The sequence below is a fragment of the Paenibacillus sp. genome (genome assembly GCF_035645195.1).
Taxonomy (GTDB): domain Bacteria; phylum Bacillota; class Bacilli; order Paenibacillales; family YIM-B00363; genus Paenibacillus_AE.
In genome coordinates this window covers 114,464-172,134 of sequence record NZ_DASQNA010000008.1, presented here as the reverse complement: position 1 = coordinate 172,134, position 57,671 = coordinate 114,464, and the positions used below count along the sequence as shown (strand labels likewise).

Below are 57,671 nucleotides of genomic sequence, written 5' to 3'. Positions count from 1 at the left end.
GGCACCGACATATCTAATAGTATCCTTGTGATTGATGACCCAATTTCCAGCTTTGATTCAAACAATCTATTTCACGCATACTCCTTCTTGAAGATTGAATGTCAAAAAGCAGAGCAATTATTTGTACTAACACATAACTTTAATTTCTACAAATTAATTCGGGATTGGTTAATTAAAAAGAATAAATACGAGAGGGATAAGACTCCAAAGATTAGGTCAAGATTTTATTCTGTGGAAACAATAAAAGTCGGGGAAACCCCAAGAAAATCAATACTAGTTAATGCAAGCGAACCACTATTAAACTACCATTCGGAATATCATTACATTTTCTCTAGAATTTATAAGTACAAAGACAAACAATCCCTTTCTCTTGATGAGGCTTTTTTAATGGCTAACCTATGTAGAAAACTTCTTGAGAGCTTCTTAAGTTTTAAATATCCAAAACAACGCAATGACTTTAGATCCTTAATGGACGCAACAGGTTACAATGAGGTTTCTCTAGAAAAAATCTACAAGTTCATTAACAAGTACTCACATAATCAATCAATTGAATTTGGCGATGACGCAGTTGATAACTTATTAGGTGAAAGCCAAAACGTTATTTCGGACATATTGAAGTTTATTCACGAGATAGACGACAAACACTACGAGGAAATGGTTGAGATTGTTGAAAAGTCCGCATAATTTCAAGGGAAACTGCAGTATAACGCACCTCCCCTGTATTATTTGTTAAGAGGGTTTGCAAGAATGCTAGAAAACACCTAAAGAAAACCTACGGGTAGCTTAAGGGAGTTACGGACCAATGCGGTAGGATTCTTTGGACGTCTTGTCGCAAGGTGAAACCGTTGAAATACACTTATTTGAAGTCAAACATATTTGTATTACATAATCCAAGGCCCGCCTTTTTGCATCAAGCGCATCCGTACTTACCATTGTTAGTTTGGCAGCACACACATATGTGAACTTTTGTTCTTTTCTCACTCAATACCCCCTGTTACGTTGGTACCTTCTGACATGTTGCTTTGCTGTTTCAACCTCTCTTCCTCCTGTATAAGCCACTGCTCAATAATTGTTAAAAGCTTATTCCTTAGTTCCTCAACTGAACCAATGATATTCTTAGGCATAAAAAGACCTCCTTTGCAGGAGGTTTGACTGAGGATTATCTAATTATAAGAAGGGTACGATTTCGTACCCTTTCGTTAGATAAATTTGATGTATCCGTAAGGTTCCTGGTTAAAACCATAACAAATGACGGGATTCACTTGTGTCTGTATAACTGTTTTCGCAAACCCAAGCCTACATTGAAATCTTTCATTAAGTAGCTCTAACAGTTCCATAATTTGCCGTCCATGTAATCTCGTATTCAAGATTTCCACCAAAAAGGTGTCCCTATCATATTCAACACGAAGGTAGTATGTAAATCCCTGATGCTCTAAAATTATCCCCTTCACATCGTGCATTCTCCGGTCTTCCAAATAAGTTATTAAATTTGTTTGGGTAAATTTTTTCCGAACCGTGTAACGTATGAACTCGTTTTCCCAACAATCATCAACAACTTCATTCTCAAGCCACGATAGTGGCACCCTACATAAAATTGCCAAAGCCCCGACAGTCTCTACCCTAAATGAATTCAATCTTTGACGATTTTCAATAAATGCGAGAACTCTAGGTTTGGTGAGCCCGTAAGACCGGGCAATCTTATCCCTTGAAAAGTTGGTATTGGCGACGTTAAGCAATAACCTTCTTCTTAGTGATAGGGAAATGTCCTTTAGTATACGTCCAAAAGCAACAATGTCCCTTTGTAGCTTGTATATCTCAAACCAGTAATCAGGACCCTCATTTTTTTCATGTTTCCTTACGTATTCCTCTTCGTCACTCTTTCCTCTTTTGCTATTAATAAACTCCTCGAAGTATTGCCAATGTACAGGCAACCATGTGCTAATGCGCTCCTTAGGATCAAACATTATGCATCACCTAAGTGCACCATACGACTTCTGGCTTAATGGAACTAGATACTAGTACGTTTACGTACCCGTATTATGCCATCTACACAAAGTGAGCACCCTAAAAATAAAGCGAGCAGGCCAATAAGACATTTCGGAACGAGATAATCCGACAGCATGCTTTGTGTTAATACGATAATGGATGGCTATTACTGTTGGAGCATTCCTGCACATGTCTTATCACCCCCAATGTATGTTTTGGGCCTAATCGCTTAAGCCCAGTTCTCATTTTCATTGAACTCCACAGCCAAACCCTTTATTAGGGTATAGAAAACCGGCGTATTCAAAAAAGAACACGCAACCATTTGTAAACATCAGGGGATAAATCCCTGTTGTTGTGGAGACAATAAAAATAAGCCCCGGGCTGCCTAGCGACACAAATAGATACTGTGTCGACAATGCTACCCGTAGGGCTTAGTTCTTGCGCAAATGCTCATCTGAGCTAAAGTTCTAACTCAAATATAACTTGATCTTCCTGGCTTGTAAAGAGGTGAACATAGTGGTTCAACCGCTACGAATAGTATCGAACAACGAGCATTCCAGCATAACCAAAGTATTTATTGAGCATCTAGAGACAAAATGTGCAAGACCTACGGTTTATCAAAATTGCTTTAATCGGTTCATTTACTTTATGTTGGAAGACCCGAATTTCTTTAAACAGAAATCATTGGTCGATGCCTGTGAGTTTTACACTGAATCTTTCCTTGGTCACCTTCAAGAGCAAGTCAATAAAAATACAATTACCAAAAGGGAACGGTCTAACCACGTTAAGATGCTATCCCTCTTATATGAGTCCCTCAAGGCTAGAGGGTTGAGTACATTAACAATAGAGACAATATGTCCAAAGGAAATTCAAAAAGAAAATGTTAGAAGTAGCACACAAATTAAGACCTTTGAGAAATACAAATCCTATAAAACAAGTTCAACAAAAAGATCCTCTCAAGCCGAGACAATGAGACACCGGTGCAAATGGTTTAACACCTACTTAGAAGACTCTGAACGGAAACAACTAGCTTCCTCAAGGGAACGCAAGTTTAAAACTTTATACTTTTTAAAATATCTATGCTCACTGAATCTAGGTATAACCCCCGACGAGTGTGTGGAAAACCTAACTCCCTCACTTGTTGAACAATATGAATTAATGCTCAAACAGAGAATAAACAGTGAAGAAATAACAATGAGCACGGCATATACAAAGCTTCGTTTTCTAAAACAATTTCTTGATTTTCTTAGAAAAAACAAATTAGTTGATTTTAAATATAACATCTCCCCTTATTTCTATTCAGAAGTAAACAGGGATAACGAATATGTTAATAGGGAGGACTTAGAGGCTGTTATAAAAACGTTGCTATTAAGTAACTCCCCATATAAGCTTCGGGATTTAACAATTATTCTGTTAATTGCTGAAACGGGTTGCAGACCAATAGAAATTTCTAATATTAAGATTACTGACATTCATCAATTGGAATCCAGTATTACTCTAACCTCAAACAAGTCAGGGGTGCGTAAGTTACAAATTAATAAGACAGTAATGGATGTGGTTAAAGCATACTATAACGAGCGTATTCAAGTTACAGCAGAAAATGATGCATTTATCCTCCTGGATAATGCGCAGCCTATCACCACCGAATCAATTGGGTGGATTTTCTACCACTTGAATATTAAGACCTTCGGAGAGTCCCGCTTCTCCGCAAAATCACTTAGACATACATATGCCACAAATGCAATTGAACGTAACGATTTCGATAAAGTATCAAAAACAATGGGCCACAAACATTGGGTTTCAACAATGCATTACATCTATCGAAGCGTAGAACGAATACTTGCAAACACGATGCCGTACGATCCAACAATCTCTGAATGGAGTGTGTAAAATGAGCATTGAAAAACGATCTAAATATGATGCAAAAGAAGTAGCTAAAGCGTTTAACATACCGCTTAAAAAGCTTTTGGAATTGATTCCGGGCAATGGTCCTGAATACATGGATGGCTTTGAACTACTGGTTACCGAAGCAATCGATCGTTATCTTACCTCGTTGAGAAATACATCGAAATCACCACACACAAAGAAACGTCATTCCTATTTTTTAGGACGTTTTAAGGATTTCATTGAAAGAAAACATCCCCATCTTCGAATAAACGAATTAAACGAAATACTATTGCAGGAATTTTTCTCAGGATGCACTGGTAGATTGGAGTCCGAACTGTCTCCCGGTACTCGAAATAACTACACTAGCATCATTCGGTCGCTGTTGACCTTTCTCTATAAGAATAATTTATCCGAGAAACGTTATTCGGATAAATTCGGTTGGGACACCCCCCCTCTCCTCCCTCGTTATCTGGAGAAAGAGCAGCTCTTAAAGGTATATGAACTGGCCCTCAAGAAAGTCCATGGTTATCGATGTCATGCAATGCTGTGTTTCCTTGCAATATCAGGTTGCCGAGTCAGTGAATTGAGTTCAATGCGCATATGCGATTTCAACGTCGAAAAGAACTATATTTATATCCACAAGGGCAAGGGAGGCAAAAGTCGTTATATCCCAATGTATCCCAAGTTAAAAAAAGTTATCCTTGACTACTTGTCTTTAACCGGTGTTCCCCGATGGGAGCCCCACTTAACTGGCTACTTATTTAGCCGGGATTTTGGCACCGAGCGCAAAACGAAAATCTCTATAAGAAGTATTCAAAACATGTGCAAAACCATCTTCGACAAGTTGGGATACAGGGGGCTTACTGTCCACTCCTTCCGTCATACGTTTGCGGTGAGATGCTTGTTAGCAAAGATGCCAATTCACAATTTAAGTATGATTATGGGACACACCAACATTAATACGACCTATATATACGTCCAGTTGTTGCCCCATGATCTCCAACAAGAAGTCATGTCAAAGTATCCGTTTGCCTTTGAGGATTTGATTTCCCAAGTACTGCGATGGGAGGATGTTTATGATGGAAAACTTGGGTAAGGAGATAAACTCCTTTCTCAGTTTTGTAAAGGTCGGTCCAGCTTCAAAATCCACGTATAACAAATATCTTTCCATCTTTGTCGCGCACCTAGAAGAGCAAACCGGTCAAAACAAGCATGAAATAAATCTCAGTAAGTTTTATATTCACAAGGACAGTGTTGGAAGGTTTCTTGGTCACTTGCCGATTGATGCTGATTTTCTGGATGAATATTTTTATGCAAATCGTAACCAAAGCTATCACTGGTTAAGATCAATGAGAAGCGCTCTCGGCAGCTTCTTCAAGCACCTTTACAAGACACATAATTTCCCCAATCCTGTTCGGCAAATGGATTTCAAGGTTTCGGACTACGCACGTCGTTCGGCCAATAGACGTAAGCCTTTTACTCGCCACGAAATTCTTAGATTGCTGCACAGCATTGTCACTCACAGTGAAAACCTCAGAAGGGATTTACTATTGTTAACAACCCTCATTTCTACTGGCTGCAGGCCCGGGGAAATTCTTGATTTGCGTGTCGGACAAATACGACTCAACGACTATATTTTTTTAGACAAAACGAAAACAAAAGTTCAACGAATGGTACCTCTTAGAAAGGGGATTGGAGAGTTATTAGACCTGTATTGTAAACAACAAATGCTCAAGGAGGGTGATTTTGTATTCAGGAATGAAAAAGGCAGTAAATTCACAAACGCCGAGTTAAACAATCTACTTAAGAAGTTTCTGACCCTGGCAAACGTTGAACCGCGAGGTGCGCACTGCTTTCGACATTCCTTTGCCACACATATGTATGAAGCTGGTTCGGAACTGCCGGTCATCCAACAGTTGTTAGGACACGTTAACTCAATGACAACAGAAAACTACGTTCACCCGAATTATGTCCGCAACTTCGGTATGAGAGTACCGGAGAATGAAGAATTATATAGTAACATTCTAAGTGATTTAACCGAATTTCTTAAAGGGTGAACCATCAAGGAGGAATAATCTGTGTGACACAAGATCTATTCGTCAGGGGACGGTTTGGCGATTCCCCATTAAAACAGTTGACACCGGACGCAAACATAAAAATAACTCCCTGCGAACCGTAGTTCGCAGGGATCACTGAAGCTCTTTTTGAAGGAGCACCTATCCTCGAATCAGATCTTACCGAAATTCCGGCGGGATTCGTCGGGCCACTCCCGTTAAGATCGCCGCCTCAATGACGGCCTTTCTCACGTTCGCGACGACCTGATCGTTAAAGATGCTCGGGATAATGTACTGCTCGTTGAGCTCCGCATCCGTTACGACGGAGGCGATCGCGCGGGCGGCCGCGAGCTTCATCGGCTCGTTGATCCGACTCGCTCGGCAGTCCAACGCCCCCCGGAACATGCCGGGAAAAACTAACACGTTATTGATTTGATTCGGATAATCGCTCCGGCCCGTAGCGAATACCCGAACATGGGGCAGCGCTTCCTCCGGCGAGATCTCGGGATCGGGATTGGCCATGGCAAATACGATCGGCTGAGGTGCCATGCGTCGGACGTCTTCGCCGGTCAAGATCCCTCCCTTCGAAACTCCGATAAATACGTCGGCATTCGAAATCAAATCCCTTAACGTTCCCGGAGTCGCCTCTACCTCGCTCTGGTCAGCCAGCCACTGCCACATCGGTTGCGTGTAGTATCCGCCGCGGACGATCGCTCCGTCCCGGTCGATCGGGACCAACCGTTTCACCCCCGCATTTAGCAACATTTTGCAGATGGCAACCCCTGCGGCGCCAATGCCGTTCACCACGACTCTCACCCTGTCCATTCGTTTCCCCGTGACCTTAAGCGCGTTCAACAGTCCAGCCACGACAACTACGGCCGTACCATGCTGATCGTCATGAAACACGGGAATATCCAGCATTTCGGTCAGGCGGGATTCGAGCTCGAAGCAGCGTGGAGAACTGATATCCTCCAAATTGATGCCGCCGAAGATCGGAGCAATATGTTGAATCGTCCGCAGCATTTCTTCCGGATCCGTAGTATCTAAGCAGATTGGAAAAGCGTCCACCCCTGCGAGCTGCTTGAACAGCATCGCTTTCCCTTCCATAACCGGAGCGGCCGCGTAAGGACCGATATTTCCTAACCCCAGTACTGCGGTTCCGTCCGTTACAACCGCGACTGTGTTTCGCTTGATAGTCAAGGAAAAGACCTTTCTAGGGTCCTCGTGGATCGCGGAGCAAACCCGCGCTACTCCCGGCGTATATACCCTCGAGAGATCGTCTCTGTTTTTGACCGGCCACTTGGACTCGACGGAAATTTTGCCGCCCAAATGCGCTAGAAATGTCCGATCGGAGACGTGAATCAAGTTGACGCCTTCCAGCGCTTGAAGCGCGTCCATGATCCCGGATTGCTGAGAATCCGAGACTTGGATCGTGATATCGCGCACCGACGATTCTCCGGTCGAACGGATGACGTCAATTGAAACAATGTCACCTCCCGCTTTAGCGATCGCCGAAGCCAGTTCGCCGAAGGTGACGCGGTAAAGCTCAACCCTTGCAACTAAACTGTTATATGCCACGAGAGCAGTCCCCTTTATGAAACGCCTTCGAAATCCATTGGCAAGCCGACATAGTTCTCGGCGATGCTTAGCGAAGCGGCACGCGAGGAGGCGATATACTCCAGCTCGGCGAGCTGCAGCCGCCGCTCGAACGGTGAGTGCTCCGGATTGCGGTGAAGCAATTGCGTCATGGCATACGAGAACCGCTCCGCCTTCCAGACGCGCTTTAAGCAAATCTCGGTATAACGCTGCAAAATTTCCGTCTTCCCTGCCTTGTAATACCCCTCAAAGCCACGCGCCAGCACTTGAACGTCCGCGGCTGCCAAGTTTAATCCCTTAGCGCCGGTCGGCGGCACGATATGCGCCGCGTCCCCTGCCAAGAACAGGCGGCCATACTGCATCGGATCGCAAACGAAGCTGCGCATGGACACTATGCCTTTCTGAAAAATTCGCCCTTCCGTCAGTTGGAAGCCTTCGCGCGTTTCCAGTCTGGCGTGCAGTTCGTTCCAGATCCGGTCGTCGGACCAATTCGCGATATCGTCCTTCGCGTCGACCTGCAGGTACATGCGCTGAATTTCGGGCGAGCGCGTGCTGAGCAGCGCGAATCCCCGATCGTGGTTCGCATATACGAGCTCCGACGCCGACGGCGGCGCTTCGACCAAAATGCCGAGCCAGCCGTGAGCGTATCGCCGTTCATAATCCGTTCTCACCGACTGCGGTATCATCGGCCGCGAAGGGCCGTGGAAGCCATCGCAGCCCGCGATGAAATCGCAAGTCAACTCGCGAAGTTCTCCCTCAGCTTCCTCGCGATAGCGAATCGTCGGCTTTTCGGTATCGACGCCGTCCAAACTGACATTTTTCGCCCCGAAGACGATGGTTCCGCCTGTACGCAGTCTGGCGTGAATCAAATCCTTAAGAATTTCATGTTGGGCATATACGGTCACGCGCTTTCCCTCTGTGAGCTCCCGAACGTTAATGCGGTGGCTGCGGCCATTGTAACGCAGCTCGAAACCGTCGTGGAAGTGGCCTTCCTTCCGCATTCTGTCGCCGACGCCCATTGCGTTCAACAAATCGACCGTCCCTTGCTCCAGCACCCCGGCGCGGATCGTCGTTTCGACCTCTTCGCGCGTGCGGCTTTCCAAAATGACCGAGTCGATTCCTTGCGAATAAAGCAAATGCGAAAGAAGCAATCCCGCCGGTCCCGCCCCAATAATCCCGACCTGAGTTCGCATACGTCTCCCCCTCTATACTTCCATCAGGGCGTGGTATCCACTGCTTGGAACCGCCGCGGGCGGCCGCTGACAAAGATCGAAGGGCGCGTCCGTTCCTTGAACGATCCGATCCTCCCCCGCGATATCGATCAAATACTGCAGCGCCGCGTCGTTCCACAGCACCGTGTCATACCAGAACCGCCGTGCCGCCTCGGTTGGCGACTCCGGCAAACCGGCGGATACCGCGCCCCACGTCTCGTACCCTTTTTCCAACCGGCCCAGTTGGTAGGGGAAATAGCCCCCGCCATGCGCCAGCAATAGCTTGACTTTCGGATAACGGAACACCAGTCCGCTCAGAAGGAGCTCGGTCGCGCACACCGTCGTTTCCCAAGGCACGCCGATCAAGTTCGGCATCATATGCTTCTTGAGTCTTGAATCCGTGCACAACAAGGGGTGGATAAAAACAATCGCCTCCCTCGTGTTCGCCACCTCCCAGAACGGCGTGAACGCTTCTTCGCCGAGCGTCCGCCCTCCCCAAGAGGAGGCGACGATCGCTCCGCGCAGACCGAGGTCCATCGCCCGTTCCAACTCCCGTGCCGCCCGGTCCGGGTCGTTCATCGGGACGGTGGCCAGCGCGGACACTTCGTCCCGATGCGCCGCCGACCAATCCGCCAGGCCGTCGTTATATATCCGCGCCGCCTCTTCCGTCACGTCTGGCGCCATCTCATATAGAAACAACTGCGGGATCGGCGACACCAGCGAGTGTGCAATGCCCGCTTTGCGCTGACCGGTCAAATACAGATCCGAATCGGTAAAAGCTTCTTTCAATTCGAACTCCCAATTCCCGTTAATAGTTAAAAAAGGAGCCTTCCCCAGTGACTTTCTCACCCAAGCGGCGTTCACCACCGAGCGATTCTCGTACAACCACTGCGACATAAGAGGCGGAATAAAATGCGTATGAACGTCGTACAAATTGGCTTCCTCCTCGACGCATTACTTACGGTCGGCCATCTCGGAAACCGGCACGCCGCCGATACCCCAGTGCGTTTTCGGCACCTCCGTAACCAACACGCGTATCGTTTCCCGCTTCGCGCCGAGCTCTTCCGACACGGTATCCGTTACTTTGGCGATTAACGAAGAAATTTTCTCCTTCGGGCGTCCTTCGAGCAATTGAATATGAATAATCGGCATCGCTGCGCCTCCTCGGTTACGCTCTAACGGTGAATCCCACACTACCCATACCGTCGAACGCTGCAGTCACGCTGTCCCCCGGGTGCAGTTTCACAGCCCCCGTCACACCGCCTGTGAGAATCGTTTGCCCCGCCTTCAGTTTCAGTCCCTTGCGCGCCAGCATGTTGGCCAGCATCGCGACCGAATGCGCCGGATGGCCGACGACGGCGGCGCCGGCCCCCAGCTCCTTCAACTCTCCGTTGATCCGAAGCGTTACGCCGACGAGTTCCAAGTCGAAATCCTCCGGACGATACAGTGTGCTTCCGAACACGACACCGGAAGAGGAAGCGTTATCCGCGATGACGTCAGGCAGCGTGAACTGGAAGTTCTCGTACCGGCTATCGATGATTTCAAGCGCTGGCAGCACATAAGCGGTCGAAGCCAGCACCTGTGCGCCCGTAACGCCCGGCCCCTCGATATCTTCGCCCAGGACGAAGGCGATCTCCGCCTCTACCTTCGGGTGAATGTAGTCGGCTAGGCTGATGGCGCCTCTTGGAACGACCATATCGTCGAAAATGTAGCCGTAAATGGGTTCACTTACGTTCATCTGCTTCATCTTCGCTTGGCTTGTCAATCCCATCTTGGGACCAACGATGCGTAATTCATCTCGTTCTAACTTCAAGAGGATTAGTTGTTCCTGAATCGCATAGGCGTCCTCGACAGACAGTTTCGGATGCTCGATCGTAAGTTTTGGGACCGCGCGCTCAGTTTTCTCGGCCCCATATAAATGCTCCGCCAACGCTTCAGCTAGTTTCTTATCCATGCGCCACCTTCTCCTTCGCCAGTGCAGCTGCCACGTCCACGATCATATCCTCTTGCCCGCCGACGACCTTTTGACGCCCCAGCTCTACCAGAATGTCACGGGAATCGATCCCGAACCGCTGCGCGGCGCGCCTTGCATGCAGCAAAAAGCTGGAATATACGCCCGCATAGCCTAAGACGAGATTGTCCCGCGTAATTTCTTGAGGCGTCTGGAGCAGCGGTGCGATGATGTCTTCCGCCGTATCCATGATCTTATATAAATCAATGCCTGTCGCAATGCCTAGATGCTCCAAGACTGCGACAAGCACCTCGGTTTGCGTATTGCCAGCTCCGGCGCCTAAGCACCGGATGCTTCCGTCAATGCGCTCCGCGCCTTCTTCGATCGCAGCCAATGTATTCGCCATAGCCAACGACAAGTTGTTATGCCCGTGGAAACCGACATTGCACTGCAGACTTTGGCGCAGCGCGCGTACGCGCTCCTTCACCTGATGCGGCAGCAGCGCCCCGGCCGAATCGACCATATACACCGTGTCGGCGCCGTAGCTTTCCATCAGCTTCGCCTGCTCGACCAGCTTGTCGACCGGCGCCATGTGCGACATCATGAGAAAGCCTACCGTCTCGAGGCCGAACTCCTTCGCCCTCGCAAGATGCTGCGCCGAAACGTCCGCTTCCGTCACATGCGTGGCAATGCGGGCCATCTTGGCGCCGAGCCGGACCGCTTCCTTAAGCTCTGTCACCGTCCCGATCCCCGGCAGCACGAGGACGGCGATTTTGGAATCGCCGCACACGGAAGCCGCCGCCTCGATCAATTCCATTTCGTCCGTCCGCGATAAGCCGTACTGCAGCGAAGATCCGCCAAGCCCGTCGCCGTGCGCTACCTCGATATAAGGGACGCCGGCTTCGCCAAGCGCGCGGGCCACGTTCGTTACCTGCTCAATCGTGTATTGATGTGCGATAGCGTGACTGCCGTCGCGCAACGCGACTTCGGTGATTAGCACTTTACGTTCTGGTTGTGTCATCGATTCGTCCCCCTCTTCATACGATCGCCTTGGCAAGGCGGTGACGGGCAATTTCCTCGGCAACCTTCACGGCTGCGGCGGTCATAATATCGAGGTTGCCGGAATACTTCGGCAAGTAATCTCCCGCTCCTTCGACCTCGAGGAACACCGTCACCTTGATGCCGTCGAAGATCGGTTCGGTCCGAAGCCGGTAGCCAGGCACGTACGATTGTATCGAAGCGACCGTTTCCTCGATCGAACGTCGAATCGCGTCTTCGTCCATCCGCTCAGGGTCAACCAAGGCATAGACAGTATCGCGCATAAGGATCGGCGGCTCCGCCGGGTTCAAGATAATGATCGCCTTCCCGCGCTTCGCGCCGCCGATCGCTTCAATCCCCCTTGCCGTAGTGACGGTAAACTCGTCGATATTCGCCCGCGTGCCAGGTCCAGCGCTGCGGCTCGAAATCGTTGCGACAATCTCCGCGTACTCCACCGGACATACTCGATTCACCGCATGCACGATCGGAATCGTCGCTTGCCCCCCGCAAGTGACGAGATTGACGTTCTCGGCGTCCAGATGCGCCGATAAATTGACGGTCGGTACGACGAGAGCCCCAAGGGCGGCCGGCGTTAGGTCGAGCGCCAGCTTGCCCGCCTCGCGAAGCGCCTTCGCGTGACGCACATGAGCCTTAGCCGAAGTCGCGTCAAAAACGACATCCGCCAGATCCGGCTGCTGCAGGAAGCCTTCCAGCCCGTTGTCTATGATCGTATAGCCCAGTTTTTTAGCTCGTTCCAGCCCTTCGGAGGCCGGATCGATCCCGATCATGGTTGTCATCTCGAGCGCTTCCGAACGCCGAAGCTTATACATTAAATCCGTTCCGATATTGCCAGAGCCAAGCACCGCTGCCTTCATTTTCGCCATCGTGGTTCCCCCTTCCTTATCCCTCGAAGCGAACGCTGACTTCGCCCAAGTGCGCGAGTCTCGCTCGGAACGTATCGCCCGGCTCCGCGTTAACGGCGGCGGAGAGAGCGCCGGAGAGGATCACTTCGCCGGCCTTCAGCGTAATTCCGAATTCGAACAGCTTATTCGCAAGCCACGCCACGCAAGCCGCCGGATCGCCGAGCGCCGCGGCGCCGACGCCGGTGTTCATCAGTTCGCCGTTCTTATACAGCGCCATGCCGACCAGCGGCAGGTCCAGCGCGTCCGGCCTTACCGGCTTCCCGCCTAACACGAACAATCCGGAGGAGGCGTTGTCGGCTACCGTATCCTGCAACTTGATTTTCCAATCCGCTACCCGGCTGTCGACGATCTCGAGCGCGGGAAGCACATAATCGGTCGCGAGTAGTACTTCCAGCGCCGTTACGCGCGGCCCGATCAAATCCCGCTTCAGGACGAAGGCAATTTCCGCCTCCACCTTCGGTTGCAGCACGCGGGAGAACGAGATCGCGCCGCCGTTCTCCACGACCATGTCGTCTAACAAATGGCCGTAATCCGGCTGATCCACCTTCAAGAGCTGCTGCATCGCCAAGGAAGTCAAACCGATCTTCTTGCCGACCACCTTCGCGCCCGCCGCCGTCTTTTTCCTGATCGTCGCCAGCTGGACTTGATACGCTTCCTCGATGGTCAGTTCCGGATCCAGCGCGGTAAGCGGCTGGACGCCTTTCCCCTCCGCCACCGCGCGCTCCAAATGCTCCGCATATTGAACCGTCTTGTTCGTCAACGCTTCTCGCCGACCTTTCGCTTAAAGTTTGATGCAAATATTGGTTAATTCGCTGTAGAACTCAAAGCTGTGGACGCCGCCTTCGCGTCCGATGCCGCTTTGCTTCATGCCGCCGAACGGCGTGCGCAGGTCGCGCAAGAACCACGTGTTCACCCACACGATGCCTGCTTCGATTCGTCCCGCAACCCGGTGCGCGCGGCGCAGGTCGTTCGTCCACACCGAAGCGCTGAGTCCATAGTGGGTGTCGTTCACTTGCTCCAGCACTTCCTCTTCCGAGTCGAACGGAATGACGGTCACGACAGGCCCGAAGATTTCTTCTTTAACGACCCGGCAATTCCGGTTTAGGCCAACGATGATCGTCGGCTCCAGATAATAGCCCCGCTCAAGCCCCTCAGGCCGCTTGCCGCCTGTCAGGATCGTGCCGCCTTCCTCTTGGGCCAATTTGATGTAGCCGCTCACGCGCTCGTAATGCTCTTCGCTGATGAGCGCGCCGACCTTCGTCTTCGCATCGAACGGATCGCCGACCTTAAGCTCTTTCGTCCTCGCGACGAACTTCGCCAGGAACTCGTCGTAAGCGGAGCTTTCCACGTAAATCCTTGAGCCGCAAAGACAAACTTCTCCTTGGTTAATGAAGCTCGACTTCAACGTCGTCTCGATCACTTCGTCCAGGTTGGAATCCGCGAAGATGACGTTCGGATTTTTGCCGCCAAGCTCGTAGGACAGACGCTTCAGCGTTCCAGCAGCGGACGCCATAATGATTTTGCCGGTCGTCGTCTCCCCCGTGAAGCTGATCGCGTTCACGTCCGGATGTTCGACCAGCGCCGACCCGGCGGAATTCGGTCCGAAGCCGTGCACGACGTTAACCACGCCGTCGGGTACGCCGGCATCCCGACAAATTTCCGCAAGCACCGTAGCCGTCATCGGCGTCAACTCAGCCGGCTTCATAACAACGGTGTTTCCGGCCGCGAGCGCCGGAGCCAGCTTCCAAGTGAGGAGCAGCAAGGGCAGGTTCCATGGGTTGATAAGCCCGACGACCCCGACGGGGCGACGAATCGCGTAGTTGAGCGCGACGTCGTCCATCTGCGTCGTCTCGGCGGTCATCGTGCGGATATAATCCGAGAAAAAGTGAAAGTTGTACGCCGCACGCGGAATATCGATGGTCCCTGACAGCCAAGAAGGCTTACCGGTATCCAGCGATTCTAACCTAGCCAATTCTTCCTTGCGCTCAAGGATCAGGTCTCCGACCTTGCGCAGCACGGCGATGCGTTCATTCGCCGTCATCGTTTTCCAAGGTCCGTTGAGCGCTCGCTTCGCCGCCTTGACGGCAAGGTCAATTTCCGCCGCGCCCCCCTCTGCCACCGTTCCGATCACGTCCTCCGTCGCCGGGTTGACGTTATCGAACGTTCGGCCGTTCGCGGACGGCACGAACGCGCCGTCAATGAAATGTAAGCAATCCATAACTTTCGTCGTGATTGTCCTCATGGGTTCTTTCCCCTCTTTGAATTCGTTAGGATGCGAATGAGATAATGGCATTACCGCTGCCCGACGATTGTCCATAGCCCCAATACTCCGCTTTGCGCCCGTCGCCCAGCACGCCGAGCAAGGCAGCGAGATGACGCCCGCCGGATTCGACACCTGCGAGCTTGGAATATTGCTCCAGCGTATCGCGAGCGGTCGCGTAATCGCCCGTTAAGAGATACTCTACGAATTGATCGTCCAGCGCTTTCTCCATCAGCGACGGCCGATGATGCCGCCCGCGAACCAAGCGATGCGAGAGCGCCCCGCTGCTCACGAAGACGGCTCTCTTATCGCTGTTCTCCAGCACTCCACGAATCGTCTGCCCCCAGCGGAACGTCTCCTCAAGGCTTGCCGCCAAGCACACGGATAGATTCACGACTGCGATGTCCTGCTGCGGCGCCAAGTACCGCAGCGGTACGACGGTGCCGTAGTCCCAGATATACGTGGGATCGTTCACGCCGATAATCGGGAGATTCGCGCTGAGCCCAGCCGCTACAAGCTCGTCGGCTAATCCTTGATCCCCTGGATAATCATACGGAACGTCCGAAATGAGGTCCGGGCACTCCATCGCCGTCAGAACGCCGCTATGCCGCGGCGTTGCGTCGACGTAATGATGAAACGTCGTCGGAAAGTGGCATGAAATCAAGACAATCGCGTCGGCTTTCGCTTTTTCGATACGCTCCCTCATGATATGAAGTCCTTTAACCAGCTCCTTTTGAAATTCGGGAGCGCGTTCCTCGTAGCAGAGACTCGGAACGTGCGCGGCCAACAATGCCAATTCTATCGACATCGAACGTCACCACCTCATCTTGTTTCTTCTCACATATCGGCTAAACCTTGTTCATGTTCTCCGCGGCAATGCAATGACCATAATCAGAGCAATGCAAGCTAGCGGGACCATGCCGAGGAACACGACCTTCAAGCCCTCCGCGTAGGTCGCGTGCATATTCAGTATCAAGCCGAACACGGCGATTCCGATGCATTGCCCCATGTTCCGCATGAAGTTATTGGCGGCTATTGCCGTTCCCCTTTGCGCGAAGTCGACCGACGATTGGATCAGCAAAGTAAGAAGCGGCGTAACTAGACCGATCCCCAATCCAAACAAACTGATGTCGACTAAATACAGCCACATCGGCGTAGAATTCTGAACGCAAGCCAAACCGATGCTGCCTGCTACAATGAGCAAAGCTCCTGTCAACGTCATTGACTTCGCATTCACTTTCCCCACTAAGTTCCCCGCCGCGAGGGATGCCAGCGGCCATGCGATCGAGAGCGGAAACAGCATCAAGCCTGCAAACGTCGCGCCTTTCGACAAAACCTCTTGAAACCACAGAGGAAGATGGAATTGATAAACGACTTTAATGACGTTCAAGATAAAACCTGTAAGATTAACGAACAAGATCAAGCGAATCGAAAACAACCGGGTCGGAAGCAAGGGAAAAGCACTCTTGCGTTGACGGACGAAAAATAGGGATAGCAATACGGCAGACAGAGCAAAAAGGCCAATAAGAGCGGGCTCGTTCCATTCGTAACCTTCACCCAACAATGAAATGCCGAGCAAAAAAGCCGCCATGCCGAGCGCGAACATCAAGATGGCGACAACGTTTACATGCTTCGTCGCTAGCCCCGCTTTTTCGCGATAATCCTGGTAGAAAATCAGCATGCTAACGAAGCCGAAAGGAAGACAAAAGAAGAAAATCCATCGCCAAGATGCATAATCTATCAGGATCCCTCCCGAAAAGGGAGCTACTATACCCGAAATCCCCCAAATCGTCGTAAGCCACCCAAGCAGCTTGGCCCTTTCCTCGTAAGCATATAAATCGCCGATTATAGTATAAGTCAACGGAATTAATGCACCGGCTCCCGCCCCTTGAATTGCCCGAAACCCTATGAATTGCAGCATGCTCGTACTGATTCCCGAAAGCGCGGAACCTAGCATAAACAATCCCGCGCCTGATAAAAATGCCGCTTTTCGACCATAGAAATCTGCGATAAAACCGAAGATCGGGGCTCCAATCACCATAAACAAGAAGTAGATGGATACACTCCAACTCATCAGATGATCCATGCCGAGATCTTTGGCGATGGACGGCAAGGCGAGACTCACGATGACTCCCTCGATGGAGGCGAGAAACATTGCGATAAATAAAGCGGCCGTTACGTTTTTTCGATTCGTGCTGAATTCAGCAATTCCCTTATCCCGCCGTTTCTTGGAAGCTCTCATTCCGCGGCGAGTTCCATCTTCAGCATGCTTTTGGCATCCTGCTCCGGGGCACCCAGCGTATAGATTACTTTCTTTAGCTCCCCCTGGAATCGGAAAGGAATCTCATAGGACGGAATTACCGGAGATACTTCATTTTTTCCGATGTTAAATAACCCGAACATACCCGGTACGAACGAACCTTGCAGTCTGCCGGATCCGATCGGACGATATCCGCAATACAGGTTGCCGACGCCTTCTAATTCGCCGGTCTTGACGAACTCCAAGCGCAACGTCACTTTCCCCGCCGGCAGCGGTTCATCAGAAGTAATATATTCGTAATTTTTGGAGCCTTTGTTCACTGCGAATACGAGTCGATTATCTTTAATGTAGAAGGCATACCCTCCGGAACGGTTGCCGACAGCGACGAGTACGCCCTCCTCGGAACCGTCCGTTCGGACCGCCTCCGCCTCTATGGCGAAATGCTTATTGTGCACATTCGGCGTTTTCGGGATCGGCAACCCCGATTCGGAGCGATAAAAGATTCGTTTCACGGGGGCTGCGGATTGCGATTTGGCAGAAAGCTCGGCTATCACCGCGCCCATCGACCGCTTCTCTAACGGGAGAAACCCGTATCTTTCCGCTTCCGTCCACCATAGGTCGATCAATTGCTGAAGCTTTTCCGGTTGCTCCTCCGCCAAATCGTTCAATTCCGAAAAATCCCGTTCGGCGTGGTACAGTTCCCATCGATCCTCCTCGAAATTACGACCTGGTTGATGCAATGAGACTGCTTTCCACCCGTCGTGATAAATCGCTCGATTACCCTGCATTTCGTAGATTTGCGTTCGTCTTCGAGATGCGCCTTCCGCCTGCTCGAACGTGTATGCCATGCTGACGCCGTGAATAGGTTGTTGGGGGACGCCTTGGTAGACTTCCGGGGCGCGGAGCCCTGTCAACTCCAGGATGGTCGGCATAACATCGATGACGTGATGGTACTGGTTACGAATACCGCCCGAATCTCGTATTTTCTTAGGGTAATGAATAATCAGCGGGGCGCGCACCCCGCCCGCATGAACGAAGGATTTATACCAACGTAAAGGGGTGTTGCCCGCGTGGGCCCATCCTTTTGGGTAATGGTTATTCGCAAGCGGCGTCCCGATCTCGTCGATTCGCTCAAGCTTCTCTTCGAACGATTCCGCCCCCGACCAATCGGCCCGCAATTGAAATGTTCCATGATCCCCGCCACCGGAACATGCGCCGTTGTCGGATAACAGAATGAATACGGTGTTGTCCATCTGTCCAATGTCGGTCAGGTAACGAATAAGCCGCCCGATATGATAATCCGTATGTTCCAGAAAACCGGCGAACGCTTCTTGGAACCGTGCGCAGAGGCGCTGCTCGTCAGAGGTCAGTTCATCCCATGCACGCACGTCGGGGCTGCGCGGCGGCAGCGCCGCATCTTGCGGAATGATGCCGAGCGCCTTTTGGTTCTCGAACCACTCCTCGCGCGTCTTGTCCCAGCCCTTATCGTATTTTCCTCGATATTTCTCAATAAACTCCCTTGGCGCATGATGGGGAGCATGGGGCGCTCCGTACGCAAGATAGCAGAAGAACGGTTTCTCGGGAGCTGCCGTCTTTTGTTCGCGGATGTACTCTATCGCTTTGTCAGTCAAATCCTCCGTGATATGATATCCGTCTTCCGCTCGAGTCGGCTTCGAAATACGCCGGTTCCCCTCGACTAAGTCCGGATTCCACTGGCTGGTTGCCCCGCCAAGAAAACCATAGTAGTGCTCGAATCCTCTTCCGAGCGGCCAGTTGTCGAATGGTCCTGCGAACGAATGCTCCACCGAGGTATTCAGATGCCACTTCCCCACCGCGAATGTGTTATACCCGTTCTCTAACAGCATCTCGCTGATTAGCGCCGCATCTTTAGCGATCCGACCGCGAGCGTTCGGAAAGCCGGCATCGGCGGAAAGAACGCTGCGCATGCCGACGGAGTGCGGATGGCGCCCGGTTAATAGCGCCGCGCGCGAGGGCGTGCACAATGCCGTCGTATGAAAATTGTTATAACGAAGTCCGTTCCGCGCCAACGCGTCAATGTTCGGTGTCGCGATGTCCGATCCGTAGCAACCCAGTTGTGCGAACCCTAAGTCGTCGAGCAGTACGATGACGACATTCGGTTTTCCGGAGACATCAGGCTTCTCGGACCACCAAGGAATCGATGTTTCCACCGTTCTTTCGATGCGGCCTTGGAATGCTTCTTTTCCCACATCGCCATTCTCATCCCCCCTCAACGATTCATGGCTGCGGCTCCCTCTCGAATGCCATTGCCATTCCTTGTCCTCCGCCGATACATAACCCGGCTATGCCTCTCTTTAAATCGCGTTTGTTCATTTCGTGCAACAATGTCGTGACGATTCGCGCGCCGCTGGCGCCGATCGGATGCCCTAAGGCGATCGCGCCGCCGTTGACGTTCACCCGCTCCATCGGCAGTCCGAGCTCGACCGCCACGCCAAGCGCCTGGGCTGCGAATGCCTCATTCATCTCGAATAAATCGATGTCTTGCATCGTCCATCCCGCTTTTTGCAACGTAGCCTGAACAGCCGGTACCGGCCCCAAGCCCATCAGCCTTGGATCGCACCCTGCGGATGCATAACTAGTTATAACGGCCATGGGCTTCAGTCCCAATCGTTTGGCTCGTTCGCCGGACATGATTAGAACAGCCGATGCTCCGTCATTCAAGGTAGAAGCATTTCCCGCCGTCACCACGCCGCCGCTTTGGAATGCCGGCCGCAAAGCGGAAAGCTTCTCCATCGTCGTATCGCCCTTCACGCCTTCATCCCGATCGAACGTAAGCGGTTCTCGCTTTCTACGGGGAACAAGGTAGGGAACGATTTCCTCTTGAAACCTTCCTTCTTCTTGAGCGGACTGTGCGCGCGCCTGGGATCTTGCCGCGAATTCATCCAGCTCCGTTCGGGAAAATCGAAACTTTTCCGCAATATTCTCCGCTGTGATCCCCATATGTATGTCATAGAATGCATCCCATAATCCATCCGAAATGAGGCTGTCCACGAGCTCCCCATGGCCCAGCCGGTACCCCTTCCGCGTTTGCATGAGCAGGTGAGGCGCCTGGCTCATATTCTCCATTCCTCCTGCCACGACGATTTCCGACTCCCCGGCAGCGACCGAAAGGACGGCCAGCGCAATGGCTTTCAGCCCTGAGCCGCACACCTTGTTCACCGTGTAGGAAGGAACCGACTCGGGCAAGCCGCCGCGAATCGCCGCCTGTCTGGCAGGGTTTTGACCTAATCCGGCTTGCAGCACATTCCCCATGATTACTTCGGAAACTTCTATCGGATCGATTCCGCTGCGTCTGACGGCTTCGCGAACCACATGCGCGCCGAGTTCTACGGCGGGAACGTCGGCCAAGCTGCCGCCGAACGAACCGATCGCGGTCCGAACGGCCTCGACGATTACGACTTTCCGCATTTGCTTTCTCCTTCCCCCGTCAATCCATGATGGCAACGGCGCGGGCCCAACCTGCACTTGCCCGGTGAATTTTCACCGGAAATACGGACACTTTGAAACCGGTCGGCGGCAATCGATCTAGATTCGCCAGCTTTTCGATTTGGCAGTATTCCTTCTCCTTGCCGGCAAAATGGGCCGCCCACAGGACGCCGTCTCTCGGGTTTCGTTTATAATCTTCCGCTTGGTATTTCAATGGAATATCCCACCCCCATGCATCGATGCCCATGACTTTAATCCCTTGATCGATCAGCCAGAGCGTTGCCTCCGCTGATACGCCGGGGTGGGACTGAGCGTAATCCGGGTCGTAAAGTTTCTTGTCGCAGTCCGTTCGAATCATGACGATATCGTAAGGCCGGAGCACATACCCGATCGAGGCGAGTTTTTCCTTCACATCCTTAGACGAAATTTCATAACCCGGCGGTTTGTCCGTAAAATCAAGGACGACCCCGTCGCTGTAAAACCAGTCAAGCGGCAGTTCATCGATCGTGCGAGCCGGTTTTCCTTCCGTCGTGGGCCAATAATGCCAAGGAGCATCCACATGGGTCCCTGCGTGCGTGGTCAGCTCTAAAAACTCGCCGGCAAGACCTTTTCCCTCGGGAAACGCTTCCTGTTCAACGCCAAACAGCTTAGCTCCTATGACGACCCCTTCTTCATGGCTTTCGTATCGGATAGAGAAAGGAAGCGGGTCTTGTACGTCTCTTCCGATTGCAACACTTAAATCAATCAATCTCGGACTTGTTCGCGTCACATTTGCTTCCTCCCATTTGTACCGATTTAGATGACACGATTCCGTAAGGAGCCCAGTCCGGTAATCGTCAGTTCGACCTCGTCGCCCGGCTCCAGCCAACGATGCGTCTCGGGTCCAAGCTCCAACAGACATCCGAAGCCGACGGTGCCCGAACCGATCACATCCCCCGGGTAGAGCGTAGTGTCTTCCGAGGCGCGTTCGATCATTTGGGCGAATGTGTAATGAACAGTTTTAAAGTTGCCTTGCGAAAGCAGCTTTCCGTTCACGAAGGCCTTCATCTCGAGGTCATAGCGGTCATTCACCCGATACGGCTCCAATTCGTCCTTTGTAACCAAGTAAGGGCCGGTGGCCGTTGCGAAATCTTTCCCTTTCGCGGGACCAAGATTTACTTTCATTTCTTGTGCTTGAAGGTCGCGAGCCGTCCAATCGTTGAATATCATGTATCCCGCAATATAATCATCCGCATCGGAAGCCTTGATATTCCGCCCTTCTTTGCCAATGACGCAGGCCAACTCCAGTTCATAATCCAATTTGGCGCATTTTCTTGGACGCTGAACCGGTTGATCCGGTCCGACGATAGCGTGGTGGTTGGTGAAGTAAAACACCGGAATTTCATACCATTCTTGCGGCATCGGTTGATTCGTGCGGCGCGTCGCATTTTGAATATGGGTCTCGAAAGAAACGAAGTCTCTCACGCTAGGGGGTTTGGGGATAGGGGCAAGCAGTGTGACTTCCGGCAACGAGTGCGTTGGCTGAATGTTTTCCCGGTGCAAACTTCGGATGAGATCCATCCCGGCCTCAAACCCATTCAGCAGATCCAGCAATCGTACCGGCAGTTTTCCGCCGCTCGCCTTGTTCATATCGACGACGCCGTTTCCATGAATCCACCCGGAGCGCTCCTCTCCGGCCGGATTTCGAAAAGTAACGAGTTTCATTCCAGGCCCTCCTTCATTGTAAAGGCAGCCTCGGTCTTCGCTTGAATTTCCTCCAAGGTAGCGCCTTCCATGATTTCGACTAACACCATGCCTGTTTCTGTAAAATCGAAAACGGCCAATTCGGTAATCAAGCGGTTCACGACCCGCTCTCCGGTTAGCGGCAGCGTACATGTCTTCTTGATCTTGGATTCTCCATTTTTGTTGACGTGCTCCATGACGACAATGACCTTCTTCGCGCCATGCACCAAGTCCATCGCGCCTCCCATCCCCTTAACCATCTTGCCGGGGATGATCCAGTTCGCCAAATCTCCGTTCTCGGACACTTCCATTCCGCCTAAAATGGCAAGATCGATGTGACCGCCGCGGATCATTGCGAACGATTCGGCGCTATCGAAAAACACGGCTCCTTTAACGGCCGTAACGGTTTCTTTCCCCGCATTGATCAGGTCGGGATCCAACTGCTCTTCAAAAGGGTAAGGGCCGATTCCCAACAACCCATTCTCGGACTGCAGCATCACCTGATAGTGTTCTGGAATCTCATTTGCGACCAGCGTCGGCATCCCGATTCCTAAATTGATGTACATCCCGTCGTGAATTTCTCGAACCGCCCGCTTTACGATTTTCGTGCGAGCATCCATGATCATCCCGTCCCGTCTCGTAAATTATCCGGTCGCGTTGCGCACGGTTCTCCGCTCGATTCGCTTTTCGTAGTCAGAGCCTAAGATCACCCTTTGTACATAAATGCCAGGGGTGTGAATCTCATCGGGGTCCAATTCGCCCGGTTGGACGATTTCTTCTACCTCGGCGATCGTGATTGCACCGGCCATGGCAGCCAGCGGATTAAAATTTCTGGCCGTTTTCCGGTATACGAGGTTGCCCGACGTGTCTGCCTTCCAGGCCTTGACCAGAGCGTAATCCCCGGTAATCCCGCGCTCCATCATGTAGGTTTTTCCGTCGAAAACCCGCTGTTCTTTGCCCTCGGCGACCAACGTGCCTACGCCGGTTTGCGTAAAGAAGGCCGGTATTCCGGCCCCTCCCGCCCTGATCCGTTCGGCTAGCGTCCCTTGCGGAACTAGCTCCACCTCGAGCTCCCCGCTTAAAAACTGCGATTCAAAAATTTTATTCTCGCCGACATACGAAGAAATCATCTTCTTAATTTGGCGGTTCGCCAAAAGCAACCCCAGTCCCCAATCGTCGACGCCGCAATTGTTGCTTACAACGGTTAGATCTTTCGTTCCTTGATTCCGTAAAGCCGCAATACTCTTCTCGGGGATTCCGCATAACCCGAACCCGCCGACAATCAATGTGGAGCCGTCCCGAATGTCGGATATGGCTTCCGAGAAAGATTGCAAGACTTTATTCGTTGCCATCTTGCTCCTCCGTTCTACAAGGACTGCTGAAGTTGCTTCTGAAGCCAATCGTACATGGGATACGTCTTGGTTACGTTATCGACTTGACAATGCGACGAGCCGGAGCTGCTTACCGGCACTACGACCAATGTCCGCGGGCAAACGAGGTCGTTATAGACTCTGTAGGCGTGGTCTACCGGAACTTGGCGGTCATCTTCGCCGTGCACGATATAAGTTGGAACCTTAATGTTCTCAGCCACTCCTTGCAAGGTGAAGGTTTTGAATTTCTCCCTTGCCTCCGCCATGCTATCGACCCCTGCGATGTGTTGAGCGATCTTTGACAACGGATGATCGTCCGGTCTTCTCGCCCACACATCATAGTAGCTATACACCGCGCTCCAGATGGCGCAAGCCTTGAACCGAGGCTCGAATGCAGCACAGCGGGCAGCCATGTATCCGCCCATGGATACGGCCATGACGGCGACGCGCTCCGCATCGATCGGTAGTTGCTCGATCGCGAAATCAAGCGCAGCGGTCCCTGCGACGTTATAATCGTATCTCGTATGGATGTGGTTAAGTCTCAGTGCGCCGCCTTGGCCAGGCCCGTCGACGGCAAGCAGTGAGATCCCCCGCTCGTTCAGCAACTGAGCCGGCCCGAAATACAGTTCTTCGGCTGTCGAATCCAATCCGCCGAACATAATGACAAGTGGTCCGTTCTCCTGATTCGGCGCTTGGAAGAAATATCCCGGCAGGAAGGAGTCCTCATAAGGGATCTCCACCTGTTTAGGCGGGTTATCCAGCATGGCGGCTCCCATGCGGAACGCATGAATTCCTGCTTTATACGTAGGCAGCTTTCTCGGATCATCCGGCGTCAGGAAAAACTCCGCCGACCGAAAATAGTTAGCTGCCCTGAGAAACGCGGCTCTTGCCGTAATGGTGTGTCCTTCGTCCAGCGCCTTGTTGGCTTCGCTCAACACGCGGTGCCCGAGACCAGCCCAAGCCCGGTGAAAGCTTTCGTAGTCTCCCGGTTTGATTTGGCCCGCCGCTTCAAGGATTTCATTGAATTCTCCGCCGCCAAACAAGCTCTGACTCGCCATCCGAACAACTTGGTATGAGAACATATAATGGTCGGGATAAAAATGCCACAAAACGTTCGTACCCCCTTGCGAGATTTATTTAATGATTTTCCCGTCCTTCTCCCATGGCATGACGTTCCCCCATGCATCGTTAGGGTTCTCGGATAGGCGCCACATGTACGGTCCGAAATCGGGAGCGAAAATCAAGTGCGCCCCGGAGTAAAGCTCAAAGCGGTTACCGCCCGGTTCGTTCACGTAAAAGAAGAAGCCTTCTGCGATCTTGTGGCGTGTAGGGGCTCCCATTTCCAAGGTGTAGCCGCTCTCAATGATGTGATCGGCAGCGATTAATACCTCTTCGCGACTTTCGACCGCGTAACACACATGGTTGAGCAGACCGCGCTTTCCGCTCTGTTCACCCAATAATGCGATATCGTGGGACAAGTTCGTCACTGAGAACCATGCTCCGATTTCTTTATTGATCGGTTCATCCAATAAAATTCCTTCCCGGTGATAAAAGCCAAGTCCTTGGTAAAACTCGCGGCATTTCGTTACATCGGTGCTGTGCAACGTGACATGATCCAACCGACGCGGCGCGATGCCACGACCCGGATTCCGTTGGGGGCGGTTGCGCCACACGCTCTTGAGCTCATCAGGCGCTTGATACAAGTCGACGTCCCAGAAAATCTCTTCCAAATGTCCGTCCGGAGACTCGAATTGGTACGCTTTCCCGTGACCGAGATCGCCTTCGATCCACCCTCTGCCTAGCCCCGTGCTTTCGATATATTTCGCAGCCTCTTCCAGCGCCTCCGCGCTGTCCGCTCTCCAGCTGATATGTCCTAGACCGTTCGTCGTGTGATCCGTAATTTTCAAGCTGTGATGGTGGAACTCGCCCCATGCGCGGAAGTACACGGACTTCCCGTCGCGACCGGACTCTTCTAACCCGATCACATCCTTGAAAAACGCAACGGTGTCATCGACCTTCGGGCTGTACAACTCAACGTGGCCCAACTGAGAAATAAAATGCGGATTTTTTGGCATCATAGCCGCCTCCTGATTTAAGAATCTTATGGTTTATAATAAAAGTCGGGGATGGAGAGCCATCGTTTGCGCAATTCATGCGCTGCGAATTTGGGCTTTCGTTCTCTCGTGAATATCCCCTTCTTGTTCCCCTGTACCCGCATAATGCCTTGACTCGTGTTAAAATCCGCAAAGTTCCAAACCTGTTCCCCGACGAAATATTCGAATTCGTCGAAAACCTCATGGTTGTGCTTCAGAAAGTCCGCTTGAAACTCTTCCGTGAACATGACCGGATCGACGTCATGGAGTCCGGCGATCGCGTCCGCCCCATACTCCGTCATAAGGATCGGTTTGCCCGGACATCTTTTGCCCCAGCCCAGAAATTCCTCGCGCAACTTCGCTTTCGCCAGCTCCCAATCCCCGCTTTGCGTGTACCAGCCAAAATAACGATTTAAGGCAAGGACATCGACGATTTCAGCCACTTTGTCCTTTTCATGATTGGCTCCTTTATGAATGACGATGGTCACTGGTCTTTTCTGCGGATCCAGTTCCCTAGCCAATTCCACGAGCGGAGCGAAATAAGCTTCCGCCCCTTCCTCTTCGGAAGCGGGTTCGTTGGCGATCGACCACATCACGACGCAAGGATGATTTTTATCCCGCTCGATAAGCTCCCGGATAACAGCCTTATGGTTCTCGAACGTCTGCAGTTCCTGCCAGGTCTTTCTGGTGGCTTGCCCTCCCAGAACGGCAGCCATAAAATTCAGGTGCAATCCGACGGCTGGCGTCTCGTCAATCACAACCATCCCTTCGCGGTCGGCTAACCGCATTAACTCCTCAGAGTAAGGGTAATGAGCGGTTCTAAACGAGTTGGCGCCGATCCATCGCATTAAGCCGAAATCCATCACATTCGAAGCCTCGTCGAAGCCTCTCCCCCGAATCGGAACATCCTCATGCTTGCCGAAGCCCTTAAAATAGAACGGCTTGTTATTGATGAGAAATTTGCCGTCCTTGACTTCGACCGACCTCACGCCGAACGGCTGATCGTACACATCTATTACCCTGCCGTTTTCGAGGAGCTCGACCCGCAGCGTGTAAAGGTATGCGTTCAGCGGTTCCCAGAGACGTACACGGTCAATCGATATTTCCGATTCGGTCCCAACTGCGTGACCCGCCACCTTCCCCGTTTGATCGATTACGGTCGCTTTCACCTGGGAATTCCCTGCGGTCTCCACTCGATATTGAACAAAGCCCTTATTATTCTCGAAAGAAGTGACGACCGCGATATCCTTGATGTACGTAGCAGGCGTCGTATAAATTTTCACCGGACGATGAAGACCGGCATAATTGAAAAAATCAAAATTGGCTTGGTTTCGGATAATTCTTCCTACCCCTGGAACATCTGTCTCCGAGTATTTGCCGACGGGAACCGTTGTCCCGTCGACGATATTGTTGACCGCGACGGTTAAACGGTTCTTCCCCGATTTCAAGTAAGAATGTATTTCGGCTTCGAATGGGGTAAAACCGCCGACGTGCTCCACCACAACATTGCCGTTGACATAAACAATGGCCTTATGAGTAGCCGAACCGAAGCGCAGGACGATCCGTTCGGAAAGCATCATATTCGGAACGACGAATTCTCTTTCATACCAAACCCAACCGACGTGATTGCGGATTTCGGCATAAACGCCGATGTCGTTGTACGAAGCAGGCACTGGCATTGGGATTGCATTCTGTAAAGGTGCAAGAAACCAGTTTTCCTGAAACCCCTTTCCGGAATCAACCCGGAAATTCCAAATGCCGTTCAGGTCGATAACTCCCCGCGTTTCCGTCACAATCGGATACAACATGCATCTAACCCCCTTCTCTTTGAAATGGTCCAGCTTGTGTGATCTGTTTTCATTGTAAAGAAGAGCCCCGACCCCATCTAACAATCAGACGACCATTCTGTGGCACTTCTACGACCTTCGGATCCAATAACGTAATACCGTGAAAAAATAAGAACCTCGATCTGATCATCGAGGTTCTTTCCTACGCTTTGCTTTTGATTGCGATCTACCTTGATTTTCGCTGCGACAACCACTCCATGAGGGGGTAGTACCCCATTCCGCCATGTATTTTTTCCTTCACTTCATCCTCAAGCTCTTTTGGACAATATACTTTTATACGGTTCCACGTCATTGCGTAACTATCCCGCCGATCCGGCGTGAAGGGAACGATGTCGCATGTTGTCTGATACCATTCCAGCATGGCCTGCTTCATCTCCATGATTTCGTTGCGATACTCCGGATTGTCGATCTCATTGTTTTTCTCCTGAGGATCTTTTTTCAAATCATAAAATTCATCCATCTCGTACTTGCGGAGGATATATTTGAACTTATCCGAACGGATCATGGTGGCCTTCGTATGCGCCACATCATCCTGCTGCACTTTCATGCGCGGGTAATAAATGCTGAACGGATGCGGTGCGCGGCCGCGAGACTCGCTGCAATGCGCTTCCTCAGCCAAACGACCGCCTTCGCAATACACAAATTCGCGAATTTCTCTGCTTCTATTCTCTAAAATTGGCACAAGGCTCTTGCCGAAGTGGGAGTGAGTGGGCGTTACGCCGCACATATCCATAGTCGTCGCGTAGAAGTCAACGAGCTCCACGAGACTGTCGCTGACGCCTGCGTCCAATGGATATCCCTTCGGCGGTTTAATTAATAACGGTACGTTTACTAGACAGTCTTCAAACGTGTTTTGCGCCTTTTCCACCAGATTGTAGTCGCCGGTGTAGTCCCCATGGTCGCTGAATATAAAAATAGCGGTATTATCATAAATCCCTTTCTCTTTCAACGCCTCGCAAATGCTCTGAACGTACTCGTCTACTTTCATGCACATGCCTAGGTAACAGGCGCGCAATTCATCCCAATCCTTCTCATCCAACAAATCAGTATTCATTTCCTTAATCAGTTCCTTAAGGGCTTTCGGCTTTTTAGCCAATTCCTCCTCGCTTAACTGAATTCTTTCGGGCAACTTCTGCCGGTTGATGGCATGGAAATAAGGGGCTTCGATTTTATAAGGCGGATGGGGCTTTTCCAACCCTAAAAATAAGCAAAACGGTTCATCTTGACTGTAGTTTTGCAAGAACTCAATGGATTTGTTTACAGCTTCGTCATCGAAAGTATGATTCCGTCCCTGTTCATCCACTTGCAATTCTCCAACGTAAAAAGAATAGAAATGCTTGCTGCCGGGAGCGCCTCTCACATTTTCCTTCGGCCCCGGCGGCGGAGCAATATTCCCGCCGTAGAAAATCTCCGTCGCATGCTGCTCAAATAACGTCTCTTCTTGCGCCGCCAAAAAATCGTTCCTGGCATTCATCCATACATAATAACCAGCATCTTTCAATTCCTTGAACAACGAAGTTTCATGCGAATGCAGCATGTGCAGCATCGTTCGATGCCCATTCACATGCGGATATAAACCAGTAAGAAAACTGCATCGGCTCGGTACGCATACCGGGTTCTGGCAGAAAGCATTTCGGAAAGAAACCGCATCGGTTCGTGCAAGCCGATCTAAAAAAGGCGTCCGAGACGCGCGATTTCCCAAGTGCCCTAATGCATCTGCCCGCATCTGGTCCGGGTTGATAATGACAATGTTAGGTCTCATTCCCATTCACCTTGCTTCCCTTTTATATGCTCTCAGGAACAGGAACGAAATACTCGACTTTTATTAATTCGCCCGAAAAACGAAACGGGGTCTGATAATCGGGCACGACTGGAGTGATCGCATTTTGCCCGATTCCAAAATATCCTCCCAACATTCCCGTCTGAGCCAAACCTGTCAGTTGTCCGGTACCGATCTCCTCATCATTTACATACAAACGACCCACGCCTTCGTGATCCCCGGTTTTTTCGAACTTGAATCGGAAAACGGCGGAGCCTGTCGGCAGTTCATCGCTAGACACGATTCTTTGATGCTCTACCCCATTCCTGTTGTTCGCGAATACGAGTCGGTTATGTTTCACATAAAATGAGTATCCGCCTGCGCTTCCCCCAGCGGCGACGATAACGCCGTCCATCAACCGGTCGGAACGGTGTACTTCCGCTCGAATTTCGAACGGCTTGTTCCGCAATTCGGGCGCCTTCTTCGGCGGCAATCCGTACTCGGACCTATAAAAACTTCTTCGTATCGGAGTTTGATGTGCGGTATTGGATTGGGCCAATGACGCTCTCATCGGGCGATTTTCCAACGGCAGGAAACCGTATCTCTCCGCTTCCGACCACCATAGCTCTATGAGTTGCTGAAGTTTTTGCGGTTCGGCCGTCGCCAAATCGTCCAGTTCGTTAAAATCGTTATTCAGGTTATATAATTCCCAACGATCCTGATCGAAGCTTTGACCCGGCTTGTGCTTCGACACAGCCTTCCAACCTTCGTGGAAAATCGCTCTGTTTCCGTTCATTTCGTAGATTTGCGTTTTCTTCGGAGAACGAGCTTCCGGTTGATCTAACGTATACGCCATGCTAACGCCGTGAAGAGGCATTTGGGGAACTCCTTTGTATACATCCGGCGCCGTAGTACCCGTCAACTCAAGAATGGTCGGAACGATATCGATAACGTGATGGTACTGATTTCGAATGCTGCCGCCATCCTTTATTTTCGCCGGATAATGAATAATCAGCGGATCCTTGACGCCGCCGGCATGCACATCCGATTTGTACCATCGAAGCGGGGTGTTTCCTACATGCGCCCACCCCTTGGGGTAGTGGTTGTTGGCTTGGGGCGTGCCAATTTCGTCGTACCTGCGGAGCTTAGATTCGAAGGTCTCGGCATTGGGGCCCCCGAACTCGGCCCACTGATTCAGATTTCCGTGGTCCCCGCCCATATGGCATGCGCCGTTATCGGATAACAGCATTATGATCGTGTTATCGTACTGGCCGATCTCTTGCAAGTATCGAATCAAGCGTCCGATATGGTAGTCCGTATGTTCCAAAAATCCTGCGAAGGCTTCCTGCAAACGCGCGTATAATCTTTTTTCGTCGGCGTTCAACTCATCCCAAGCCCTCACATCCGGGTTACGCGGCGGCAGCTGGGTATCCTTCGGGATTATCCCCAGTTCCTTTTGACGTTCGAACCATTCCTCCCGCGTGCGGTCCCATCCCTTATCGTACTTGCCCTTATATTTGTCGATAAACTCCTTCGGCGCATGATGCGGCGCGTGAGGAGCCCCTAAGGCCACATAACAGAAAAAGGGTCTGTCAGGTGCCGCTGTCCGCTGCTCCCGAATATATTCGATCGCTTTATCCGTCAAATCTTCCGTCAGATGATATCCTTCTTCGGCCCGCTTCGGCTGCGGAATGCGCCGGTTGCCATCAACGAGTTCAGGATTCCAGTGGCTGGTCGCTCCGCCTAAAAATCCATAATAATGCTCGAACCCGCGACCGAGGGGCCAGCTGTCGAAGGGACCTGCGAACGATTGTTCAGCGTTTGTAACCAAATGCCATTTCCCAACGCCAAATGTGTTGTAGCCATGTTCTAGCAACATTTCGCTGAGTAACGCAGCCTCCTTGCTCACTCTCCCGCGCGCGTTCGGGAACCCGGCATCCGAGCCAAGGACGGTGCGCAAGCCAACCGAATGAGGGTTCCGGCCTGTGAGTAAAGCGGCTCTCGACGGGGCGCAAAGCGCAGTGGTGTGAAAATTGTTATATCTTAAGCCCCCTTGCGCAAGCGCATCGATATTCGGGGTACTAATGTCGGAACCGTAGCATCCCAATTGTGAGAAACCCAGATCATCGAGCAGAACCAAAACGATGTTTGGTTTACTATCCATATCTTTTTTCTTCGGCCACCATGGAATCGACTCCTCCACAGTTCTCCCGATTCTCCCCTCGAATTGCTCCCTCTCCCAAATTGCCATAGATTGTTCCCTCCATAGAATAAAATCCCTTATTTGGCTGAATGCCACTCACTTATCCCTAATGTAAAAGAAACCCGCAACTACAACTGCCAATCAGACGACCAATACTTGACACTTATACGACCTTTTTAATATAGAAGTAGCCCCAATCAACGCATGATTGAAGCTACTTGTTCCCCTAACTATTTGCTGGTTGCCGCCCATTCATCAAGCTGCTTTTGCTTTTCAGCTATGATTTCATCGATACCTGCGGTTTTCAATTGAGAAATAAATTCCGGGAGTACTTTCTCCGGATCAAGCATTCCGCTCTCTAAGCCTAGCTTATATTTATTGACGACGGAGACGACCGCAGCATATTTCGTCTTTACCGGTGTTGTATCGAAGTTAAAACCTAATGCCTTTGACTTAATCGCTTGTTCGTACGAAGCTCTCCTTCTTTCGTGGATATCCGCTTCGACTGGCACCTTTACATAGTTTAAATACACATTGCCGAATAAAAAGTACAGGTGACCAGGATAAGGACTATTCTTTCTCGTCATGCCTTCCGGGAAGTCAATTCTTCCATCATCGAGTTTAATATAGTGCTTTCCTTCAATGCCATAGACAAGTAAGTTCAAAAATGTAGCGTCAGTGTACATTAAATTCAGGACTTCCATTGCTTTTTCCGGGTGCTTGGAATGACGAGGGATTGACCACAGGATTTGCGAGGCCGTAGCTGTAGTAACCGAAGGTTCACTAATCATTGCACGAACTACCTCGGTACCAAACGTATTCTTGGAATAAGCTGCGTCGCTTTCCACACCGATGGGTCCAAACACAGCCGCGGCCCGATTAGCCAATACCAGAGCTTTACCTTGCTCATTGTTGGTTGTACCATCTTTCAACAAGTATCCCGCGTCATACCATTTTTTCATGCGGTTAACCAAATCTTTGTATTCTTGTGTTTCGTAATAATTAACAATTTTCAAACCGTTATCAAAATTCGGGAGAAACCCAATATAATGATCATCACTCAAATTGTCGCCCGTCTCGAAGTACTGTACAATGCTCACACCGGGACGCGTTGGAACCAAAGGAATAAGATCCGGTTCATTCTCTTTAAGAATTTGAAGTACAGGTTCAACATCATCAACCGTCTTGATTTTTGTCATATCAATGTTATATTTATCAGCCAGATCTTTCCTGAGAATCAACCCTTTACCTTGTACCGATTGTCCGATGATCGGAATTGCGTACGTCTTGCCATTCACTTGACCTACTTTCAACATGTCTTTGTCTGCCACATCCAGAATACCTTGACCTTGACTACGTAAGTACTCGTCTAAATCCGTTAGCTGGTTTTTCCCTGCTTGACCTACGAACCCTAGCGCCGGCCCCGTAATCATTAAATCAAGTTGTTCCTGTCCGGTCATCATTAAGTTGATTTGCTGCGAATATGAACCAAACGGGACCCCAATAATTTTGAGTTTGGCATTCACTTTTTCAATTAAATACTTGTTCAACTCGTCAAGGACAAGCTGCGTGTCTGCAGGAAGCTCACTTGAAATGCTCATAACTAATTCAACGGGCGGTTCATTCGTTGTTTGAGTCGATGATTCACTTTCGTTTGAACTAGCGTTCAAGTTGCTGCCTTGGTTAGGACTGCAAGCTGTTAACAATACCGTCATCATTATCGTCAATATGATTGCCAAAGCTTTTGCCTTTACCGACTTATTCATTGTTTATCCCCCTACGAATCAAAATGGGAACTCGCGTCTTTCATCCTTAAGCTTGATTTAAAGCTAACCTTGGTCATGTTCACCATGTAAAGATTATTACTCCCCCTTTACCGTCAAAATGTTTGCGCTTTCAATCAAGAGTGTATTATAACCTTTCAAATCAATCTGATAAAATAACGACTAAACGCTAGCACTTTAACGACATACTGTAATCTTACGCACAACGACCTGTCCGAGGTCTTCAATGGTTATGATATCGCTCCACGGCTCTTCAATCGCAAAGTAACCGGAGAATCGCATCTGATGATTGGTAAGAAGCGTCCCCATGGTTCACGCTTCGCTATGTCCTGGCCAATGCTGCAAATAGTGGCTTTATCTACTTGCGCACTTTATGTTCTTCATGATAATATCCCAGTTCTATACGTCTTTTTCGGAAGGCTCGTATGTCCTCTGCGTACGCAGGATCGTCTATATAATTTTTAGTTTCATCTGGATTTCTATTTAGATCGAATAGTACCTCCGGCATATGTTCCCCGTAATATTGATATTTTAAATGGTCCTGTTTAATCATTAGGTTTGTTTTGCCGAAGTGGGAAATCGATTCATTATTCCAGCCTTTACGGTTTCCCTCCATTAAAGGCACAAGGCTGCGACTGTCCAGTCCAGATGGAATGGGAATACCTGCTAATTCACATAACGTTGCATAAAGGTCGCATAAATTCACATTTTCGTTTACAACTGTACCTCCCTTAAACCGTTTCGGATATCTAATAATCAACGGCACGCGCACGCTAGCCTCAAAAAACTTTTGTTTCTCCCATATCCCATGCTGACCAAGCATCTCGCCGTGATCACTTGTATATACAATAATCCAATCGTCTACATTCTGATTAACGAGTTCAAGCGCTTTCAGTATTCTTGCATAATGTTCATCCAGTTCTTCAATCATGCCATAATACGCTGCCGTGGCTCTTCTTATCTCCCGAGGCTCTGCGTCAACTCCGGGTTTCACCTGTCGTGTGGATAGGAACGGATGGTCGAAAACTGTCTCATTCAAATACGGTTCAACTCTGTTGAGGTAATAGTTGAACTTCTCTTCCGTAGTCAAATAAGGGTAATGAGGTCGAATGAGACTCACCTTTAAGAGAAGCGGATTCTCCCCCGGACGATCATAATATGGGCTGTTGAAATAATCACGGATGAACTGTTCTGCACCTAATACCGTATATTCGTCAATGTGGTACCCATCTTTAGTACATATTCCCGCGCGTTTTATTTCTTTAGCGTCAGACCATTTATTCTTAATCGCAAGGGTAGGGTTCACCTGCGGATCCCTTCTCTCCTTCTCGCCATTGTTTTTATACAATTTATTGCTTACATTCGTATCTCCGCCTATTCTTTGGGTCCAACCCTGCATGACATCCATACCGGTATGATGCAGCTTGCCCGCTACGACAGTAGAATAGTCATGCTCCGAAAAGACACGAGCGAATGTGTTAGAGAACGGCGGGAGATCATCGCCAAATTCTAAGGCGCCGCAGGTCTTCGGCAATTGCCCTGCCATGATGCAAGGTCTGGCGGGCGAACATATTGGGGAAGGCGTATACGCGTTTGAAAAGACAACTCCAGTACGTGCCAATTCATCTAGAATAGGCGTACGTATGATTCGATTCCCCGCATAACCAGCAACATCCGCACGATGCTCGTCACTCATTAAAAATAAGATGTTAGGTTTTTCGCTCGGTTTTTTGCTCATCTGTTATTGTTCTCCCTTCTATTTAGGTGACTCAAAGCGCAGATCCGGATCGTATAAGAAACCCCGGTTTCCCATATTGCTGCTGAGAAGGGAAATGGGGTTTCTGAACATATTATTTATTCAATTTCAATGCTCTACGAACTCGGCTTATTGAACACAATGCTCGTAACGGAGTGCGCCGGAAAGATGTACTCGAAATGATTTCCTCCCAGGTCGACCTTCTTGGTGACAGGCCTGACCTTGTTTGGTGTTTCCGGACTATTCTGATCGTAGAAACTATCCGCGTTCAGCGTAGTCACTTCCACAATGCTGTCATATTCAAACCCGTCAAGATGTACCGTAGCCCTACAGTTATCTGTAAAGCTGTTATTAATTACGACCATCAGCATATTGCCATTTTCGTCCATGGCCGTTGCTGCCTTGAGCAAATTCAATTTATTAACCGGGGTCTCGTTTGGATCGCAATACTTTGGGTCTAGTGCATTTACGGCTTGAATGGGGAGGATGGGACCATCCACGACAGTCTCGACCAGTTTCTTGCCGGCCATCCGACTGAACATGGAAAAAGCCCAGCCTTTTGGCGAAATGATGGCTTCCTCCCCATTCACCGACGTGATCAGCGCTGAATAGGTTCCAGGGTCGACATGTCCCCCTGACACTGGATTCCAAGGTGCGTTATTAAGTTGAAAGAAATACGCATGCTCTATGCCTGCCATCATATATTCATAAAGTTGATTGGCAGTTAACATGGCCGTTGCGAAATTAATTTGCCAATCAGGTCCCGTTCCCTGAGGTCTAAAGCCATTGTTGCGGTTCCACGCAGTCATATGGACCTTCATTTCTTTACCTGTACTTCTGATCCTTTCTCTTATTTCATTCACCTTGTCTGCCTGATTTTCTGCCGTAACCATATTTTGATAGAATAACATCTCATTGAATGGCTTATCGCCCCGACTGGGTTCGTATAAACCCAATCCGATATTTTGCGCCACTTCATATGGAGTCGATTTTCCTATGACCTTAAAAAAGGGATCAATTCTACAGACATTCGAACCCACGATTATCTCTGGATAAAGAGCCTTTATGGCCTTGTAATAGTCAACGTATCCCTTATGCGTCGACTCGCAAGATAACGTAATCTTTGCTCCTTTCGCAGGAATTGCACCGTGTTTTCCGTCGCCAAATATTATCTTTCCGAAATGGCACTCCAAGGTACAAACTTGATCATTGGGACCTGCGGAAGAAAGGCAATCCACGACTTTCCACTCCACATCGTCTACGTAAACAATAGCCGTCCCTTCGTTAATATGTCTGTAATAGGCATAAAACTCCTGATTGGGCTTGCCGGAGCTTGTGGAGGCTTCTTCGTCCAAGTCGGCGTACGTTGCAACAGCCTGCTTTGTAAATCTAACGGTCCCCCCCCAAACATATAATGCAGTTTTTACACACGTTGGATCATTAAAATCGATCATGACGTCGTCCGGATGCTCGCCAACTTCGACCAGTTCTCCGGAATACCAGCCGCCATGGTTATCCACACCTTCTTCGTTTCCTACAGTAACTAACTTTAAAGAATAGGGCTCTGCACGCCCGATGGAAGCTCTAAGATTGCCCCAGTATTGAGGGTCGTAGTACTCCTTATCCTTGTAGGTTGCGATGTTGTAGATATCAACCTTTTGGCCGTTGGAAGGGTGTATCATGTAGCTTACGTAGTTGAGTTGCTCTTGAACATTGCTGCGATGGAAGTTCAGAACAAGAGATATGTCGGCTTTTAACTGGGTGCATAAATCACCGGCTTCATCGGGGCCGTATATCGGCGGAAAGCCTTTTGTCCCATTCAAGTTATAGCACCACGTCCGGTTTTCCATGGGACCGATCAGTCGGTCGAACAAAAACCCCTGACCGCTGAGATTCCCAGCCCCATAACGAATATCTGTAACACCTATAATCTGGCATGCCTCCACGATCTGATCGTAGACTTTGCCTGTTTCGGGGTCGGCAGCGTGCTCTCCGTTTCTAACCCATCTTTGAATCGCACCAAACAGATTTTTACTAACCTCTTCGCCCACATGGTTTGGACTGACGGCAATCGCAGCGGTATAGCTCCCTTGAGTTATGCTCATATTCAACGCCTCTCTTATGTTCTAGATGCTTGCTCCCATAAGTCCATTTTCCCCATCCCGACTTGTTTACCCCATTGTTTCATAAACTCGGCATCTTCCTGTCTTTCTTCTATCTCTGTAAGAATCGCCGCCGGGTCCCAGCCATCCATGAGCAGCGCCAGAAGCTCCCGTTTCGCCGTCTGATATTCCGGCAAGCCGCTTACGTCCCGCTGCTCCTGCGGATCGACGTTTAAGTCATACATAAATACTTCGTACCCGTGGCAGTAGACCAGCTTGACACCGTTTCGAATAACGATTCGCATAACGGAATCCTCCGGAGTCGCCAGCTCCGAGTACACTGGCCGGCTTTCCCAATCTGCTAAGCTGCCATCGCTGCCGGAATGAAATAACGGACTTATATCCTGACCGTCGAGATTAGGTAAAGCCGGGGCGCCGGTTATTGAAATTAAAGTGGGCGCCAAATCCACTAGACTTACAGGCGCTTTGATTTGACGTTCCCCAGCGATGAATCGTTCACCTTTGGCGCCGGGCAGCGAGTAAAAGATTATTGGTACACGGATCGCTCCTTCAAAAGCGCAGCGCTTCCAGAACATCCCCCGATCTCCTGCCATATCTCCATGATCGCTCACATAAATAACAACGGTCTCACCAGGAAGCGACTCGGCTGCCTTGAGTACGCGGCCCACATGGTGATCCATCAAGGAAATCAGACCGGCATAACACGCACGAGCTGTGCGTAAAAGCTCCGGCGTGATTCGGTCCGCTTGAAGCCGCTTCGTCCAATCCTTCACCCATGGGTGCAGTTCCTCCGGCTTACCTAAAGGAACATCACCGGCATTTTCCATTGCTGCAAGCGCACGCTCATAATACTCGGGAGGGCAAACATACGGATGGTGAGGCCCATAAAACCCAACCGTTAAGAATAAGGGTTTCTGCTCTTCGTGAGATTTTTGCCCCAAAAACTGCTCGCAAGTTGCAACGACCGCTTCATCATAACGGATGACCGCACTGTCGCCGGGCCCGGCCATTTCCAGCGACTTCAGCCCCTGTCCCTGCGTTCCGGCTAAATCGCCATAGTCAGTCGAAGGGCCTCCCGGGTAAGACGGGGAAATATCGCCGAAAATGCGTTGGGCGAAGCCATGCCGCTGATCGGGTCCGTTAAAGTGCATCCTGCCGCAAAGCACCGTTTCGTAACCGCCTAGGCTAAGAGCGTGAGCAAAAGTCGGCATATCCGAAGCCAAGTAATCGGAGTTCGTATATACTCCGGTATGATGTGGATACCGACCTGTCATCATGGACATTCGGGAGGGAACGCAAAACGGGGAGTTGCAATATGCATTCGTGAAATGTACCCCCTCCCGGGCCATCCGGTCCATGTTCGGAGTTTCGACGAATGGGTTTCCGGCATATCCTAACCAGTCCCCTCTATGTTGGTCGGAAACAATTAAAATGATATTGGGCTTTGATCGACTCACTTGTTCATTCCTCCCTAATTAGAATCGAGGTCTGCGCACACGCATTCATTCCAACCTCGAAAAAACTTGAATTGTATTCATTGTAATGAAGACCCATAAGCTCAACTAACAACCAGACGACCATTCTTTGGCACTTCTACGACTTTTCGGTTGCTGACAGAAAGATAAGAACCTCGATCATGATGGTTGATCGAGGTTCCATAATTATATGTTTACTTGTTGGTCGCCGCCCATTCGTCGAGCTGCTTTTGCTTTTCAGCAATCACTTCATCGATTCCTGCAACCTTCAGCTGAGCAATAAATTCCGGCAGCACTTTTGCCGGATCCAGCATGCCAGTTTCTAATCCGAGCTTATATTTATCAAGAACCGACCGTACCGCGGCATATTGCGTTCTTACTGGATTCGGGTCAAAGTTGAAGCCTAATGCTTTGGAACGGATGGCGTTCTCATGGGACGCTTTGTTAATCTCATGGAATTCAACCTCGTTCGGCAGCTTGACATACGCTAAATACATATTGCCGAACAAAAAGTTCCAATTGCCGGGGTATGGACTATTATTCCGATCCACCCCTTGCGGATAATCGATTCTCCCATCCTCTAGCTTCACATAATGCTTGCCTTCTAGCCCATAATCGATCAAATTCACGAAGGTTTCATCCGTATACAATAGATTTAGTACTTCCATTGCTTTCTCCGGGTGCTGCGAGTTTCGAGGAATGGCCCATAATAACCGCGCTGCCGTACTGGTTTGAAGCGCCGGTCTTAGAATCATTGAACGAACAACGTCTGTGCCGAATTCGATTTTTGAAAACGCCTCGTCGCTGCGCGCGCTAATGGTTCCGAAGTATGCAGCCGCTCGTTTGGCACCGAGTAAACTCCTTGCATCCTCTTTATTCGTAGAGCCGTCTTGCAACAAGTACCCTGCATCGTACCACCGTTTCATTCGGTTTAGGAGGTCCGAATATTCCTGGGTCTCATATAGATTAACTACCTTCAAGTCGTTGTCGAAATTCGGAAGATAGCCAATACTATCCCCCAAGGTGTCACCGGTTTCATAATAAGATAAGATGGACTCGCCGGGTTTATCCGGAACCAATGGAACCACGTCGGGTTCGTTCTCTTTAATAACTTTCAGTACTGCTTCCACATCGTCCAACGTTTTGATTTTCGTCATATCGACATTGTATTTATCGGCAATTTCCTTTCTAAGCACGAAACCTCTGCCCTGCACCGAATTCCCGATCACGGGTACCGCGTATGGCTCGCCCTTGACCATGCCAACTTTCATAATCTCTTTGTCTACAACTTCCAGAATGCCTTGACCATGGTCGTTTAAATATTCATTCAGCGGAAGAAGCTGATTTTTGCCTACTTGACTCGTGAATCCGATTTGCGGACCCGTAACCATCAGGTCCAGCTGCTCCTTGCCCGTTAACATCAAGTTAATTTGCTGACTATAAGAACCGAAGCTAATAGGGACTACCTTAATCTTCGCATTGATTTTCTCGATCAAATACTTATTGATTTCGTCAGTAACAAGCTGAAGATCAGCCGGCGGATTGCCTACAAGAGACACGGTCATGACTAACTCCACCGGAGGTTCGGTTTTCGACTCTTTCGACGGTTGGTTGCTCTCGCTAGAGCTGCTGCTCTGATTATCGCCGCAAGCAAAGAGGAATACCGTCATGATCAATGCCAAAATGATGGTTACTGCGGTTGTCTTCACCCTTTTTTTCATGTTTTCGACCCCTCCCCAATATTTTTGTAAACCTTACGGGTTTTACCCTTTCACTGCGCCGACCGTCATGCCTTTCGCGAAATATTTTTGAAAGTAAGGATACGTTATCACTATGGGAAGGATCCCGACAACGGCGATCGCCATCCGCATCGTAACCGTAGGTAATTCCGACATATCGGTAACTTGCCCGACGTCGTTGCTTACTAGAAATTGGATTTCCGTAATCATGCGGTTCAGCAGGTTCTGCATACTATATAGTTTTGGGTCGGTAATATAGATTAACCCGTTCATCCAATCATTCCAGTAGTGAATGCCTTGGAAAAGACCGATGGTAGCCATGATTGGCGTCGACAAGGGGAGCACGATTTTCCACAAAATGCGCAATTCGCTTGCGCCATCGATCTTCGCCGATTCGATTAAGGCAACCGGGATAGAATTTTGGAAGAACGTTCGAATTAACAAGACGCTGAATCCATTCATCAATAACCCCGGAATAATTAAAGCCCATATTGTGTTCTTTACGTCGAATAATTGAGTATAGACCAAATACGTAGGTACCAACCCACCGTTAAACAGCATCGTAAATACGACATAAAAGGTAAGCGATTTTCTCAGCGGAAAGTCCCTGCGCGAAATCGGATAAGCGATCAGCGCCATCATGATCAGCCCCGCAGTTGTTCCGACCGCCGTAATGAGGACGGTAATTCCGTTGGCACGAAGCAGCTGATCGGATTGCTCCCATAAATATTGATAAGCCGATAGACTGTACTTTTCCGCAAAGAAGGAGTAGCCGTTCCTTACAAGAGTCAAATTGTCGGTGAAGGAAGAAATCGTTAGTAGTAGAAATGGTACGACGCATACGATAGAAAAAAGAAGCAGGAATATATGCGCAAACCAATAATAGCCTCTGGACTCGTTTCTCACGGATATCCCTCCTTAAAACAAAGCATCATCTTTATTAATTTTTCGAACCACGTAGTTGGAAAGGAGGATGAGGAGAAAGCCGACGATGGACTGATAAACGCCCGCCGCGGAAGACATACCGATATCCCCCAGTTGAATCAAAGCGCGATACACATACGTATCGATGACGTTCGTCGTGTCGTAGATCGCGCCGGAGTTCATCGGCACTTGGTAGAATAATCCGAAATCCGAGTGAAATATTCTCCCAATCCGAAGGAGCGTCATCATAATAATCACCGGTGCAATCATCGGTAGGGTTATGGAAAAGATTTGCCGAAGTTTCGATGCTCCATCGATCCGAGCAGCTTCGAAATAATCATGATCGATGCTGACGATGGCCGCGAGGTAAATAATGCAGCCAAATCCAGATCCCTTCCAAATATCGACGAGCGTTAGGATATAAGGCCAATACTTAGGCTCCGAGTACCAAGAGATCGGTTCCATTCCCAACATAGGAAGCACCGTTTTATTCATAAATCCCGCGTCAATGCTTAAAAAGGAATACACTAAGTAACTGACTATGACCATGGAGATCAAGAACGGGAAAATAATGATCGTTTGATATAATCGCGCCATGAAGCGCTGCCTAATATCATTCAGCAAGATCGCTATACCTACACTGAAGATCAAATTGATCGCGATAAAGAAAGCATTATATAGAATCGTATTTCGAGTAATGATATACGCATCATTGGAAGCGAATAAAAACTTGAAATTCAGCAAGCCCACCCATTCGCTCTTCAGCAACCAACCGCTTCCGTGGGAAAAATCGATGTTCTTAAAAGCAATCACCAACCCGAACATCGGGAGGTAATTGTTAATGAAAAAGTAAAGCACCGCCGGAACCGTCATCAGAAACAATGGAAGGTATGGCTTTAATCTACGCAATTTTCCGGTCTGAATCCGAATCTTTGCTTCTTCTTGTCGTGCATACAGTTGATTCGTGGTCAAGCCCTCCACCTCTTTCCTTTACGTTTTCTTTGTCGTCTTCCGATTCTGATAATAAGCGATTGCATATCCTTCCTCTAAACGTCGATCGACAATTTCCTGAGCTTTCGGCAGCAACGAAGCGTATTTACGACCGGCGATTAACCGCTCACCGTCCGTGAACCCTTCCGGCCTGTCTTTGATTTCATCAATAAGTCGTCCCCGCCATAACGTCAATTCGTTCGCATATTCCGCCTTCGCAGATAAATCGAATCGTTCATGCGGATCATTCATTAAGTCGAAGAGTTGCTCCCGCCCGCTTTGAGTATGCCAGATATATTTAGTTTTTCCGTCCGTAAGGTAATGGAACCCGGTTTCGTAAGCCATGTTCCCTTCCGTCGCTTGACCTGGAAGCTTCGGCGGCGACATCGGGCGGGAGCATTCTCCATGAAGGTACTCTCTCCATTCTGAAGTCGATGGGTTCTGCAACAAAGGCGCCAAACTCTGTCCATCCACATGGTCAGGGATCGGCAAGCCGGCTAGATCCAACATCGTCGGCATAATGTCATGCCACCCGATGGTTTTGTCGCAAACCTGCATCGGAGAGACATCAGGCCCCGCGATCAGGAACGGTATATGTGCGGCCCCCTCGTAAGGTTGGGCCTTATGGTACAAATAATGATCCCCTAGCATTTCGCCATGATCGGAAGTAAAAATGATATAGGTGTTCGGTATTTGCCTTACCCGATTGATAATCCGTCCCAACTGCAAATCGATGAAGGTGATGTTCCCGTAATACCCTGCCCTGCAGCTACGCAACAACTCGCCCGACAGGTCAACATAGGAGCTGCGAGTAGGACTCCAATTCGCAACCGGAGGGATAGCCCATTCGCCGATCACCGGGTTATCCAAATCCTGATTGTAATAGTATCGATCGAAAAATTCCGCAGGCGGATTCTGGGGCCCATGAGGCGCGTAATAGCCCACCGTCAACAGGAACGGTCTGTCGCTATCGCGCACTTGCAAAAACTCAAGCGCTCGTTCCGTCGTCCATTGCGTATGATGCAATTCGTTCGGCAGGTGGAACGGCGCCCCGATGTAAGAATTGTTATCGGTCCCGTTGCCATAATATCCGCCGGAACCTTCAGGAGCATGTTCTCGCAAAAAAGTGAAAAACGGATCCGTGCTGTCCTTAAATTCCGAGCTAGGGTCGCCCGGCATATAATACTCGAAACCGTAAGGATGATCGAAAGGATAGGTATGGAAGGTGCGCCCGACTAAGGCAGTCTGGTACCCCCCTTTGCTCAATTCGCTCGGAAGCGTCGTTTCGAACGGAAAGTACGGGATCCCTGTATTCCCTAGCACCCCATGCATTGACGCTGTTTGTCCCGAAAGGAAGGTCAATCTTTGCGGAATACATACTGGCGTCGTTGCGTACGCTGCGGAAAACCGCATGCCGCTAACGGCCAAGAAATCGAGATTCGGAGTGTACAAACCTTTGCGACGACCTTCTATTCCAAGGCAATCCGCACGCTGCTGATCGGTATGGATAAACACAAAATTCGGCTTATGCTTCATCTTTGGACTGCTCCTTTGCATGGTCTGCGCTTCTTTACCGGAAAAGACCCTCAACCGTTTATATATCCATTGTAAGAGCGGCGGCTATTCCCAACTAACAACTTGACGACTATTCTATGGCACTTCTACGACCTCGTTTTGTAATAAAAAACCGTTTCCGCGCTTGCTTGGAAACGGTTTCTATGTCGTTTTAGTTCACCTTTTTTTCGTCAGTGATATATCGATTCTTATACTCGACCGGGGTTAGCCCCGTATGTTTTCGAAACAGCTTGGAGAAATACGAAAAGTTATGGTGACCCACGCGAAGGGCGACGGAACTTACCGATAAATCCGTTTTCGCGAGCAATTCTTTGGCGACCTTCAAACGCTCACTCAGCACGAACTCCGAGATGGACATGCCCGTCTCTTTTTTGAACACCCGCGTAAGATAATCAGGATTCAGATATACATGGTTAGCGATTTCTTCCCGGGACATCTCTTGGTCGATATGTTGATGAATATAGCGCTTGACCTTCTCGAATAAAGAATGGCTCTCCCCGTATTCCGCCGCTCGACTCAGCAGATGTTCGATCCATTTCATCATGTCCGGCACGGATTTCGTTGCTGATTCATTCAGGGACAACGACGTACTATCCATAAACAACTCATGTGCATGAATTCCCTGTTGCTGGAGATACGAGTAAACCATCTGCAGAAAATTATGATGAAACTGCTGCAACCGAACGGCATTCATTTGATCTTTACTGACAAGTTCACGTAAGTACTGAACCGCTTCGCGTAGCAGTCTCGCGTTTTCCCCCGCTTCGAGTAAAACAGACCACAATTTCATATCCGGCAGAGCGATGGATCGAATACATTTCCCCTCTTCCAACCGAATTACCGCATTGAAACGGGATACGTTATCCCGGTCTGCTTGCTGCAACCGATCTTTCATCGAGGCTAAATCACGGATGTAAGATTCTTTCCCGATATAACAAGCAATGTCGCAATAAAAATATCGATTGCATGCCGAAATGTATGCTTCCAGGACTGACTTTAACCGGCTCGGCAAGTCCACATATTGCTCTGGAGACGAGAGAACCACCACCAACTCCCCGCGGTCCAATGGAATGATTTGCGCTGTAAGTTCCGCTTTCTGAAAAATCTCTTCCGCAGTGTTTTGGAGCGCGAATTCCAAAATTTTCTCATCCCGTTGACCGATGGTTTTATACCATCTTTGCACTTTAAGCAGCAGGGGAAGCAACTTCATTTTTCCGGCGTAAGGGATGTTGCGTTCTGCAGCGATTTTGGCGATGGCCTCCGGAACGGAGGGGATCTTTCGCTTCAATATATCCAGCCAAAACTGTTCGACCACCACTGGCTGGTGCCTCACCCAATACTCGCCATATTGGGAGTACTGCTTCATTTGCATCGTAGTCCCGATCTTTTCAATTGCTTTCGCGATTGCTAATGTTAGCTCTTCCGGCTCAATGGGCTTTAACAAATAATCGAGGCTGCCATGCTGTATCGCTTGCTTTGCATATTGGAAATCGGCATGACAAGTTAAAAAGATCGTTTCCGTTTGCAATTGATTCCCTTTGACCCATTGAATCAATTCGATACCGCTTTCTTGCGGCATCTCGATGTCGCAAAGCATAATATCGATGCTCTCTTTTTCGAAAATTTCTTTTGCCTGTCGTACATTAAAAGCCTTAAACAATTGATGGACGCCAAGTTGATTCCAGTCCACCGAAGCAATGACTCCCTCGACAGCTAATATTTCGTCATCGACCACTAACAGCTTCATGCTCTGTTTCGCTCCCCTCTTCCTCGAGTCTCGGGTTCAGCGGCAGCTTCATCTCGACGACAGCTCCTCGAGGAATCGCATTATGAAATCCAAGATATGCGCGGTCTTGGTATAGCAGCCGCAGTCGGTGTCGAACATTCCAGATCCCGATGTGGTCTCCCTGATCGTCTACGATTCGTTCCCCCGCTCGAAGCTGGTTTAAGATCTCGTCGGCAAACCCTTTTCCCGAATCCTTCACTTCAATACAAATTTGAGGCTCCGGTCCCTGCTCATCGAGTTCAACCTTCACTTGAAGACGAATTCGTTCATCCAAGGTGACCGAATGTTTAATGGCATTTTCAACGAACGTCTGAATGCACAGCGGAGGAATCGGAACGCGCTTAAGATATTGCGGAACATGAATTTGGCAATGTAGACTTTCCGGAAATCTCAGCTCTTGGATGCGCAAAAAATTCCGCACATGTTGGATTTCATCGGCAAGAGGGACGAACGATAGATTGCTTCGAAACATATAGCGAAAATACCGAACCAAACACATGGTCATTTCCCTAATGAGATCGAAGTTTTTCACGAGAGCCAAGTTATACAGGATGTTGAGCGAATTCATAAAAAAATGGGGGTTGATTTGCAACTGAAGATGCTGAAGTTCTGCTTTTTGCTTATTAATTTGCTCCTCGTAAACCTTAATTTTCAACGTATCGATTTGCTCCATCATCCGATTGAAGGTCTGATTCAGGACTACAAACTCGTCGGAGGTAGTAGGTACCGTTTTCATTCGCATATTCACATTCCCTTCGCCGATCAGTTTCATAGCCGACATGATTCGTTGAAGGGGGGTTAACAGCAGTTTTCTTAAAAAGATAAAAAAGCAGGGAATTAAAATAAACAATCCAGCGGTAATGAAATAAATCACTTGGTTTAGGAAAGGAAGCGCTTCCAGAATAGAGCTATTCTGGATGATGGCTACAAGCCGAAAGGGCCCTGCCTTCGAGCTAGCGCCGATCACAAGAAATCCCCCTTCGTCTCCTGAGAAATAGTAGTTCTCTACATTGCGATCCAGTCGAATTCCATGATCGGTGATGAAAGCCTGCTTATCCATGGGAACCCCGCCGGAAGTAGCGAAAAGAGCGGTTCCTCGTTCGCCCAACTCAATAAATTCGAGAGGGGTGAGCAGAGACTCCGCGCTGACCCAAGCGCCGATCGCTATCCCTTGAAAACTAATAACACGAAAAATATAGTAATCCTGTCCGATCTCCTCTGCATACCAGTGATTTCCTGAGGAGCTTTCACCCTCCGTTGCTAATTTTGTTCGTATATAGTTCCGAACTGCCTCGCGACGCGAAAATGTTGTTCGATTCGTGAATGCATCAATCAACTGATCTTTCTTCGAATCGTAAATGAACATTGCATCCATTAATTTGTTATCGAAAACTCCCGCCGACAATTCGGAAGATAAGGATTGCTTTGCGTACAAGTACTCTTCGTGGTCCGTGGTATTTACTAAGGATATAAGGTTCGAATTCATTGTCAGCGAAAGAAGATACCCGTTGACATCGTCCAATCCTTGGTCAATTTGCCCCATGTACAACGAAATCATATTTTTATTGGACTTGGCGACCTGTTCGTGAATGACTCCCGTCGCGTAAAAGACAATGAAATACAAGAACAGAATTAATGGCAGGACAAGCATGATAATACCTAATACTAATTTTACTCGTACGGAGTTCCAAGAAAGTCGGCGCAGTAAAACCTTCATCATACGTGCCTCCCCATTTATGTCCACTATATAATAAATTGCTTTCAAAGATAGTGCCAGGGAGTTTTATTCGCCTAACTCATCATCGGGCTTACATGGGATTCCTAGTTTCCGATTATAATACAACTGCTAGGCATTTCTGTAACGCTAACGACTATTCCATAACACTTTTACGACTTTCATGACCCAAATGGAGCTCTGTCGTTTTTGGAGGTTTCCTTACGACGAAAACATTTTTTTCCTCGCCGCCGCTTTCGCGTTGTGATAATAAGCAATGTCGAAACCTTCCTGAATGCGCAGTTCAACCAGTTCCATAGCATGCGGTAATAACGGGGAATATTCTTGCCCTGCGATGAGCCGCTTCTATATGTGCCGCCTTGGGGTCAAGCCAGTAGTTTTCGATACGCCGACTGCGTTCCTTTCCTTTATTGCTTGGCTTGAACGAGGTCCCTTCCGATTTTAATCCAATCCATGACCGCCGGCGGACCTTCATTCGCGACGGATAAGCTTTAAGGCCTCATCCCAATATATTTGAAAAGCTGTGTGATGGTCTACACTTGCTTCGTGATCTTTACTTGGATGGTATCACCGATCAGGTAAAAGTTATACGGGTCAATACAACGAACAAATGCCTAGTACATCTGTCGGCGTCCTCTTAAGATCTCTGCGTGGTGAACACATACTTTTGGTGCCTGGGGAGGGCTGGGTATGGGGTTCCAACCGCTCTTGAAGTCGTGTCCAAAAAGGCGGCCCGTAAACTTTTCCCCATCCACAATATTGTCATACTCAAATCCGCCAAGATCTCCTCATATATCATGAAATACCAATCTCAAATTCGTGTTTCTTCATTCCATCCTTGCATGTAATCACAACTTTAACATGCCTGGCGTCGGCAGACTCTATTGCGACTTCAAGAATATAGGGTTGATCACCATTGTATGCCTCGAACACATTAACATACAGGACGTCAGTACCCGATTCGACCCTGTTCAGTAAATACGATAATTCGCCAGATGACGGATTATCCGGACCTTTTGCGTAAATGACCTGATTCTCACAGTCACAGAAGCTAAATATACTCAAGGTGCAGCCGCTATGCTGCCATCTCGTATGCACCACGCCTTCCGGCTTGATACGCTCTGCCTCTCGGATATATTTGAGCGGTTTGTTTGTGCCGAGCGGCGCTTGATTCTTTTGGGAAGCCGTATTCGTCTCACCGTGCCGTTCCCCTCGGCTATGAAGGATCCAGTCAACCGTTTGACCAGCCACATTCTTGACAAGAAAAGCTTCTATAAAATACCTGTCCCGCCACAAAATTAACCGTCGCATTAGAACACCGGCATAACTGGCCTCATCCCATTCTACACGCGTCAAAGAGTCGATGCCGGGGAAGGATCCGTCCCAAACCGCCTCTGCCTCAAGCAGGATCTGATCGGGTTCCCGGTCGTACCTGATTGTTCTCCCATTGGCTGGAGGTTGGTTTGCTCCATTAATGGCTACGGTATTATGAGTCGCCGTGTTTTTATAATACTCATAGTGAAGCGGAGCCCCGTATCCAGTCGTTCCTAAATCAGGGGCGACCTCTTCGCCGTAAGCTGAAAAATGAATGCCCAGCTTGTCATAATGGTCGTGCTCTCCTCCGTACTTGCCGTGTTTCATTAGCAAGTACTTTTGCCCATTACCTCTGAAGACGGTGAATCCGGAAGCCTCATTGTCATGATAATCCTCTAGTTCATACTCAGGGGTTTCCGGCAGAACCTCTACGCCGTATAAGAAGGCCTCCAAATTATCTCTTTCTCGGGTCTGGTAGTAGTTGTTGAGCATCCATGCAAACTCCCAGTCCCCATAGACGGCATAAGCAAATTCGTAAAATTCCGGCAAATGATCCTGCAAAATGTTGCCGACCCCATCGCCCACTTTAGGCAATTCTAAACCCGGTTGTAAAAGCTTCATGGGCATTTTTAACATTCTTCGATATTCCGGACGCTGTAGCAAGCCATAGGGTGTATGCCTTGCGAATTTTTCAAAGGTCATAAATGCTTCCAAAGCGAAGTAATGATAGTGGAATGTCCCTTCGAACCAGAAATCGTCCTCTAGTACAGCATGTTCTAGCTGGTAAGCAAGCCCGTATTTACTATGAAGGGCAAAATCCACATAGTCAGGTCTGCTCAGCAGTACACCTAGTATGCCGAGGGCCCCTCCAACAAGGACTTCGTGATTATGGATCTGATCCATTCTGTATTTCACCAGCAACTCCGCGCATTCCGTAAAGAGGTCTTTCTCAATGAGTATCTTATTTTCCATTGATAGATCATCTTTAATAATATCGTAGCCCATTGCGAGGCTGCGGATCCACATGGATTCACATAAGGTTTGAGCGTTCGCCTTTCCCGGATTGTTGTATGGAATGCCTCCATGAATCTCATAGCTTGGATAATAGGTCGCATAACGCACCAAAATTTCCTCTGCCAAATCTTTGTACTTCTCTTCACCGGTCAACATCCATAGCAGTGCCAGGTCGAAGCAGGAATCCGCATTAACACCATTGATAAATCTCCACCAAGCCCCGTCATACGGCTCACCTGTATAGATTTTATTACAGATCGGACACTTGTGCTGCTGTCCTTCTTCATAGCGAACTTCTAGCTGTACCGAGTGCACGGGACAATAATAATAGAGAGTCCAGGTCGCTATTCCCTTATCCGGGATTTTAATCCCATATCTCAGAACTGGTTCAGAACGTTCAAGTAATTTCTTGACGATACTTCCCTTGGAGGCGGCCTTCTGGCGCAACGCACTGACTTCCTGTTCACTAAACTGAATCATCCTGACCTCTCTCCTTTCACACAATAATGGTGCTTCCTGTTGCAGCCTCTGGATTGAAGTCTCATTCTGATGCCAATTCCATATCCACCATGCTTTTGGCATCAAGATCCGGGGTGCTCAATAAATACGTTACTTTCTTTAATTCCCTCGAGAAACGGAAAGGGACCTCATAGTCGGGAACGACCGGCGCAACCTCGTCGGCGCTGAGATCATCCCAAGCCCGAACATAGGGACTTCTTGGCGGCAGCGTCGCATCTTGCTGAACAATGCCAAGCGCTTTCTGGAGTTCGAACCATTCCTCCCGGATTTTATCCCATCCTTTCCTTCGGCGCATGATGAGGCGCATGCGGCGCCCCGTACGCCAAATAGCAGAAGAACGGCTTATCCGGAGCGGCTGTTTTCTGTTCGCGGATATAGTCAATCTCCTTATAGGTTAAGTCTTCGGTGATATGATATCCGTCTTCTTCGCGAGCCGGCTGCGGAATCCGGCGGTTGCCTTCGGCCAATTCCGGATTCCATTGGTTCGTCGCTCCGCCCAATAATCCGTAATAATGTTCGAAGCCCCGCCCGAGCGGCCAGTTATCGAACGGCCCGGCAAATGAATGCTCCGCGACTGTATTCAGATGCCATTTCCCCAAAGCGAACGTGTGTTGTAGCCGTTATCCAGCAACATCTCGCTAATCAGAGCCGTATCTTTACTCACGCGCCCCCGCGCATTGGGAAAGCCGGCGTCGGCGGACAATACGCTTCGCACACCAACCGAATGATGGTTACGCCCGGTTAAAAGCGCTGCGCGGGTAGGCCCACACATCGCCGTGGTATGGAAATTGTTATAGCGCAACCCCTTCTGTGCAAGCGCATCGATGTTCGGCGTTGAGATATCTGAGCCATAGCATCCCAATTGTGCAAATCCTAGATCATCGAGCAATACGAGTACGACATTCGGCGAACCCGAGACAACGGGCTTATCCGGCCACCACGGTGTTGATTCTTCCACGGTTTTTCCGATTTGCCCTTGAAAATGTGCTTTTACCCAAAACAGCCATCCGAAGCAAATCAATAGTCTCATCGTTTATATGTTGATTCTATAACGTGGCGCAATGATGTTCTAACAAACTGACGACCAATGCATGACACTTCTACGACCAACAGAAAAAACCGACCCGACTCGGATCGATTTTCCTCTCTTCAAGCTATAATTTGCGACCGTTTAGCAGCTAGTCTATCATACAATTCTTTGTCTACTTATGGGACGGTAGTCTCTTTGCCGGAAGGGATCTCGTTCAAGTCATCCTTTGCCTGGAAAACGCATACGGGAGAAAGCATATGCGGCGAAGGGGCTAAAACAGTATCCCCTACGATAACGATTCAAATTTCCTGCGGGGCCAACAGCGAGGACAGAAACACTAGGGTTAACCCCTGTCCTCACCCCTGAACTCTTTGACACGGCACGTTTTTGTAACCTTCCGCGTCGCGCATGACAGCTGTACCCGCAAACACGCCATGATCGGAACCGTCCGAAGCGATCCGTGACAAAATTCCGGAGATCGACCGATTTACAACCTTATTGTATAACTTCCCCCTATCGATGTCATGCAACGCTATGTTCCTTTCAATATCAGGTTGCCGAGTCAGTGAATTAAGTTCACTTCGCATATGCGATTTTAACGTCGAAAAGAACTATATTTATATCCACAAGGGCAAGTGAGGCAAAAGTCGTTATATCCTATGTGCCCAAACTAAAAACATAAGTGAGGAGATAACCTCCTTTCTCAGTTTTGTTAAGGACAAATACCTTGTATCTTTGTCGCGCACCTAGAAGAGCAAACCAATCAAAGCAAGCATGCTCAATAAGTTTTATGTTCACAAGGACAGTGTTGGAAGATTTCTCGGTCACTTGCCGATTGATGCTGATTATCTAGACGATTATTTTCACGCAAACCGTAGCCAAAGCTATCACTGGTTAAGATCAATGAGGAGCGCTCTCGACAGCTTTTTTAAGTACCTTTATAAAACCCATAACTTCCCCAATCCAGTTCGGGAAATGAATTTAAGGTCTCTGAATACGTTAGTCGACCGGTCAACAGCCGCAGCCCTTTACACGTCACGAAATTCTGAGATTACTGCACAGCATTGTGTCGCATAGTGAAAATCTTAGGAAACAATCTACTTAAAAAGTTTCTGACCCTTGCAAACGTTGAACCGTGCGGTGCACATTGCTTTCGACATTCCTTTGCCACACATATGTATGAAGCTGGTCGGAATTGCAGGTCATCCAACAGTTGTTAGGACATGTTAACTCAATCACAACAGAAAAATACGTTCACCCGAATTTTGTCCGCAACTTCGGCATGAGAATACCAGAGAATGAAGAACTGTATAGCAACATCTCTGGAAAAATCATTGAGTTTCTAAATGAAGTAACCTAATAGGAGGAGGAAATTGGAAGACAATAAGATCTCCCCACTATGGCGTAAGGTTCTGGTTTCCTGAAAAAACTAGCTCAAAAAACCACATTTCTTCAATCCAGGTTCCTCCCACCGCTCCCATACGGATTCTCTTATAAGCGGGGAGGTTGTCCGAAGCTTTAATCTCTTCATCTTCTTGATAACCATCAACCAAACAACAAACTCCTTAAGTTCCATTTGGAACAAAGGAGTTTGTCTACAATCTGGGTACAAACATATATTTACTTAAGGCTTCCGCTTAATTTATTTTTATTGCGCCACCGGTCCTTCCAGCTTGAACGGGTGCTCCTCGAAGTCGGGACCGATCGGTGCGAATCGGAACATGCCGTAGTCGGAATGCGCCATATTGTAATCGCCCAGACGGTACACCCTTCTCCACATCCGCTTGACCATATCCTTCAGCACCTCGGCATGTGCGGGGTCTCCAGTTAAATTGTTCAGCTCATGCGGATCTCGGTTCAGGTCATACAGCTCATCTTCATCAAAACCGTTGAAAATGTACTTATAGTTCCCGTGCCAAACCAGCCGCTGGGTATAAAAGAACCGCTGCCCATGAAATTCCGAATACGCTTCGTTCCAGGGGAAAGACTCCCTCTCGATCGGTTCTCCGCGCAGCATCGGAACGAGCGAATGACCGTCGATCCCGGGCAATGGAGCGCTTCCCGTCCATTCGCAAAGCGTAGGCGCCAAATCCACGATGCTGACGAAGACGTCGTCGTAAACCGCAGGCTTCACATCCGGTCCCGCAATGACGAGCGGAATTCGATATACCTCCTCGTAGGCCGGGACCCCCTTCAAAAATAAACCGTGGGCTCCTAGCAGTTCCCCGTGATCGGACGTAAACACGATATACGTGTTTTCAAGTTGTCCGGTTTCCTTCAAAGTTTCGACAATCCGGCCAATCTGATCGTCGATCAGGGAACACGAAGCGTAATAGCAGGCTGTGGCCTTGCGCACGTCCTCGTCCGACACATCGTTCCACACCAACCTTAATCGGCGGTACAAACCGGGTTTTCCGCTCAAGTCGTCTCGGTAGTTTTCGGGAAGCTGAATTTCCTTTCCCTCGTAAAGCGCATAATAATCCTTCGAGACGACGAACGGATCGTGAGGTTCAAGCGTGCTGATGACCGTAAACCACGGCCGCTCCGCTTCCGCCATTTCCTTCACGAAACGGATTCCCTGGTCGTAGAGGAAATACGGCTCGGACGCCTCCTGCGGCTCATCCAGCACGCCGTAAAAAATACGGTCTTTATAACCTTCGTGTCGCACCATCTTCTTGTCTAGGAAGACCTTCCCGCGGTATCCCAACTCCTCGCGGTACTGTCGGTACTGAGCGGAACCGTTAGCGACGAAACGGCCGAATCCGAAATTCATGGGCTGTTCCGAACGTTCCACATGCCATTTTCCAAAATAGCCTCCGACATATCCTTGTTCCGCCAGCTGCTGTGACCACATGGGCAAACCCTCTTTATAATCGGCGCGATACGGCTCGACGGTATGCGTGCAATCAACCATACCGTGACGGCTCGGATAAAGTCCCGTCATTAGACTGGCCCGAGCCGGCGAGCAGATCGCATTGGACGTATAGGCTCGCTTGAAGTGCGCGCCGTTCTGCCGCAACTTGGCCAAATGGGGCATCGAGCAAAGACTCTCATCCTCAATCGTATCTGCCTTCTGTTGATCCGTGATCAGCACTAAAATATTCGGTTTCTTCCACGCTTGGTCCGCCACTTTCATCTACTCCCGCTGCTACGTTATTTGACGGCCCCGGATACGAGCCCTTTCTGTAAAAATTTCTGCGCAATCAGATACACCACGATGACCGGGAGACAAACCAGCACCATCGCTGCGAAAATTTTCCCGATATCAACGCCGTATTCGCCCTTGAAATAATTTAGAGACAGCGTAACTGTATACATTTCCGCATCCTGCATAAACACGAGCGGGAACAAATATTGGTTCCATGCGTGCAGGAACGTCAGCACGGTAACGGTCGCTAGCGCAGGAACGATGATGGGCAGCGCTACGTACCGGAGTTTGCCAAGGTGGCCGCAGCCGTCGATTTCCGCGGCCTCGAATAGATCCTTCGGAATTTCATCGATAGCGACCCGGACAAGAAGCACCATTAACGGCAAACCCATCGCCACCTCCGGACCGATGACCGACATATACGTATTTAACCAATTCAGCTTCAACATCAATTGAAACAATGGCACGAGCAACGCCGCCGGAGGAATCATCAGCGCGGTCAGGGTAATCAAGAAGAGAATTTCTTTGCCTGGAAAACGCATACGGGAGAAAGCATATGCGGCGAACACGACCGCGACTCCTTTAATTGCGACGACGGAAACGCCGATAATCGCGCTGTTGAGATAAAACCTTGGAAATAATGGCAAGCCTAGCACTGCTTTGAAATTGTCCAACCCTTCCGTACCGAAAGCCCGGGTTATGAAAAAATAAAAGGGAAGCAGCCAAGCGATAATAAACAAGCCCATTGCAACATTCATGATTACAGTCTGATAGGTAGGCACCTGTCTAATCATCTGCGCGTCCCCCTTACATAAATACTCAAATTCACAGCTGTAACAATCAAAGCGATCAGCAGCAGCACAACGGAGATGGCAGACGCATATCCTTGCTGATAATTTTGCAGCGCCTGCTTAAACACGTAGGTGGACGCAAGCTCAGAAGAACTCCCCGGTCCGCCTTGGGTCATCAGCCAGACGATATCGAATATTTTCAACGTCGCAATGATGCCGGTGATCGTTAGCGATACGGTAACTCCCTTTAGAATAGGGAATACGATGCCGGCGCTCATTCGCCAAAATCCCGCCCCGTCAAGGTGGGCAGCCTCCATCACTTCCTCGTTAATCGAGAGCAAGCTGGTGTAGTACACCATGAAGGTAAACCCAAGTTGAGAAAATATAAAAGCCACGATCACGGCATAAAGCGATGTCTCTGACTGACCCAGCCAAGCGATCGCCCACGAATCGAGTCCGATCCCGCGAAGAATTTCGTTCAGCAACCCGATGTTCATATCGTAGAAGCCGTAAAATAACAGTGCCACTACCGAGACCGGAAATACGTGAGGAAGAAAGATCATGGTTTTCATGAACGTCTTGCCCATGATCCGGTAATGCAGCAAATAGGCGGTCATAAATCCTATGAAAATAACGGAAACCACATAAACGACTGTAAAAGTCCCCGTATTTTGAAGGGCTTCGAGAAAGTCGGCATCGCGTACTAAATTAAAGTAGTTTTCAAGGCCGATGTAGAGCTTGCTCGTTCCGATGCCATCCCACTCGAAGAGGCTAATATATACGTTATAAAACATGCCCCAAAACACGAACATTCCGAGGAATAAAAACACCGGAAAAATATAAACATACCCTAGCCAATCAATTTTGTTTTTCAGGGCAACTCACCTTCTTCTCGCGTTTGGTCAAACTCTTAGTTGTTACGGGGGCCTTGCAGCCCCCGTTATTTTATCCGTTTTCGAAAGGATTACCTGTTCACTTTCTCCGATACCGACTGCACCTGCTTCATCGCTTCTTCAGGTGTCTGCTTGCCGTCCAGCATCATCTGCAGTTGCTTGAACAGAGCCGACTCGACTTCCGCGTTTTCAAGGCTCCGGAAGCCGATCGTATTCTGCTCGCTGATCCGTGTGATCGTGTCCAAAGCGTCCTTCTCAGACTCGTGCTGCAGAGAGTTCTTGTCATAACCTTCAACGCTTGCAGCTGCAGGCATCTCTGCTAGACTGATCGCCTGCATCGCTTGATATTCGCCTGCGCCCATAAACTTGACGAACTCCCATGCGGCTTCTTTTTTCTCGGAAAACTTTGTGATACTGAGGTTGTAGTTGACATCGCCCTGTACGTTAGGCTCTGTTCCGACGCTAGGCGGGAGCGGGAAATAACCGAATTTGCGGTCCGCAATTTTGTATTTCTCGCGGTCGGTCCACGTATATACGCCCCAAGAACCAATCATAATCATGGGAACTGCCTTTTTGTTGTAGAACAATTCGTTCTGTACATCGGGATTCAGCTTGTTGGCTAAAAATCCCGGTTGGAACACATTGTCATCGGCATATTGCTTCATGAGCTCGGCCGCTTTGACCAAATCCGGATCGGTGAAAGGAATCTTCCCGGCATCCGCTTCATAAATCTTGTTAGGTGCGATTTGATTCGCCAGATTAACGTACAGCGCGCGCACCTGCGGTCCCCACTCGTTGCCGCCAAAGCCCAGATGAGGCATAACTCCCGGCAAATTGGCCTGCTCGATCTTCTTGAGCGTCTCTTTCAGCTCATCGTACGTTTTCGGCAACTCGGTAATACCTGCCTGCTCGAACATGTCCGCATCGTACATGATCAGCGGTACGGCAACTAAGCCGATCGGCATGCCCGGCATGCCCGGAATCGATTTCAATCTTTCGACGGCAGTAGGCTTAAATTGTTCCGTCCACTTATCGCCCCATTCCTTGGTGACGTACGGCTCTAGCGGCTCCACCTGATTAATCATGGAATTCAGAAACGCGCCGAATTGGTTGGCGATGACATCCGGTCCCTCGCCCGTAGCCATGGCGAGTTTAAGCTTTTGTTCGTAATCGGTTTTGTTCTCGTATGTTACCGGTTTAATCGCAATGTTCGGGTTAGCCTTCTCGAACGCTTCGATCAGCTTGGGCCACTCGTTACTCTTCGGCAGCCAAGACCACACCTCGATTTCAACCTTCTCCTCGCCGGCGCCGCCTGTTTCTGCTACGGCGCCCGTTTCTGCGGTACTGGGTGCTTCAGTCTCATTCTTTTGTGGGGAGGCGCTTTCTCCTGAGCCGGAGTTGGAACTGGATCCGCAACCGCTCAAAACACTGACGACCATCAATAAAATTG

General features: G+C 49.4%; 47 protein-coding genes (2 of these 47 running past the window's edge). 4 read left to right on the top strand and 43 right to left on the bottom strand.

Annotated elements, in window-relative coordinates:
- Nucleotides 1-684 carry the 3' end of an AAA family ATPase gene (locus VE009_RS03920; RefSeq protein WP_325006090.1) on the top strand. It extends 1,608 nt beyond the left edge of the window, so 684 of the gene's 2,292 nt are visible here — the last part of the coding sequence; the start codon falls outside the window, past its left edge; the stop codon is at nucleotides 682-684.
- Between the two features lie 293 nt (nucleotides 685-977).
- Here VE009_RS03920 and VE009_RS03915 read toward each other — a convergent pair whose 3' ends face one another.
- Both VE009_RS03915 and VE009_RS03910 read right to left on the bottom strand, forming a co-directional pair.
- Nucleotides 978-1,124 carry a hypothetical protein gene (locus VE009_RS03915; protein ID WP_325006089.1) on the bottom strand — a complete coding sequence of 49 codons (147 nt, stop codon included), beginning with the start codon at nucleotides 1,122-1,124 and terminating at the stop codon, nucleotides 978-980.
- A 75-nt stretch (nucleotides 1,125-1,199) separates the two neighbouring features.
- Nucleotides 1,200-1,964, bottom strand: coding sequence for a hypothetical protein (locus tag VE009_RS03910; RefSeq protein WP_325006088.1), 765 nt, complete (start codon nucleotides 1,962-1,964; stop codon nucleotides 1,200-1,202).
- A gap of 670 nt (nucleotides 1,965-2,634) precedes the next feature.
- Between VE009_RS03910 and VE009_RS03905 the strand changes: the two genes are divergently transcribed.
- Genes VE009_RS03905 through VE009_RS03895 form a run of 3 tightly spaced genes read left to right on the top strand, consistent with a single transcriptional unit; the run spans nucleotide 2,635 to nucleotide 5,930 of the window.
- Entirely contained in the window at nucleotides 2,635-3,876 is a 1,242-nt protein-coding gene (locus tag VE009_RS03905; protein WP_325006087.1) for a site-specific integrase, read from the top strand.
- A 1-nt stretch (nucleotide 3,877) separates the two neighbouring features.
- Nucleotides 3,878-4,969, top strand: coding sequence for a site-specific integrase (locus tag VE009_RS03900; RefSeq protein WP_325006086.1), 1,092 nt, complete (start codon nucleotides 3,878-3,880; stop codon nucleotides 4,967-4,969).
- On the top strand, nucleotides 4,950-5,930 hold the full coding sequence (locus VE009_RS03895; RefSeq protein WP_325006085.1) for a tyrosine-type recombinase/integrase: 981 nt from the start codon (nucleotides 4,950-4,952) through the stop codon (nucleotides 5,928-5,930). The genes VE009_RS03900 and VE009_RS03895 overlap by 20 nt, the downstream gene beginning before the upstream one ends.
- A gap of 177 nt (nucleotides 5,931-6,107) precedes the next feature.
- On the opposite strand, the gene VE009_RS03890 is transcribed toward VE009_RS03895, so the two are convergent.
- The 41 genes from VE009_RS03890 to VE009_RS03690 all read right to left on the bottom strand — a co-directional run.
- Nucleotides 6,108-7,505 carry an NAD-dependent malic enzyme gene (locus VE009_RS03890; RefSeq protein ID WP_325006084.1) on the bottom strand — a complete coding sequence of 466 codons (1,398 nt, stop codon included), beginning with the start codon at nucleotides 7,503-7,505 and terminating at the stop codon, nucleotides 6,108-6,110.
- 14 nt (nucleotides 7,506-7,519) lie between these two features.
- Nucleotides 7,520-8,716: a 4-hydroxybenzoate 3-monooxygenase gene (locus VE009_RS03885; RefSeq protein WP_325006083.1), complete on the bottom strand. Its 1,197-nt coding sequence runs from the start codon at nucleotides 8,714-8,716 to the stop codon at nucleotides 7,520-7,522.
- Between the two features lie 12 nt (nucleotides 8,717-8,728).
- Entirely contained in the window at nucleotides 8,729-9,667 is a 939-nt protein-coding gene (locus VE009_RS03880) for an amidohydrolase family protein (protein WP_325006082.1), read from the bottom strand.
- Between the two features lie 21 nt (nucleotides 9,668-9,688).
- On the bottom strand, nucleotides 9,689-9,886 hold the full coding sequence (locus VE009_RS03875) for a 4-oxalocrotonate tautomerase (RefSeq protein WP_325006081.1): 198 nt from the start codon (nucleotides 9,884-9,886) through the stop codon (nucleotides 9,689-9,691).
- Nucleotides 9,887-9,902: 16 nt separating this feature from the next.
- Nucleotides 9,903-10,688 (bottom strand): 2-keto-4-pentenoate hydratase, encoded by a 786-nt coding sequence (locus tag VE009_RS03870; protein WP_325006080.1) that lies wholly within the window; start codon nucleotides 10,686-10,688, stop codon nucleotides 9,903-9,905.
- A complete protein-coding gene (gene dmpG, locus VE009_RS03865) occupies nucleotides 10,681-11,706 on the bottom strand; it encodes a 4-hydroxy-2-oxovalerate aldolase (protein ID WP_325006079.1) in 1,026 nt (341 codons plus the stop codon). The genes VE009_RS03870 and dmpG overlap by 8 nt, the downstream gene beginning before the upstream one ends.
- 16 nt (nucleotides 11,707-11,722) lie before the next feature.
- Nucleotides 11,723-12,607: an acetaldehyde dehydrogenase (acetylating) gene (locus VE009_RS03860; protein ID WP_325006078.1), complete on the bottom strand. Its 885-nt coding sequence runs from the start codon at nucleotides 12,605-12,607 to the stop codon at nucleotides 11,723-11,725.
- Between the two features lie 16 nt (nucleotides 12,608-12,623).
- Entirely contained in the window at nucleotides 12,624-13,406 is a 783-nt protein-coding gene (locus VE009_RS03855) for a 2-keto-4-pentenoate hydratase (protein ID WP_325006077.1), read from the bottom strand.
- 21 nt (nucleotides 13,407-13,427) lie between these two features.
- Entirely contained in the window at nucleotides 13,428-14,888 is a 1,461-nt protein-coding gene (locus tag VE009_RS03850) for an aldehyde dehydrogenase (protein WP_325006076.1), read from the bottom strand.
- Nucleotides 14,889-14,913: 25 nt separating this feature from the next.
- Nucleotides 14,914-15,714 carry an extradiol ring-cleavage dioxygenase gene (locus tag VE009_RS03845; protein WP_325006075.1) on the bottom strand — a complete coding sequence of 267 codons (801 nt, stop codon included), beginning with the start codon at nucleotides 15,712-15,714 and terminating at the stop codon, nucleotides 14,914-14,916.
- 51 nt (nucleotides 15,715-15,765) lie between these two features.
- Nucleotides 15,766-17,148, bottom strand: a complete 1,383-nt coding sequence (locus tag VE009_RS03840; RefSeq protein WP_325006074.1) for an MFS transporter — start codon at nucleotides 17,146-17,148, stop codon at nucleotides 15,766-15,768.
- A complete protein-coding gene (locus tag VE009_RS03835) occupies nucleotides 17,145-19,394 on the bottom strand; it encodes an arylsulfatase (protein WP_325006073.1) in 2,250 nt (749 codons plus the stop codon). The genes VE009_RS03840 and VE009_RS03835 overlap by 4 nt, the downstream gene beginning before the upstream one ends.
- A 28-nt stretch (nucleotides 19,395-19,422) precedes the next feature.
- Nucleotides 19,423-20,613, bottom strand: coding sequence for an acetyl-CoA C-acetyltransferase (locus VE009_RS03830; protein WP_325006072.1), 1,191 nt, complete (start codon nucleotides 20,611-20,613; stop codon nucleotides 19,423-19,425).
- 19 nt (nucleotides 20,614-20,632) lie between these two features.
- Entirely contained in the window at nucleotides 20,633-21,400 is a 768-nt protein-coding gene (locus tag VE009_RS03825) for a cyclase family protein (protein ID WP_325006071.1), read from the bottom strand.
- Nucleotides 21,401-21,426: 26 nt separating this feature from the next.
- Nucleotides 21,427-22,335 (bottom strand): fumarylacetoacetate hydrolase family protein, encoded by a 909-nt coding sequence (locus tag VE009_RS03820; RefSeq protein WP_325006070.1) that lies wholly within the window; start codon nucleotides 22,333-22,335, stop codon nucleotides 21,427-21,429.
- Nucleotides 22,332-22,973, bottom strand: coding sequence for a 3-oxoacid CoA-transferase subunit B (locus tag VE009_RS03815; protein ID WP_325006069.1), 642 nt, complete (start codon nucleotides 22,971-22,973; stop codon nucleotides 22,332-22,334). Before VE009_RS03815 ends, VE009_RS03820 begins: the two co-directional genes overlap by 4 nt.
- A 24-nt stretch (nucleotides 22,974-22,997) precedes the next feature.
- Nucleotides 22,998-23,705: a CoA transferase subunit A gene (locus VE009_RS03810; protein WP_325006068.1), complete on the bottom strand. Its 708-nt coding sequence runs from the start codon at nucleotides 23,703-23,705 to the stop codon at nucleotides 22,998-23,000.
- Nucleotides 23,706-23,719: 14 nt separating this feature from the next.
- On the bottom strand, nucleotides 23,720-24,832 hold the full coding sequence (locus VE009_RS03805) for an alpha/beta hydrolase family protein (protein ID WP_325006067.1): 1,113 nt from the start codon (nucleotides 24,830-24,832) through the stop codon (nucleotides 23,720-23,722).
- A gap of 24 nt (nucleotides 24,833-24,856) precedes the next feature.
- Nucleotides 24,857-25,801 (bottom strand): VOC family protein, encoded by a 945-nt coding sequence (locus tag VE009_RS03800; RefSeq protein WP_325006066.1) that lies wholly within the window; start codon nucleotides 25,799-25,801, stop codon nucleotides 24,857-24,859.
- Between the two features lie 23 nt (nucleotides 25,802-25,824).
- Nucleotides 25,825-27,624: a beta-glucuronidase gene (gene uidA / locus VE009_RS03795; RefSeq protein ID WP_325006065.1), complete on the bottom strand. Its 1,800-nt coding sequence runs from the start codon at nucleotides 27,622-27,624 to the stop codon at nucleotides 25,825-25,827.
- A gap of 205 nt (nucleotides 27,625-27,829) precedes the next feature.
- Complete coding sequence (locus tag VE009_RS03790) at nucleotides 27,830-29,425, bottom strand: sulfatase-like hydrolase/transferase (RefSeq protein ID WP_325006064.1); 1,596 nt, start codon at nucleotides 29,423-29,425, stop codon at nucleotides 27,830-27,832.
- 22 nt (nucleotides 29,426-29,447) lie between these two features.
- On the bottom strand, nucleotides 29,448-31,673 hold the full coding sequence (locus VE009_RS03785) for an arylsulfatase (protein ID WP_325006063.1): 2,226 nt from the start codon (nucleotides 31,671-31,673) through the stop codon (nucleotides 29,448-29,450).
- A 182-nt stretch (nucleotides 31,674-31,855) separates the two neighbouring features.
- A complete protein-coding gene (locus VE009_RS03780) occupies nucleotides 31,856-33,391 on the bottom strand; it encodes an ABC transporter substrate-binding protein (RefSeq protein ID WP_325006062.1) in 1,536 nt (511 codons plus the stop codon).
- Between the two features lie 376 nt (nucleotides 33,392-33,767).
- Nucleotides 33,768-35,147, bottom strand: a complete 1,380-nt coding sequence (locus tag VE009_RS03775; RefSeq protein ID WP_325006061.1) for a sulfatase-like hydrolase/transferase — start codon at nucleotides 35,145-35,147, stop codon at nucleotides 33,768-33,770.
- Nucleotides 35,148-35,281: 134 nt separating this feature from the next.
- Nucleotides 35,282-37,270, bottom strand: a complete 1,989-nt coding sequence (locus VE009_RS03770; RefSeq protein WP_325006060.1) for an alpha-L-arabinofuranosidase C-terminal domain-containing protein — start codon at nucleotides 37,268-37,270, stop codon at nucleotides 35,282-35,284.
- Nucleotides 37,271-37,284: 14 nt separating this feature from the next.
- Complete coding sequence (locus VE009_RS03765) at nucleotides 37,285-38,745, bottom strand: sulfatase-like hydrolase/transferase (protein WP_325006059.1); 1,461 nt, start codon at nucleotides 38,743-38,745, stop codon at nucleotides 37,285-37,287.
- Between the two features lie 212 nt (nucleotides 38,746-38,957).
- A complete protein-coding gene (locus VE009_RS03760) occupies nucleotides 38,958-40,484 on the bottom strand; it encodes an ABC transporter substrate-binding protein (protein ID WP_325006058.1) in 1,527 nt (508 codons plus the stop codon).
- Between the two features lie 42 nt (nucleotides 40,485-40,526).
- Nucleotides 40,527-41,408, bottom strand: coding sequence for a carbohydrate ABC transporter permease (locus tag VE009_RS03755; RefSeq protein ID WP_325006057.1), 882 nt, complete (start codon nucleotides 41,406-41,408; stop codon nucleotides 40,527-40,529).
- 12 nt (nucleotides 41,409-41,420) lie between these two features.
- A complete protein-coding gene (locus tag VE009_RS03750) occupies nucleotides 41,421-42,299 on the bottom strand; it encodes an ABC transporter permease (protein ID WP_325006184.1) in 879 nt (292 codons plus the stop codon).
- A gap of 117 nt (nucleotides 42,300-42,416) precedes the next feature.
- The gene (locus VE009_RS03745) at nucleotides 42,417-43,952 is read right to left on the bottom strand and encodes a sulfatase-like hydrolase/transferase (protein ID WP_325006056.1); all 1,536 of its coding nucleotides are present in this window, start codon (nucleotides 43,950-43,952) and stop codon (nucleotides 42,417-42,419) included.
- A 190-nt stretch (nucleotides 43,953-44,142) separates the two neighbouring features.
- Entirely contained in the window at nucleotides 44,143-45,738 is a 1,596-nt protein-coding gene (locus VE009_RS03740; RefSeq protein ID WP_325006055.1) for a helix-turn-helix domain-containing protein, read from the bottom strand.
- Complete coding sequence (locus VE009_RS03735; protein WP_325006054.1) at nucleotides 45,716-47,494, bottom strand: sensor histidine kinase; 1,779 nt, start codon at nucleotides 47,492-47,494, stop codon at nucleotides 45,716-45,718. The genes VE009_RS03740 and VE009_RS03735 overlap by 23 nt, the downstream gene beginning before the upstream one ends.
- 813 nt (nucleotides 47,495-48,307) lie before the next feature.
- A complete protein-coding gene (locus VE009_RS03730) occupies nucleotides 48,308-50,320 on the bottom strand; it encodes a heparinase II/III domain-containing protein (RefSeq protein ID WP_325006053.1) in 2,013 nt (670 codons plus the stop codon).
- Nucleotides 50,321-50,381: 61 nt separating this feature from the next.
- Nucleotides 50,382-50,666 carry a hypothetical protein gene (locus VE009_RS03725; RefSeq protein ID WP_325006052.1) on the bottom strand — a complete coding sequence of 95 codons (285 nt, stop codon included), beginning with the start codon at nucleotides 50,664-50,666 and terminating at the stop codon, nucleotides 50,382-50,384.
- Complete coding sequence (locus VE009_RS03720; protein WP_325006051.1) at nucleotides 50,629-50,958, bottom strand: sulfatase-like hydrolase/transferase; 330 nt, start codon at nucleotides 50,956-50,958, stop codon at nucleotides 50,629-50,631. The genes VE009_RS03725 and VE009_RS03720 overlap by 38 nt, the downstream gene beginning before the upstream one ends.
- On the bottom strand, nucleotides 50,940-51,389 hold the full coding sequence (locus VE009_RS03715) for a sulfatase-like hydrolase/transferase (protein ID WP_325006050.1): 450 nt from the start codon (nucleotides 51,387-51,389) through the stop codon (nucleotides 50,940-50,942). The genes VE009_RS03720 and VE009_RS03715 overlap by 19 nt, the downstream gene beginning before the upstream one ends.
- A 1,397-nt stretch (nucleotides 51,390-52,786) precedes the next feature.
- On the bottom strand, nucleotides 52,787-52,942 hold the full coding sequence (locus VE009_RS03710; RefSeq protein ID WP_325006049.1) for a hypothetical protein: 156 nt from the start codon (nucleotides 52,940-52,942) through the stop codon (nucleotides 52,787-52,789).
- Between the two features lie 95 nt (nucleotides 52,943-53,037).
- A complete protein-coding gene (locus VE009_RS03705) occupies nucleotides 53,038-54,483 on the bottom strand; it encodes a sulfatase-like hydrolase/transferase (protein ID WP_325006048.1) in 1,446 nt (481 codons plus the stop codon).
- 59 nt (nucleotides 54,484-54,542) lie between these two features.
- Entirely contained in the window at nucleotides 54,543-55,331 is a 789-nt protein-coding gene (locus VE009_RS03700) for a carbohydrate ABC transporter permease (protein WP_325006047.1), read from the bottom strand.
- Entirely contained in the window at nucleotides 55,328-56,122 is a 795-nt protein-coding gene (locus tag VE009_RS03695; protein WP_325006046.1) for a sugar ABC transporter permease, read from the bottom strand. The genes VE009_RS03700 and VE009_RS03695 overlap by 4 nt, the downstream gene beginning before the upstream one ends.
- Before the next feature lie 170 nt (nucleotides 56,123-56,292).
- Nucleotides 56,293-57,671 carry the 3' portion of an ABC transporter substrate-binding protein gene (locus VE009_RS03690; RefSeq protein WP_325006045.1) on the bottom strand. It continues 34 nt past the right edge of the window, so 1,379 of the gene's 1,413 nt are visible here — the last part of the coding sequence; the start codon falls outside the window, past its right edge; the stop codon is at nucleotides 56,293-56,295.

What these genes read in the sequence shown, in the direction of transcription:
- VE009_RS03735 (WP_325006054.1), bottom strand. Translation starts at nt 47,494, where the DNA reads ATGAAGGTTTTACTGCGCCGACTTTCTTGGAACTCCGTACGAGTAAAA.
- VE009_RS03885 (WP_325006083.1), bottom strand. Translation starts at nt 8,716, where the DNA reads ATGCGAACTCAGGTCGGGATTATTGGGGCGGGACCGGCGGGATTGCTT.
- VE009_RS03820 (WP_325006070.1), bottom strand. Translation starts at nt 22,335, where the DNA reads ATGAAACTCGTTACTTTTCGAAATCCGGCCGGAGAGGAGCGCTCCGGG.
- VE009_RS03900 (WP_325006086.1), top strand. Translation starts at nt 3,878, where the DNA reads ATGAGCATTGAAAAACGATCTAAATATGATGCAAAAGAAGTAGCTAAA.
- VE009_RS03790 (WP_325006064.1), bottom strand. Translation starts at nt 29,425, where the DNA reads ATGAGACCTAACATTGTCATTATCAACCCGGACCAGATGCGGGCAGAT.
- VE009_RS03895 (WP_325006085.1), top strand. Translation starts at nt 4,950, where the DNA reads ATGATGGAAAACTTGGGTAAGGAGATAAACTCCTTTCTCAGTTTTGTA.
- VE009_RS03700 (WP_325006047.1), bottom strand. Translation starts at nt 55,331, where the DNA reads ATGATTAGACAGGTGCCTACCTATCAGACTGTAATCATGAATGTTGCA.
- dmpG (WP_325006079.1), bottom strand. Translation starts at nt 11,706, where the DNA reads ATGACACAACCAGAACGTAAAGTGCTAATCACCGAAGTCGCGTTGCGC.
- VE009_RS03730 (WP_325006053.1), bottom strand. Translation starts at nt 50,320, where the DNA reads ATGATTCAGTTTAGTGAACAGGAAGTCAGTGCGTTGCGCCAGAAGGCC.
- VE009_RS03875 (WP_325006081.1), bottom strand. Translation starts at nt 9,886, where the DNA reads ATGCCGATTATTCATATTCAATTGCTCGAAGGACGCCCGAAGGAGAAA.
- VE009_RS03840 (WP_325006074.1), bottom strand. Translation starts at nt 17,148, where the DNA reads ATGAGAGCTTCCAAGAAACGGCGGGATAAGGGAATTGCTGAATTCAGC.
- VE009_RS03785 (WP_325006063.1), bottom strand. Translation starts at nt 31,673, where the DNA reads ATGGCAATTTGGGAGAGGGAGCAATTCGAGGGGAGAATCGGGAGAACT.
- VE009_RS03770 (WP_325006060.1), bottom strand. Translation starts at nt 37,270, where the DNA reads ATGAGCATAACTCAAGGGAGCTATACCGCTGCGATTGCCGTCAGTCCA.
- VE009_RS03810 (WP_325006068.1), bottom strand. Translation starts at nt 23,705, where the DNA reads ATGGCAACGAATAAAGTCTTGCAATCTTTCTCGGAAGCCATATCCGAC.
- VE009_RS03800 (WP_325006066.1), bottom strand. Translation starts at nt 25,801, where the DNA reads ATGATGCCAAAAAATCCGCATTTTATTTCTCAGTTGGGCCACGTTGAG.
- VE009_RS03815 (WP_325006069.1), bottom strand. Translation starts at nt 22,973, where the DNA reads ATGGATGCTCGCACGAAAATCGTAAAGCGGGCGGTTCGAGAAATTCAC.
- VE009_RS03715 (WP_325006050.1), bottom strand. Translation starts at nt 51,389, where the DNA reads ATGAGACTATTGATTTGCTTCGGATGGCTGTTTTGGGTAAAAGCACAT.
- VE009_RS03845 (WP_325006075.1), bottom strand. Translation starts at nt 15,714, where the DNA reads ATGTCGATAGAATTGGCATTGTTGGCCGCGCACGTTCCGAGTCTCTGC.
- VE009_RS03870 (WP_325006080.1), bottom strand. Translation starts at nt 10,688, where the DNA reads ATGGATAAGAAACTAGCTGAAGCGTTGGCGGAGCATTTATATGGGGCC.
- uidA (WP_325006065.1), bottom strand. Translation starts at nt 27,624, where the DNA reads ATGTTGTATCCGATTGTGACGGAAACGCGGGGAGTTATCGACCTGAAC.
- VE009_RS03910 (WP_325006088.1), bottom strand. Translation starts at nt 1,964, where the DNA reads ATGTTTGATCCTAAGGAGCGCATTAGCACATGGTTGCCTGTACATTGG.
- VE009_RS03750 (WP_325006184.1), bottom strand. Translation starts at nt 42,299, where the DNA reads ATGACGGTTCCGGCGGTGCTTTACTTTTTCATTAACAATTACCTCCCG.
- VE009_RS03860 (WP_325006078.1), bottom strand. Translation starts at nt 12,607, where the DNA reads ATGGCGAAAATGAAGGCAGCGGTGCTTGGCTCTGGCAATATCGGAACG.
- VE009_RS03745 (WP_325006056.1), bottom strand. Translation starts at nt 43,952, where the DNA reads ATGAAGCATAAGCCGAATTTTGTGTTTATCCATACCGATCAGCAGCGT.
- VE009_RS03740 (WP_325006055.1), bottom strand. Translation starts at nt 45,738, where the DNA reads ATGAAGCTGTTAGTGGTCGATGACGAAATATTAGCTGTCGAGGGAGTC.
- VE009_RS03725 (WP_325006052.1), bottom strand. Translation starts at nt 50,666, where the DNA reads ATGCGCCTCATCATGCGCCGAAGGAAAGGATGGGATAAAATCCGGGAG.
- VE009_RS03695 (WP_325006046.1), bottom strand. Translation starts at nt 56,122, where the DNA reads ATGTTTTATAACGTATATATTAGCCTCTTCGAGTGGGATGGCATCGGA.
- VE009_RS03775 (WP_325006061.1), bottom strand. Translation starts at nt 35,147, where the DNA reads ATGAGCAAAAAACCGAGCGAAAAACCTAACATCTTATTTTTAATGAGT.
- VE009_RS03780 (WP_325006062.1), bottom strand. Translation starts at nt 33,391, where the DNA reads ATGAATAAGTCGGTAAAGGCAAAAGCTTTGGCAATCATATTGACGATA.
- VE009_RS03760 (WP_325006058.1), bottom strand. Translation starts at nt 40,484, where the DNA reads ATGAAAAAAAGGGTGAAGACAACCGCAGTAACCATCATTTTGGCATTG.
- VE009_RS03850 (WP_325006076.1), bottom strand. Translation starts at nt 14,888, where the DNA reads ATGAGGACAATCACGACGAAAGTTATGGATTGCTTACATTTCATTGAC.
- VE009_RS03915 (WP_325006089.1), bottom strand. Translation starts at nt 1,124, where the DNA reads ATGCCTAAGAATATCATTGGTTCAGTTGAGGAACTAAGGAATAAGCTT.
- VE009_RS03905 (WP_325006087.1), top strand. Translation starts at nt 2,635, where the DNA reads ATGTTGGAAGACCCGAATTTCTTTAAACAGAAATCATTGGTCGATGCC.
- VE009_RS03830 (WP_325006072.1), bottom strand. Translation starts at nt 20,613, where the DNA reads ATGCGGAAAGTCGTAATCGTCGAGGCCGTTCGGACCGCGATCGGTTCG.